Below are 48907 nucleotides of genomic sequence, written 5' to 3'. Positions count from 1 at the left end.
TCCTCCCTGAACGCCGGCCTCTACTCCACCGGCCGGATCCTGCGCTCCATGTCCGTGGCCGGCTCCGCCCCCAAATTCGCCCAGCGCATGAACAAAGCCGGCGTCCCCTACGGCGGCATCGCCATCACCGCCGGCGTCTCCCTGCTCGGCGTCCCCCTGAACTACCTCGTCCCGTCACAGGCCTTCGAAATCGTCCTGAACATCGCCTCCGTAGGCATCATCGTCACCTGGGCCACCATCGTCCTGTGCCAGATCCAACTCAAACGCTGGGCAGACAAAGGCTGGCTCAAACGCCCCTCCTTCCGGATGTTCGGCGCCCCCTACACCGGCTACCTCTCCCTGCTGTTCCTCACCGGCGTCCTCGTCATGGTCTTCATCGACTCACCCCTGACCCTCCTCGTCACACTCATCGCCATCGCCCTCATGATCGCCGGCTGGTACGCCTGCCGCAAACGCATCCACGAAATCGCCGAAGCCCGCGAAGGCTTCACCGGCATGTCCCCCGTCATCGCCAACCCGACACCCATCACATAAGACCCGATTCAGCACAAAACCCAGACCGCCAGCCAGACAAAGAAAGCACATGACAACAGAGTCCCAATCCACCTTGACCGCATCCGACAACCGTTCGCACGATGGTCGGCCCCAAGAACCAAAGCCCCAACAGGTCCAGTCCGATGGCGAAGCCGAATCACACCGCCCGGCCCTGAAATCTGCCGGCCACGTGATCGTCGACTCGCTGGCCGCCCATGGCGTGGCCCGCACCTATGTCGTTCCCGGTGAAAGCTTCCTCGACGTGCTGGACGGGCTGCACAATTCCGACATCGAGACCATCGTGTGCCGCCACGAGGGCGGGGCGGCCTACATGGCCGAGGCAGACGGCAAGATGAACCAGCTGCCGGGAATCGCCATGGTCACCCGCGGGCCCGGCGCCGCGAACGCGCACGTGGGGCTACACACGGCATGGCAGGATTCGACGCCGGTGCTCCTGTTCGTCGGCCTGATCCCATTCGCACACCGGGACCGAGAAGCGTTCCAGGAGTTCGACATCAAAGCCTGGTTCGACACCGGCGCCAAAAGGGTCATGGTCCTTGACCACGCGGACCGGGCCTCCGAGATTGTCGCCGAGGCGATGTTCGCCGCCATGAGCGGACGTCCCGGGCCGGTAGTTGTGGGCCTGCCCGAGGACATCCTCCGCCAAATGATTAAACCGGAACTGCACCCGCCCATCCCCGTCGCAGCCGGCGGAATGAGCAGCCGGGATGCGGAGGCTCTCAAGGCTGCTCTTGCCGAGTCCACCAAGCCCCTTTTTGTGACTGGCGGCAACGACTGGACGCAGTCGGCGGCGGACCAGCTGACGGCTTGGCTCGAACGGCACCAGATACCCGCTGCAGCGGAGTGGCGGACCCAGGGAACCGTTTCCTTTGATTCCCCGTCCTATGTCGGGCCCATCGGGTACGGCCGTCCGCGCCCCACCTATGACCTGCTTGACGAAACCGACCTCCTGGTATTTGTCGGCACGGTGCCAGGAGACGTGATTACGGACGGATTCGTCTGCCGGCAGGACTGGAGCAAGCAGAACTTCCTGGTCACAAGCGACCCTGCACTGCGGGGCCGTTCGGGTCCGGTCTCCCGGCAGATCCTCGCGAAACCGGACGCGTTTGTCCGCGACCTGGCGCTGATCGACCTACCGGTAAAGGAGGAGTGGAAGGCGTGGACGGGCCGGATGAGGGCCGAGCAGGAGTCCTTTGCCGCGCTCCCGCCGTCGGCTCCGTCTGCAGGCCGGGCAAGGATGGACACATTGATGGCAAACCTGGTCCCCGGACTGCCGGAGGACGCGCTGGTGACGTTCGGCGCTGGCGAACACACCAACTGGGCGCACCGGTACTTCCCCACCCGCCGCTACGCCTCCATGATCAGTGCCCGCAACGGCTCCATGGGCTACTCCATCCCGTCGGCCATCGCGGCGTCCCTGGCAGAACCGCAGCGCCGGGTGGTGACCATCGCCGGCGACGGGGAATTCCTCATGAATGGGCAGGAATTGGCCACGGCAGCCCAGTACGGCGCCACACCGCTGGTCATCGTCATGGACAACCAGGAGTATGGCACCATCCGCACCCATCAGGAGCGCCACTACCCGGACCGGGTGTCCGGCACGCAACTGAAGAACCCCGACTTCGGCTTGATGGCCAGGGCGTTCGGCGGTTTTGGCGTCACAGTCACCGAGGACAAGGACGTTCCCGCCGCCCTCGCCGCGGCCCTCGCCGCCATCGATGAAGACGGCGTCTTCGCCCTCATCCACCTCGTCGTTGAGCAGCGCGTCAAGGCGTATTCAACCACCGTCTGACAGAACAGCCGACGACGGCGGTACCTGCCGCCGCCGTCGTCGGCTATCGATACGAGCCATGAATCTCGCTGCCGGATGGAATCAGAACAGCTGCGCCGGATCTGTGCAGCCGGCCCACCGGGCTGACAATAAACGCAAATGAAAACCGGCGAGGCAGCGGCTACGTCGCCCCGAAACCCCGGGTAACAGTCCACGGCGCCGCGGCCTATAGTGTGGGTCCATGCGCATCGAAATCCCTGCCGCGGAAGGCATCGCCGAGGCCCTTGTGGCCCGCCCGTCCACCACAACCGGCCCTGTTCCCGGCGTCATCCTCTACATGGACGCCTTCGGCCTGCGTCCTCGAATCCAGGAGATGGCCCAGCGTATCGCCGACTGGGGTTATGTGGTGTTGGCGCCGAACGTTTTCTACCGTGAAGGGTCCATCGCCGAGCTCGCCCCGGCCGGGGACATGTCCACCCAGGAAGGCAGGGAGGCTGCAGGCAAGGCTGCCTTCCCCCGGGTTGGCCGCCTGACGCCGGACAAGGCGCTGCCGGACATCGATGCGTGGGCGTCCGCGCTGGCCGGGCTCGACGGCGTGGCTTCAGGCCCCATCCGGACCACCGGTTACTGCATGGGCGCCCGGCTCGCTGTCCGCACCGCAACGTCACTCCCGGACGTGCTCGCAGCGTGCGGCTGCTTCCACGGCGGCGGCCTGGCAACCGACGAGCCGGACAGCCCCCACCTCAAACTGGGCAACGCACGGGCCCGGTTCGTTTTCGGCCACGCGGATCATGACCGCAGCATGGCACCGGACGCCGTCGCCCGGCTCGGTGCAGCCCTCCAAGCCGCAGGGCTTACAGCGTCCAACGAAATCTATGCCGGTGCGTCCCACGGCTACACCATGGCCGACACCTCCGCCTACAACCCGGAAGCCACCGAGCGGCACTTCCAGGAGTTGCAGGCTCTGCTCGACGCGACGCTGAAAGGCTGACCTCCCCTGGTCACCACTCGGGGCCAGATTGGCCGCCCTCCTCCCCGGGCCGGCAGCGCCGCGGGCATAAGTGGCGCTGACCCTGAGCACCGAAAGCTGGATCTATAAGGTGGCGGCGGGCCTGCCCGCGGGACTTTATGCTGCGCTGTATCACGCGTAATCCGGGAACTTACTGGCGGGTAAGGGTTACGTTCGCCGGATGCAGGGGCTAGCCTTTCGGTGGTGGCCCGCGGCAACGATCATGGGCAGGAACCCGTGCGGAGGGCCGGATTTATGGCGAAGGCAGTTACATTTTCCATGACAGCCATGCCCAAAACCGGTGCACAGGGCTGCTTCCGCGACACCGTCTTGAGTCTGCGGACTGATGACGTCCAGGACTGCATCCTGTCGATGTTTCATGTCAGCGACTCCTACGCTCTGTTCAGCGGCGAAGCCCTCCCTGCCCCGCACACCACCAGCAGCGCTGCACTCCGGGCGTATCTGCTCCAGCGGCTCGCCGGAGACGGCGCCGCCCTGGACCTGGACGTAAAGATCGCCCGGGTGCCAGAATCGGCCCGCTCCTGCTCGTGACCTGAACCGCGGCCCTTCTCCCTGGAGTCTTCGTCTCCAGGGGCCGAAGCTGCGGCACGGTGAACCCAGCCAGCCGATGGACAGGCCATCACGCCGACACGCGAAAGGGGTGCACCGCAATTTGGTGCACCCCTTTCACCGGCGTTCCGCTCAGTCCTTTTTGAAGGCGTCCTTGACCTTCTCACCAGCCTGCTTCAAATCACCCTTGGCCTGATCGGCCTGGCCTTCGGCGCGCAGGCCCTCATCTCCTGTTGCGGCGCCTGCAGCTTCCTTGCCCTTGCCACCGGCCTTCTCAGCGGCGTTCTCGATCTTGTCGCCCAGTCCCATGATGCTTCCTCCTCTGGTTGGCAGCCGTTTCAAACGGCCTAAACATAAGCTAAGCATGCTTAGTAGCCCGTTTCAAACCATCGACTTTCATCCAGCGTGCAGTTCGCCTCAACCTCACCAGGGCCGCCACCGTCGACCTGCCCTACGACAAGTACGGAGAACACTCCTTTCCCTGGCCGCAGTCCGGGACAACTGCCAGACCCCTTGACTCGCTCCCGCTCCCGGGGCACGCTGCAGGGGTCCGGAAAGTTTCCTCGATGAAGGACATCACCATGCCCACGGCAAATCACGAAAACCTCGGCCCCGACCTCTCACGGATCGCTGAACTCGCTGCGCAGCTTCGGGTGGACTCCATCCGGTCGAGCACCTCCGCAGGGTCGGGCCATCCAACGTCGAGCATGTCCGCCGCAGACTTGCTGGCTGTCCTTGTGAGCCGTCATTTGCGCTATGACTGGGACGCCCCGGGCCTGGATGCCAACGATCACCTGATCTTCTCCAAAGGCCACGCCTCTCCCCTGCTCTACTCGGTCTTCAAGGCGGTCGGCGTCGTCTCTGACGAGGAGCTCATCACCGGCTACCGCCGCTTCGGCCAGCGCCTGCAGGGACATCCGACACCGGCACTGCCGTGGGTAGACGTCGCGACGGGCTCGCTGGGGCAGGGACTACCCGACGGCGTTGGCATCGCCCTTGCCGGGAAATACCTTGACCGGCTGCCCTACCGGGTCTGGGTGCTGTGCGGCGACAGCGAATTCGCGGAAGGCTCCATCTGGGAAGCCCTGGATAAGGCCTCCCACTATGGCCTCACCAACCTGATCACCATCGTCGACGTGAACCGGCTGGGGCAACGGGGCGAGACCGAACTCGGCTGGGACATGGAGACCTACGCCCGGCGGGTCGAGGCTTTCGGCGCGCAGGCCATCATCATCGACGGTCACGAACTCGACGTGATAGACGAGGCCTTTTCGGCTGCGGCAGAATCGCCCAAGGACAAGCCCGTTGTCATCCTCGCCAAAACCGTCAAGGGAAAGGGCTTCGCCGAGGTCGAAGACAGCCCGGACTGGCATGGAAAACCCTTCCCGCCCGAAATGGCTGAGAGGGCGATCGCCGAACTCGGCGGCGAAAGGACACTGACCCTGCGCGGGCCTCTGCCGGAGGGCGGGTCAAAAACAGCCATCAACGCTCCCGGCACAGCACTTCCCAGCTACAAAATGGGCGAGAAGATCGCAACACGAAAGGCTTACGGCGACGCGCTGGCGGCGCTTGGTGGCAACGACGCCACCGTTGTGGCCCTCGACGGTGAGGTCGGCAATTCCACCCATTCCGATGAATTCGCCAAGGCGTTCCCTGACCGGTTCTTTGAGATGTACATCGCAGAGCAGCAACTCATCGCGGCCGCAGCCGGCCTCAGCACCCGGGGATATAAAGCCTTCGCCTCCACCTTTGCCGCGTTTCTCACCCGCGCCTCTGACTTCATCCGCATGGGTTCCATATCCGGGGTCGATCTTCGCCTTTGCGGCTCCCACTCCGGCGTTGAGATTGGCGCCGACGGCCCCTCCCAGATGGCCCTGGAAGACCTCGCGATGATGCGGGCCGTGCATGGCTCCACTGTCCTCTACCCTGCCGACGCCACCAGCACAGCCGCACTGGTGCAGAGCATGGCGGAAACCCCAGGCATCAGCTATCTCCGGACCACGCGCGGTGCCTACCCCGTCCTGTACGGCCCTGCAGAGCAGTTCCCCGTGGGCGGTTCCAAGCTCCTCCGTTCCTCCGGCAACGATGACGTCACCCTCATCGGCGCGGGCGTCACCCTTCATGAAGCACTCAAGGCGGCAGAAATCCTGGCCGCTGAAGGAATCCAGGCCCGCGTCGTCGACTGCTACTCCATCAAGCCCATAGACACAGAGACGCTGCTCACCGCAGCAGGCGAGACGCAGGGCCGGATCGTCATAGCTGAAGACCACCACCCTGAAGGCGGCATGGGATCAGCAGCCAAGGATGCCCTTCTCGTGGCACCACCAAGTGATTTGTCCATTGCCCACCTGGCCGTCCGTGGCATGCCCGGGTCCGGAACCGGGCAGGAGCTCCTCGCCTGGGCGGGCATTGACGCCCAACACATCGCAGAGGCAGCCCGCCACCTGGTAAAGGCAGGGACCCTCATCGGCCCCGGCGGTGCGGCTCTTCCTGAGAAGCCGTGGGCGTCATAAACAGCATCGAACAGGGACAGCAAACAGGACCAAGGCCCTAGGTTCGCCACAGGGCGTGTCTAGAGGTGGCCGGCGCGCCCGTGGCGTGCGGTGTTTGTAGGGAGCGCAGGATACTTTCAGGCGGAGCTGACACGATAGCTCCATGAATTCCGGAAATCCCCTGCCTCGACGCTTCCTGCTGCTGGGTACGGCTGCCACCGCGACGGGCGGCGCGCTGGCCCTGTCCGCTTGCTCCGTCTCCCCCTCAGGCAGTACCACTGTCCCTCCGGCTCCCGGCGCTTCAGCGCCGCCAGGACACCCTTTCCGGATCGGGAAGCTCAGCGAGATTAACGTCGGCGGCACCGCCACCGGGAAAGCCAATGGAAGGACCGTCGTTGTTTTCAGACCCGAAGACCGCAAGGTCGTGGCCTACGACGCAACGTGCACGCACGCCGGCTGCCCGGTGGCGCCTGCCGGTACGAACTTCGAATGTCCCTGTCACGGCTCCACGTTCAACGGATCGGACGGCAGCGTCGTCACCGGGCCGGCGCGCCGCCCTCTCACGCCTCTAACCGCCGCCATCGACGGGGACTGGATCACGGTCGTCCTCTGACAACTCGGACTTCCCCAAATGGCACGTGGCGCCTCGCATGGACTGACGGTCTGCTCTTGGGGACCCCAAGGCCAGATAGGGGCGCCGCAGGCTCGGTCATGCCTGTCCGCACGGCCCGACTGGACGGCCGGGATCCTCACCGCCGCCTTCGCCACGAGCACATTGTTTATGTTGAATCTGCATTGCATCGATCTGCTCCAATGCCTATACCCCGGGTCGCTGAGGAACCACCCGCTGTCCCGAATCTGTGTGGAGCGCGTCATCTGTTCCCGCTGCATTAGGCTAGCCTCCCGCCAGGCTCCTCCGCTCGTTGGATTACCGCGGTATTTTTCGGCAGGGCCCTGAGCCTCCACGTTGACGGATCGGCCGGTGGCGCTCACAAAGACTAAAGGAACCGAAAGCAAAATGGGGACGCCCAACTTGGTACAACTAGGCCACGGTCTACTACAGCCAGGGATGCGGATAATGCCTCGGCATCCTGCTTCAGATTTTCAGTGGCCCGCCTCGCACTTTGCCAAACACTGTCCCGCACTTTTCTCCGGTGTGGCTTGTTCCAAGTTCCAGGGATGTCTCAGAAAGTGCCGGCATCAATGACAAAGCGGTACCGCACATCGCTGGCCAGGACCCGTTCATAGGCCTCGTTGATCTTGTTGGCCGGAATGACCTCGACCTCCGCCTCGAGGCCGCGGGCTGCGCAGAAGTTCAGCATGTCCTGCGTCTGGCGGATGCCGCCCATTTTTGATCCGGCCAGGTTCCGCCGGAAAGCCACAAGAGACCAGGCGCGCTGGTTCAGCGGCTTGGCGGGCAGCCCCACGAGAACCATGGTGCCGTCCAAAGCCAGAAGCGAAAGGTACTGGTCGACGTCGATATCTGCGGAGACGGTGTTGATGATCAGATCAAAGTACCCAGCCAGAACTTCGAACGTTCCGGGGTCCGACGTAGCGTAGTAGTGTTGCGCCCCCAGGCGGAGCGCGTCCTCCTGTTTCTTGAGCGACTGGCTGAGCACCGTGACATCTGCACCCATGGCAGCCGCGATCTTGACGCCCATATGGCCCAGCCCGCCCATGCCGATGATCGCCACACGCCGACCGGGGCCGGCATTCCAGTTCCGCAAAGGCGAGTACATGGTGATCCCGGCGCACAGCAGAGGAGCAGCGGCAGCAAGTGAAATGCCGTCAGGAATCCGCAGGACATAGTTCTCGTCGACGACGATGCTGGTGCTGTAGCCGCCTGCGGTGGGCAGGCCGTCCCGGCCCACCGAGTTGTAGGTACTGACAGATCCCACGAGACAGTGCTGTTCCTCGCCAGCCCGACAGTTGACGCAATCACGACAGGAGTCCACGAAGCAGCCCACGCCCACACGGTCCCCGAGTGCATAGCGCGTCACCTTGCTTCCAACAGCCTCGACGACGCCGGCGATCTCGTGCCCCACGACCACCGGGTATTTCACGCTGGCCCAATCGCCACGGGCAGTGTGGATGTCGGAGTGGCAGATTCCAGTGAACTTGATGGCGATTTGTACCTCGAACTCACCGGGCTCGCGGCGTTCAACTGTGCCAGCTTCCAAGGGTGCCGTCGGCGAAGTTGCGACATAGGCTTTGGCAAGGGTGGGCATGGTGTCTCCTTGACTGCTCGTAGGGACGGGCTCGGGGCGTCCTTGTGTCGATTGCTCCGCAAGTGCCCTTTTGGACGCTCAAAACGGCACCTACGGAGCAATCGTGGGTTAGTTGGCCAGGGATGACGCGGGAATCGTGACGAACCCAAGGGCCTTGTCCACCACGTTTTCCAATGGCTCACCGCTGCTATACCGTTTCAGGTTGTCCACGAACAGCCGGCCAAGGTCGTCGAGATACTCCTCGGTGTCACCGCTCATGTGGGGTGTGATGATGACGTTCTCCATGCCCCACAGAGCGTGGCCTTCGGGCAGAGGCTCGGGATTCACGACATCAAGCGCGGCCCCGGCGATGGAGCCAGCTACCAGGGCGTCGGTAAGGGCGCCGGTGTCGACGAGCTCTCCCCGGCCAACATTGATCAGGTGCGCGGAGGGCTTCATCGCCGCCAGGACCTCGGCGTTGACCAATCCCCTGGTGCCGTTGGTCAGGGGTGCGGCGAGGACCAGGTAGTCGTAGCCGTGGACGACGGCGGCCAGGTCAACCGACGAGTGGATCCGGCCGAAGTCGGAATCCCCGGTCCGGCCGGTCCGGCCGGCGCCGTCGACGTTCATGCCGACCGCGCGGAAGAGTCGCGCGGTCTCCCGGCCAATGGATCCGGTTCCCACCACCAGAGCGCTCTGACCGTGGATCTTGCGAGTGACCCGGTGCTGCCAGCGCTGTTGCTGCTGCAGCCTGAACGAGCCCTGTGCGTCCTTGGCCATATCCAGCACAAAACCCAGCGCAAACTCCGCGATGGCCCGGCTCAGCACGCCGCGGGAGTTTGTGTAGGTAACGTCGCTGGCGACCAGCTCGTCAAACATCAGCTGGCTGACTCCCGCCGCCGTGGCGTGGACCCATCGCAGGGACGAGGCGGCGCCCCAGTTCTCCCGCAAGGCCGGCGAGAACGAGTGCCACTGGTACAGCACATCTGCGCCGTCCAAAGCCTCCGCCAAGCCCTCGGCCTTGGTCAGCCGGACCTCCGCGAGCTCCTCGACCTCCGCCAGGCGGGGCGGCAGCGCCTCGCGGTAAAGGGCAGCGACGATGGGACGCTTGCGTTCCGCGCGGGTCATCGCACTGACGTTGCGGCGGTGCCGTCCGCGTAGTCCCCGGCGAGGGCACTGATGGCGGACAGCACAGCGGCGGTGAATTCCGAAGTGGACGAGGTTCCGCCGACGTCGCGGGTGCCGGAGCCGTCCCGAAGGGCGGATTCGAACGCGGCTTGCAGGTGGGCAGCGGCCTCGGGGTGCCCGAGGTGTTCAAGCATCATCGCCCCAGACCAGATCTGCCCCACAGGGTTTGCCAGACCCTTCCCGGCGATATCCGGGGCCGAACCATGGACCGGCTCGAACAGGGACGGGTAATCGCCCTCGGGGTTCAGGTTTGCGCTGGGCGCCAGGCCGATGGAACCGGTCGCTGCACTTCCCAGGTCCGAAAGGATGTCACCGAACAGGTTGGAAGCCACAATGACATCCAGGGCCCAGGGCTTCAGGACCAGGTGCGCGGCGAGTGCATCCACCAGTTCGCTGGTGAGGGTGACCTCGGGGTACTCGCGGACCGCTTCGGCAACCACCTCGTCCCAAAAGGGCATGGTGTGCACGATGCCGTTGCTCTTGGTGGCCGAGGTAAGTTGCCCGCGCCTTGATGCGGCCAACCGAGCAGCATAGTGCGCCGCCCGCAAGACACCCAGACGTGTGAAGACGCTGGTCTGCATGGCACTTTCCTCAGGCTGCCCCCGGTAGATGCGCCCGCCGACCTCCGAGTATTCCCCTTCGTTGTTTTCCCGGACAATGAGGAGGTCGATCGGATGCTTGGCCGCGAGCGGTGACGCAACGCCGTCGAGCGTTTTGACCGGGCGGAGGTTGATGTACTGCTGAAATTCCCGGCGGATCGGGATCAGCAGCCCCCACAGCGATTCGGTGTCCGGGACCTCCGGGGATCCCACCGCGCCGAGGAAAATGGCGTGGTGTTTGGCGAGCTGGTCCAGCCCGTCAACGGCCATCATCCGGCCGTGCTTCGCATAGTATTCGGATCCCCAGTCGAAGTACGTGAACTCCAGGCTGAGGGAGTGAAGTTCCGCGATGCGTTCAAGGCATTCGACGGCCGCGGGGACAACTTCGTTCCCGATGCCGTCGCCGGGAATAACGGCGATCTTGTGGGTACTCATGGCATTTTCCGTTCCGGCAGGCCGCCCGGCAGCTGTTGCCAGCGGGCACCCGGTCCTCCAAGGTTGACAATGGTGCTTTTGGGTTCCGTCATCTCATGCACGGCATACCTGACGCCTTCCCGGCCGACGCCGGATTTTTTGAAACCGCCGAAGGGCATGGAGTCGATGCGGACGTCGCTGGTCTCGTTGATCACCACGGCGCCCACGTGCAGCCTCTCGGCGATGGCCAGCGCTCGGTCAATGGATCGGGTGAACACGCCTGCCTGAAGGCCGTAGTCGGAGCTGTTGGCCGCTTGGACCGCGTCTGCGATCCCGATGAAGGGCATGAGGCTGACCACCGGACCGAACACTTCGTCGCGGATCACCCGGCACTCCGGCGGCACGTCGGTCAGAACCGTCGGCTCGTAATAGGCGCCCCGCCGCTTCCCCCCGGCCTGGACGCGCGCTCCGGCGGCCTTGGCCTCTTCCACCCATTCCTCGACCCTCGTGGCCTCCGCCTCGGAGATGAGCGGGCCGACGTCGGTACTGCGGTCCAGTTTGGGCCCTGTTTTGAGCGCCGCTGCACCGCGGGTTACCCGCTCGAGCACTTCCTCGAACAGGGAGATGTGCACGTAGACACGCTGGACCGAGAGGCAGTTTTGTCCGGCCACACCAAAGGCTCCGGCCACGATGGCATCAGACGCCTGGACGGCGTCCGCATCTGCGCAGACAATCGTTGGGTTGTTCCCGCCGAGCTCGGAGAGGATCTTCTTGGCCCCGGCGGTGGCCGCAATGCGGTCCGCAGTGCGGGGACCGCCCGTGAAGGAAATCAGATCGACCTGCTCATCGCCCACCAGTGCTTCGGAGACGCCGGGGCCGGAGACGATCACGGCGATGCGTCCGGACGGGACGCCGGCTTCGAGCAGCAGCTGGACAAAGGCCAGCCCGGTCAGCGGGGTCCGGCCGGACGGTTTAAGTACGACGCCGTTCCCCCCGATGAGGGCAGGGCCCAGCTTGTGTGCCACCAGGTTGAGCGGATCATTGAACGGAGTGATCGCCGCAATTATCCCCACCGGCTTCCGGCTGTACCAACCGATCTTGCCCGCGCCGGAAACGCTGTCCTCGAAGCCCAGCGTCTCCCCCGTTAGTTCTCCGGAGGCAGCAGCAGAAAGCCGCAGGGTCTCGATGCAGCGGCCTACCTCACGCTCCGCCTCGGTGATGGTTTTGCTGCTCTCCGCGGCGATGATCCGGGCGAATCGATCAGACTGGTCGGCGAGAAGCTGCCCTGCGGTCTCCAACGTCTGTCTGCGGGAGCGCAAGGGCCACTCTGCACCCTGGAGATGGCGGTGGATATGGGCGACCGCCCGGCGGACGTCCTGCGGGGAGGAGGAGCAGACCCGGCCTAGAAGAATGCCGTCTTCCGGGTCGCGTATCTCCAAAATCATGTCAGCGGTCTGCCATTGGCCTTCGAAGAAGGCTCCGCCGGGAAGGTTGGCGATTTCTGCCCGGCTGTACCCTGTTTCCGGGCGCGCTTCAGCCAGGGTTTCCGATGCTGTCATGGATCCCTCGCCTACTTGACTCGGTCAATGATCTTGGCGGCGGCGCCGATGAACGGCAGGAACCACGGCGGGCCGAAGTGGCCCGGCACGGGCGGGTTCTTCAGGTCTTCCCACACGTTGGCGGACTTGTCGCCGCCCATGTAGTGGGCCATGCGCTTGCCCATGTGGGCAGCCATCTGCACGCCGTGGCCGCTGTAGTTGAGCGAGTAGAAGAGCCCGTCGTGGACGCCGGCGTGAACCATTTGGTCCATCGACAGGTCCACGAGTCCGCCCCACGTGTAGTCCACTCGGGCGTTAGACAGGTAGGGGAAGAGCTCGAGCATGGCCTTACGCAGGATCTCGCCGCTCTTGACGTCGGAGTCCGGGCTCGACAGTGCGAAGCGGGCACGGCCGCCGAACAGAAGCCGGTTGTCAGGCGTGATGCGGAAGTAGTAGGTGAGCATCTTGCTGTCCGAGGCCTGGCGCCGGTTGGGCAGGATGCGGTTCACGACGTCCTCGGGCAGCGGCTCGGTCACGATGATGAAGCTGCCGACCGGGATCACCCGGCGCTGCAGCCATGGAGTGACGCTGCCGGTGTAGCCGCTCGTGGCAACCAGGACCTGCTTAGCCCGGGTGATGCCGCGGCTGGTGTGCACATCGTGCACCGTGCCGTTGATTCGCTTGAGCTCGGTCACGCCTGCGCTCTCGCAGATCTGCGCCCCGGCCAGGACGGCCGCCCCTGCAAGGCCGTGGGCGAACTTGCCCACGTGGAGTCCGGCTCCCAAGGGGTCCATCATGGCGCCCTTGTAGAAGTCGGTGCCGATCTCGCTGTGGATCTCGGACTTCGGGATCAACTTGACGTGGTGGTCCACCAGCCTGGCCAGCAACTCTTGGGACTTCCGGAAGCCCTCGTTGTGCGACTCGTGGAACGCCAGTGAGAGCTTGCCGAAGCGGTTGAAGTCGCAATCGATCGCGTAATCGTGGACGAGCTTCTCGATCGTGTCGATGGCGTCGTTGTACTCGCGGAACATCTCCACGGCACGGCTCTCCCCGTACCGCTTCACCGCAGTGCTGAAGCCGATGGCCAGCCCGGTGGTGGCCATGCCGCCGTTGCGGCCGGACGCGCCCCACCCGACGGTGTGCCGTTCGAAGACCGCAACGCTCGCGCCTTGCTTGGCAAATTCCAGGGCTGCGGACAACCCGGTAAATCCGGCGCCGATGATTGCCACATCGACATTTTCGGGTACCGGTGTCTGCCGGTAATCGCCGGAAGGCTCGGCGGTGTCCAGCCAGTAAGGAATGAGTTTCACGGTTTGACCTTTCGCCTCGAAATCGGTTTAGAGACCGAGGTACTTGTTGATCTCGTCCAGAGACTTAACAGAGTTGTAGTCATAGCCCTCAGTAATGGGGTCATAGCCACGGTCCAGCACCCAGAGGTTCCGGAAGCCCATGTCGTGCATCGGATGCATGTCGTAGCGTGTGTGTGAGGAGATGTGCAGGAAGTCCTCCGGCTTGGCGTTCAGGGTGTCGAGCATGTACTCGAAGGCCTGGTACCGCGGCTTGTAGGCCCGGGCCTGCTCAGCCGTCAACACGGCGTGGAAGTCTGCGCCGAGCTTCGGGATGCTGATGTCCAGGAAGCTGGTGTCCGCGTTGGACAGGGCCACCAGCTTGAAGTTGTCGCCCATCAGCTTCAGCGGAGCCGGCACGTCGTCGTGGGCAACCCAGCCGCGGACCGCCTCAGCGAACTGCGCGCCGGCACCAGGGGTCGGCCCGATGCCCCAGCGCTTGCACACGCGGTCAAAGGAATCCTGAAGGATCGCCTCGTACGGCTTGTAGTCGCCAAGGACCTCGTCGAACCGGTACCCGCGGAACTGCTTCTTGAAGGTAGGCCACTGCTCCTCAGAGATACGGCCCTCGAGCAGGCGACGGGTCGTGGGATCAATGTCGAAGTTGATAAGCGTGCCGTAGACATCAAAAGAGATGTACTTCGGCCGGGATTTCGTGTCTGCCATGATTCGTCCGTTCATTGAAATGTTAGTGCCGGGCCTGGATCGTTAGCCATCAGCTATGCCTGTCGGAACTGCAGGAATTTTTCCGAACTGGAAGTCCCTTCAGCCCGTTGTTCTCGACTGTAGGCCCGGAAATTGTCAATTGTCAACAGTTTCTAATGAGATTCTTTCTCAAAAAACGCGCTGCAGATTCCAGGACGATTAATCTCATCGTCAATTGTTGACAATCAGCGATCCGCGCGGTTCCATTGCTAATGGATGCGGAACGAGATCCGGATCACAGCCCGCATGAAGCACCAACCGCCAGCACCGCCCTCGCCTCTGCCTAAGCGGACAAGACGAGCGGAAGGTCTTGAAAATACCGACCCCGTTCCAGCGGACCAATCAGCTGGAACCATTCGAAGGGAAGCACCATGAAGACCATTAATAAAGTCCAGACCGCAGCGGCGGGGCTTGCCGTTCTGTTGTCCTTGAGCGCCTGTGGTGGCGCCGCCGCTGGAGATCAGGCTCCGGCAGACGCGAAGACCTCCCACACCGCCGATATCTCGGAGGGCGTCCAGCCTGATCCTGCGGCGGTTGCCTTGTTGCCGCAGTCATACAAGGACAAGGGCGAGCTGACGGTGGCGATGGACCTGCATTACCCGCCGACGACCTTTCTCGCCGATGACAATACGACCCCGATCGGTTTGAACCCGGACGTTGCCCGGTTGGTGGCGAAGAAGCTGGGCCTGAAGCTGAAGTTCGAGAACACTGCTTTCGACTCGATCGTCCCCGGTATCGACGGCGGCCGCTTCGATTTCACCGCCACCACGATGTCCAAGACGGACGAGCGGCTCAAGGTTTTGGACATGATCGATTATTTCCGGGCCGGCAACTCCGTGGCCGTTGCCGCTGGGAATCCGCTCAAACTCACCGTCCAGACCCTGTGCGGTAAGAGCATTGCCGTCACCCAGGGCTCGACCGGGCAGCTCAAGCGCCTCCCAGCCCTGAACGAGCAGACCTGCACCTCCAAGGGACAGCCGGCGATCAACGCCGTGACGCTGCCCAACGTCCAGGAGGCCCTGACACAGCTGCACTCCAAGCGGATCGACGGCGTCTTCTACGATACGACCTCGCTCGCATGGGCAGAGAAGCAGCAGCCAGGCTCCTTCACCCTCCTCGGCCGGGTCAACGTCGGCTCGAACGACCTGACCGCCGTCGGCCTGAAGAAGGGCTCCCCGCTGACCCCGGCCCTGCAGAAGGCTGTCCAGTCCGTCCTCGAGACCCCGCAGTACAAGGAGTCCCTGCAGACCTGGGGCCTGGAGTCCGGGGCCATCACCGACGCCAAACTGAACTAGCGGGGTGCCTTCCGTGCAGCCAGTAATGATCGAAAGAAGTGAAACCACAATGAGTGGGATGGATTCGGCCCTGAAGCCAAGGCTGAAGCGGCGAAGCTTTTTCGAGTACGTCACCTGGGTTGTGTGCAGCCTCATCGGGCTGGGCATCCTGATCTCGGTGTCCACGAATCCCAACTTCAAGTGGGGCGTGGTCGCCAAGTACTTCACGTATGAGACGATCCTGCGCGGGTTGATGCTGACGATCTTTCTGACGCTTGCCAGCATGACTCTGGGAACGCTCCTGGGGCTGGGCCTGGCGGTCATGAGGTCCTCGAAGCTCAGGCCGATCGCCGCGACCGCCGGTGTCTACATCACACTGTTCCGCGGCACCCCGGTCCTGGTGCAGCTGATTTTCTGGTTCAACATCGCCGCGCTCTACCCCAACCTCACGATCGGGATCCCGTTCACGAATATCGGCACCGCGATCGATGTGAACGCCCTGATGGCACCCATCACAGCGGCCCTGATCGGCCTGACCCTCAACCAGGCCGCCTACATGGCCGAAATCATCCGCGGCGGATTCTCCGCCGTCGGCAAGGGCCAGATCGAGGCCGCCGACTCCCTGGGCATGAGCGCCGGGATGAAGATGCGCAAGGTCATCATTCCCCAGGCCATGCCCTCGATCATCCCGGCGACCGGAAACCAGTTCATCGGCATGTTCAAGGAAACCTCGCTCGTCAGCGTGCTCGGCGTCGCCGAACTGCTCCAGAGCGCACAGCTGATCTATGCCCGCACTTACGAGACCATCCCGCTGCTGATCGTCGCCAGCCTCTGGTACCTCGTGATGACCCTGCTGCTGAGCTATCCGCAATCCAAGCTCGAGCAAAAATACTCCCGTTCAACCTCGAGGCTTCCCCGGAAGGCGAAAAAGGTTGCCCTGACCGAACCGGAAGGTATTGCCCGATGAGTACCGACGGCACCATCCACGCCCGCGGAATCCGAAAGTCCTTCGGAACCAAAACAGTCCTGAAAAACATCGACCTGGACATCGCCAGCGGCGAAATCTGCTGCATCATCGGCCCGTCCGGCTCCGGAAAGTCCACCGTCCTGCGCTGCATCAACGGCCTCGAGACCGTGGACACCGGTGTCCTGAAGGTCAACGGCGAAAACTTCGGCTACTACGAAACCGACACCGCCTACCACGCCCTGCACCCGAAGGAACTCGCCCGCCAGCGCACCCGGGTCGGCATGGTCTTCCAGCAGTTCAACCTCTTCCCCAACATGACCGCCCAGGAAAACATCATGGCCGGCCCCGTGCTGGTCAAGCGCGGCGACAAGAAACAGGCCGCGGCGCGGGCAGAAGAGCTGCTCGCCAGCGTCGGCCTGGCCGGTTTCGGCGACCACTACCCCGCCCAGCTCTCCGGCGGGCAGCAGCAGCGCGTCGCCATCGCCCGGTCCCTGGCGATGGACCCGGAGATCATGCTCTTCGATGAACCCACCTCCGCCCTGGACCCCGAAAAAGTCGGCGAAGTCCTCATGGTCATGCAGGACCTGGCCAAGAAAGGCATGACCATGGTGGTGGTCACCCACGAAATGGGCTTCGCCCGCGAAGTCGCAGACTCCCTGATCTTCATGGACGACGGCTGCATCATCGAACGCGGCGACGCCCGCGAAGTCCTGCGCAACCCCAAAGAACCCCGCACCCAGGCCTTCCTGGACAAGGTGATTTAAATGACCGATGGAAAACTCGCCGTCATCGGCCTCGGGAGCATCGGAAGCATGGCCCTGTGGCAGGCATCCCGCCTGACCGGCTCCGTCACCGGATTCGAAGCCGCCGCACCTGCCCACGCCCGCAGCGCCGTCGGCGGGGACACCCGCCTGTTCCGCATGCTCTACCGCGGGACCCCCGACTACTACCCCATCCTGAAACGCTCCCGGGCCCTCTGGGCAGAACTCGAAGCCGAAACCGGCCGGAACATCCTCACCCGCTGCGGCGGCCTCTCCATCGGAACCGCCGACGGCCCCTACATCACGGCCCTGCTCGAAACCAGCAGGACCAACGGGGCCGAGCACCACATCCTCACCCGCCAGGACATGGCCCAACGCTACCCCCAGCACAACCTCCGCGACGACGACGTTGCCGTCTACGATCCCCACGCCGGGGCCCTGCGCACCGACCGGGCCGTCACCGCCGCGGTCGCAGCTGCCCAGGCCAACGGCGCCACCATCCACACGAACACCCCGATCCACAGCATCACCGAAACCCATGACGGCGTCATCGTCACCTCCGGCGAGAAATCCTGGACCTTCGAAAACGTCATCGTCGCCTCCGGCGGCTGGTCCCAACGGCTCATGCCCGACTATCTCAAGGACGCCACAGAAACCCGGCGGATCTTCCTGACCTGGTTCGTCGCCCGCGACGCAGCGGAATTCTCGCCGGAGAAATTTCCCGTCTTCATCCGCATCTCCGGGGACCGCTCCATGTACGGCGCACCCGCCGTCGACGGCGTCACCGTCAAAGCAACCCTGGACGGCCGCGGCGCACCCACACCATCCGCGGACACGGTCCCAAGGGAACTCACCCCGGCAGAGATTACCGAAACCACGGAAACCGTCACCGAGTTCTTCCCCGGCCTCTACCCGAACATCGTGCGCTCGGACGCCTTCCCCGACCTCTTCACCAAGGACGGCCACCCCCTCCTCGGCAGGATCAGCGAAGACAGCAAGATCTACACCGCTACGGGCTTCTCCGGCGCAGGCTTCAAAAACGCCACCGGCTTCGGTGAAATCGCCGCCCACGAGGCCTTGGGCAAACGCTCCTTCGACGGCTTGGACTTCGTACGTCCCCAGCGGTTCACCTCCTGACTAGCCCTATCAGGTCGGCAAAGGCACTCATCTCGATCGCCAATTGTTGACAATCTACATCTCCTGAGAAAGTATGAAGCCATGGCAACTCTTAGTCCCATCCTCAAGCAGGCAACGCCGGTCGTCGTTGACCACGCAGCCGGCTCCTGGATCCACGCCACCGACGGCAAGAAGTACCTCGATTTCACCACCGGGATCGGCGTCACCAGCACAGGGCACTGCCACCCCGACGTCGTCGCCGCAGCCCGCGACCAGGTGGGCAGGATTGTCCATGCCCAGTACACCACCGTGATGCACAAGCCCCTGCTCGAGCTCACGCAAAAGCTGGGAGAATTCCTGCCCTCCGGGCTGGACAGCGTCTTCTACGCCACCTCCGGCTCCGAAGCCGTGGAAGCCTCCGTCCGTTTGGCCCGCATGGCCACCGGCCGGCCGAACATCATCTCCTTCCAGGGAGGCTTCCACGGCCGCACGGTGGGAGCTGCCTCGCTCACCACCGCCGGCACCAAATTCCGTTCCGGCTTCTCCCCCATGATGGGCGGGGTGCACATCGCCCCCTTCCCACACGCCTACCGGTACGGCTGGGACGAGGAAACAGCAGTTGCCTTCGCCTTGAAGGAACTGGACCACCTCCTGGTCAGCATCAGCAGCCCCAGCGACACCGCAGGTTTCATCATCGAGCCCGTCCTGGGCGACGGCGGCTACATCCCGACGCCTGTTGCGTTCCTGCAGGGCCTGCGGGAAAGGGCCGACCGGCACGGGATCGTCCTCATCCTCGACGAGGTCCAGGCAGGGGTGGGCCGCACCGGTAAGTTCTGGGGACACGACTGGGCGGGCATCCGGCCGGACGTAATCATCACCGCCAAGGGCCTTGCCAGCGGATTCCCCATCTCCGCGGTCGCAGCCTCGGCGGAGCTGATGGGCAAGGCCTGGCCCGGATCCCAGGGAGGCACCTACGGCGGAAACGCTGTCGCGGCCGCGGCCGGAGTCGCAACCCTGGGTGTCATCGAACGCGAGAACCTGGTGACCAACGCCCTGGTCCGCGGCGACGAGCTGCGCTCCGGGCTCGAAAGCCTCGCACCCGAGTTCACGGCCATCGGGGACGTCCGGGGCCGGGGACTGATGCAGTCCGTCGAATTCACCGCCGCGGACGGGGCACCGGACGCCGCCACTGCGCTGGCTGTCCAGCAGGCAGCCATCAAGGAAGAACTCCTCCTCCTCACCTGCGGCCCCTACGGCAACGTCATCCGCATCATCCCGCCCCTCAACGTCAGCAGCGACGAAATCCAGAGCGGCCTCACCAGGTTCACCCAGGCACTGAAAACAGCCACCTCCTAGTCCTTCCTTCGATTCTTGAAAGCGTGATATGAGCACATCATTCGACCCCTCCGGTCTTCACAGGGACCTGTTCATCGATGGTGCCTGGCAGAAGTCCGCCAGCGGCGCAACGTTCCCGGTGGAAAATCCGGCAACCCATGAGGTCATTGCCCAGGTCGCCGACGGCGGGCCCGAAGATGCAGCCCGGGCCATCGAGGCCGCCGGACGGGCGCAGGCAGAGTGGGGCAAGTCCACCCCCCGTGCACGGGCCGACATCCTGCGCCGGGCCTTTGACCTGGTCATCGCCAACACCGATCGGCTGGCCGCGATCATGACCGCCGAGATGGGCAAGCCCCTGGCCGAGGCCAAGGGCGAAGTGGCCTACGGCGCCGAAATGCTCCGCTGGTTCTCCGAAGAAGCCGTCCGCATCGGCGGAGACAGCGCCACGTCCAATGACGGGAACACCCGGATCATGATCACCAAGGAGCCCGTCGGCCCCTGCGTGCTGGTCACCCCGTGGAACTTCCCGCTGGCCATGGGCACCCGCAAGATCGCCCCCGCCGTCGCCGCCGGCTGCACCATGGTCTTCAAGCCCGCCGAACTGACCCCGCTGACCTCCCTTGCCTTGGTGGACATCTTCAAGCAGGCAGGCCTGCCTGAAGGTGTGCTGAACGTCGTCACCACCTCCTCTGCCTCCAGCGTTGTGGGGACCTGGATGAGCAGCGGCATTGCACGCAAGGTCAGCTTCACCGGCTCCACTGAGGTCGGCAAGATCCTGCTGCGCCAGGCGGCGGACAATGTCATGCGTTCCTCGATGGAGCTGGGCGGCAACGCCCCGTTCATCGTCCTGGCCGACGCGGACATCGAAAAGGCCGTCGACGGCGCCCTGAAGGCCAAGATGCGGAACATGGGCGAGGCCTGCACCGCGGCCAACCGTTTTTTCGTGCACCGATCCGTCGTCGAGGAGTTCGGTGAGAAGTTCGCCAAGCGGATCTCCGAGCTGAAGGTCGGCAACGGCGCCTTGGACGGAACCGACGTCGGACCCCTGATCGAGCAGAAAGGCCTTGACAAGGTCGAAAGCCTCGTCAACGACGCGGTCACGAAAGGTGCGCGTATCCTCACCGGCGGAACGCGGCCGGAAGGCGCCGGATACTTCTACACCCCCACCGTCCTGACGGACGTGACCGCCGATGCAGAATTGATGAGCACCGAGATCTTCGGTCCGGTCGCCGCCATTACCGCCTTCGACAGCGAGGATGAAGTCGTCCGCCTCGCCAACGACACCGAGTGGGGTCTGGTGGGCTACGTCTTTACTGAGAACATGGACAAGGCCCTGCGCTTCTCCCAGGAGCTGGAAGTAGGCATGGTCGGGCTGAACACCGGCCTGGTCTCCAACCCTGCAGCACCGTTCGGAGGCGTCAAGCAGTCCGGGCTGGGACGCGAAGGCGGCAAGGTCGGCATCGAAGAATTCCTGGAGACCAAGTACACCGCAATAGCGCTCTAGAGAGCCAGCAAGTCGAAGAATGAAATGAGGGGGATGTCAATGGCGGCACCAGAAGGACTGTTTGTCCTGGAGGGAAGGCCCACGGCGCAGCTGATCGCAGATCAGCTGCGGGAACAGATCGTCCAAGGAACCTTCCGTCCCGGACAGCAGATCAACGAATCCCTCCTGGCCAGCCAGCTGCAAACCTCCCGGGGACCTCTCCGGGAGGCGCTGCAGCGCCTGTGCCAGGAGGGCATCCTGGTCAGCCACCGCAACCGCGGAGTGTTCGTCCTTGAGCTTTCGACGGCGGACGTCAAGGAAATCTACGCCGTCCGTGAGTCCGTGGAATTGGCCGCTGCGAATACACTGCTCGACGCCGGACAGCAGGAAATCAGTGACACCTGCGATGCGCTGAGGGGAATCCTCAGGGATATGGCAAAGCAGGTCGCGGTCTCGGACTGGCAGGCCATCGCCCGGCTGGACATGGAGTTCCACACCGCCCTCGTTGCCGGTGCTGGCAACACACGCCTGATCAGGATTTACAAGACCCTGGCGGCGGAATCAAGGATGTGCATTCTCAACCTCGAAGTCTCCTACCCGCGGGTGGACATTCTGGTGCAGGAGCACCAGAACATCCTGGACCTGCTGGAAACAGGAGACCGAAAGGGACTCCAGCACGCCATCAAACGGCACATGCAAAAGGGTGTGGAGGACCTTACCTCAACCAGGCAAGACACCGGCATCACCGCTTAGAGAGTCATTCGGCGTAGCGCAGAGGTGGCCCGGCCCAGTGGACCGGGCCCCCTCTGCGTTTTTGCGCGCCGGCGAGGGAGAAAGTAACCCGAGAAATCTCGCAGAAATTGTCGATAATCTGCGATCTCGGTGGTTGCATTAGTAGATAGGAGACGGCGGGAAACAGGTGGGACAAGAGCCCGGAACCGGCGTCGTGACAGGAAAGCAGCGATGAGGATCAGAACCAAGGTCCAGGGCGTAATTGCAGCATTGGCGCTGGTGTTGGCAGTGACCGCTTGTGCCCCGGGTGCCAACAGTGATTCGGAAAGCGGGGGCTCCAGGACCGCGAACACTGCCGACATTTCCGAGGGAGTGCAACCTGACGCCGCCGCAGTGAAGCTTTTGCCGCAGTCCTACAGGGACAAAGGCGAACTGACGGTGGCCATGGACCTGCACTACCCGCCCACCACGTTCCTCGCCGATGACAATACGACGCCCATCGGGCTCAACCCGGACATCGCCCGCCTCGTGGCCAAGAAGCTCGGGCTGAAGCTGAAGTTCGAGAACACCGCCTTTGACACCATCATTCCGGGCATCGACGGCGGCCGCTACGACTTCACGGTCACCACCATGGCGCCAACGCCTGAACGGCTGAAGGTCCTGGACATGATCGACTACTTCAACGGTGGCCTTTCTGTCGCCGTGAGCGCCGGCAACCCGCTGATGATCAGCAACGACGATATGTGCGGAAGGGACATTGCCGTCACGAAAGGCTCCACCGGCCAGCTGATCCACCTCCCGAACGTCTCCGAGTGGACCTGCGCCGCCAAGGGCAAGCCTGCCATCAACGCTGTTACGCTCCCCAACGTCCAGGAGGCTCTGACGCAGTTGGCGTCCAAGCGCATCGACGGAGTCTTCTACGACACCGCTTCGCTGGTATGGGCGCAAAAGCAACAGCCGGACACTTTCACGATTCTGTCTCCACAGGTGGATACCCGCTCCGATCACGTCGTTGCCATTGGCCTGAAGAAAGGGTCACCGCTGACTCCAGCACTGCAGAAGGCCACACAGTCCGTCCTGGACAGCCCCGAATACAAGAAATCACTCGCCAACTGGGGCCTGGAATCAGGCGCCATCACCGAAGCGAAGCTTAACTGAAGGCCCGCCGTGCTGAAATTCATTAGTCCTGGAAGGCGGCCAGCTGTGGGGGCGATAAACCCGGCCCTGAAGCCCAGGCTGCGGCGCAGAAGCGTCTTTGAGTACCTCGCGTGGGTGGTCTGCATCCTGCTTGGTCTGGGCATTCTGATCTCGGTTTTAACCAATCCCAACTTCAAATGGCACGTGGTCGCAAGATACTTCACGCATGAGACGATCATCCGCGGCCTGATGCTGACCATTTTCCTGACCCTGGCAAGTATGGCGCTTGGCACCGTGCTTGGCCTGGTGCTAGCCATCATGCGGTCCTCCAGCATTAAGCCGGTCGCCGCCACCGCAGGCGTTTACATCACCCTGTTCCGGGGCACCCCGGTCCTGGTGCAACTGATTTTCTGGTTCAACATCGCCGCCCTGTACCCGAACCTGACCATCGGAATACCCTTCACGGACTTCAGCACCGCCGTCGACGTCAATGCCCTGATGGCACCCATCACCGCGGCCCTGGTGGGCCTCACGCTCAATGAAGCCGCCTACATGGCGGAAATCATCCGCGGCGGCTTCTCCGCAGTGGGCAAGGGGCAGATCGAGGCCGCCGACTCCCTGGGCATGAGCGCCGTCATGAAGATGCGTAAGGTGATCATCCCCCAGGCCATGCCCTCGATCATCCCGGCGACCGGCAACCAGGTTATCGGCATGTTCAAGGAAACCTCCCTGGTCAGCGTCCTCGGTGTCGCGGAGCTGCTCCAGAGCGCTCAGCTGATCTATGCCCGCACTTACGAGACCATTCCATTGCTGATCGTCGCCAGCCTCTGGTACCTGGTGATGACCCTTCTCCTGAGCTACCCGCAAGCCAAACTTGAGCAAAGGTACTCCCGTGCAACCTCCGCGCTGCCGAGAAGGGCAAGAAGAGCGTCCCGGACAGAACCGGAGGGAATTGCCCGATGAGTGCCGACGGCACCATTCATGCCCGTGGAATCCGAAAGTCCTTCGGACCCAAGACAGTCCTGCAGGGTATCGACCTGGACATCGCCAGCGGTGAAGTCTGCTGCATTATTGGCCCCAGCGGCTCCGGCAAGTCCACCCTGTTGCGGTGCATCAACGGCCTGGAGGCCGTGGACGCCGGTGTCCTGAAGGTCAACGGCGAACACCTGGGGTATTACGAAACCGATACCGCCTACCGCGCCCTGCCCCCGAAGGAACTCGCGCGCCAGCGCACCAGAATTGGCATGGTCTTCCAGCAGTTCAACCTCTTCCCCAACATGACCGCCCAGGAAAACGTCATGGCCGGCCCCGTGCTGGTCAAGGGCGGCGACAAGAAGCAGGCCGCCACGCGGGCCGGCGAGCTGCTCGCCAGCGTCGGCCTCTCTGCTTTCGGCGACCACTATCCGGCCCAGCTGTCCGGCGGGCAGCAGCAGCGCGTCGCCATCGCCCGGTCCCTGGCGATGGACCCGCAGATCATGCTCTTCGACGAGCCCACCTCCGCCCTGGATCCTGAAAAGGTCGGTGAGGTCCTCGCCGTCATGAAGGAGCTGGCCAGCAAAGGCATGACCATGGTGGTGGTTACCCATGAAATGGGCTTCGCCCGCGAAGTCGCAGACTCCCTGATCTTCATGGCCGAAGGCCGCATCATCGAGCGCGGCGACGCCAGGGAAACTCTCCGAAACCCGAAGGAACGCCGCACCCAATCCTTTCTGGAAAAGGTGCTCTAGCGATGAATGAACGCGCGTCCTGCACCGTTTGGTACAGGTAATGTGCCGAAGAATGAGATGAGGAATGACATGGCGGCAACTGAAGGACTATTCGTCCTGGAAGGAAGGCCCACGGCCCAGCTGATTGCCGATCAGCTGCGGGAACAAATCGTTCAGGGGATCTTCCGTCCGGGAGAGCAGATCAATGAATCTGCCATGGCCAGCCGCCTGCGAACGTCCAGGGGACCTCTACGGGAAGCATTACAGCGCCTGTGCCAGGAAGGGATCCTGGTCAACCACCGCAACCGCGGAGTGTTCGTCCTGGAGCTCACAACCGAGGACATCAAGGAGATCTACGCCGTCCGCGAGGCCGTGGAATCGGCCGCTGCCAACACACTGCTGGACGGCAGGGAGGAACAGGTGACCGACACCTGCGACGTGCTGCAGGGAATCATCAATGACATGGCAAAGCAGGTTGCTGTGTCCGACTGGCAGGCTATCGCAAGGCTGGACATGCAGTTTCACACCTCCTTCGTTGCAGGGACTGGAAATTCCCGCCTGATCCGCGTCTACGAGACACTGGCCGCCGAATCCCGGATGTGCATTCTCAGCCTGGAAGTCGCCTATCCGCGGGTGGATGCTCTCGTGCAGGAGCACCAGAACATTCTGGATCTCCTGAAAGCACGGGACAAGAGGGGTCTCCAGAACGCCATCAAGCGGCACATGCAAAAGGCCGTCGAGGATCTCACCGGCACCAGGTAGCCGGCGCCCGTGCCCAGCAACCCGGCCACGTGGTCCGGGCAAGGGCTCCGGGCGGCCGCTGCCGCCCGGAGCCCTTGCCGTCTGCGGATTACTCGGCCGTGGCCGGAAGGTCCTTAACCACCCACATCTTGCGCAGCGTCTCGTGGATGGTCCAGCTGCCCTCCCAGCCAGCGGGAGTCACGAACAGTGAACCCGGGCCGATTTCGAAACTCGTGCCATCCGGTTCGGTGATGGTGCCCCTCCCGCTCAGAATCTGGCAGATCTCGTCGTAGCCGGGCCGGGTGCTCTTGAACGTTCCCGGAGTCACCTCCCAAATGCCCGTCCTGAAGTCGTCCCTGGCCCAAAGACGCAACGACACCTCGGTCTGCCCTTCTGTAATTGAGGTCTCCTTGGACTTGTGCTCCCCTGGGTCCGCGGTTGTCGCATCGCTCATGACGGTGGCCTTGACCATACTCGCTCCTTCTTGGGCTGTGCCCTGTACGTAGGTGCCTGCCCTCGTTGGAAGGCACGGAATTCATCCTAGCAATTGTCAACAATCGACGATAGGGTGGAAGTGGAAATTCTCCACAGGTGGCCCCCTGGCCGACGTTGCATCCTCCCCGGGCCCGGGCCGCTGAGGGCAAAGTCCCCGGCCGCCGACGCAATTCACAGAAAGGCACACAAAATGCGACAGAGCCGTCGTGTATCCATGTGGACGTCCCTGCAGCGCGGGGACGTCATCGCTCTTTGCCGGCAGGGCATCGAATGCTACAGGGGTTCCGTTGATGAGCGGACGGAGGATGGTCGGGTGATCTGGGTGACGGACCAGATCGGAGACCGTCGCCTGTTCCATGTCGAGGATGACTACGACCTCTTGATATCCGGCGATGTCTACTCCGACTAGGCAGACCGTGGGTAAACGTCGGTGCGGAGTGTCGGGATTGGGGGCGGTGCAATGCTCAGCCTGATCTTGCTCATCACAGCAGGGTTTCTAACCAGCTCAAGCGCAGTCTCGCCACCCGCGTGGTCCGCGCGGCGAGGAAGCCGGACAAAGTTCGAAGTCCGCCTCCTGCTGCAGATCTCCGCCGGGATCCTTGCCGTGGGTGCCGTCGTCCTGGCCGTTAGCGTACAACTGGACTCGTTCCAATGACCGAACAGACCCCCGGTATTCCAACAGCCGAGATCGGGAACAGCCCCTTGCCGCTGCCGGCCGGCGCGTCCTCGCCCACGGCGATGGTCTTCCACGACCCACTTTCGGATTCTCTGTCCGACGGACCAGCCGTACACTCCTACCGTCCCCTCGAATCTTCCCGACATTCCTCCGCGTCCCAACGCCTCGGACCAAATGGCCTGAAGAAGAGAAGGCTGGCGATGCGAGCCAATGCGATCGAAGCTGTTGCCCGGGAACTGCAGCTCTTGGCGCAGCGCCGCGGTGAGCCGTGAATTCCGCGGCCTGAGCGCGCGAAAGTCGCGCTCCGCGACGAACTCCTTGCCTACATGGAAACGATGCCGGAGCCCACATGCCCGGAACGGCTGATCATCACCAGCGGAGTAATGCAGGGCCTGGACGCTGTGGGCAAGCTGTTTATTGCCCCGGGAGACCCGGTGATCGTCGCGGCCCCACGTGCACGAACGGGGCGCCACGCTCATGGCCTATGGTGCGGATATCCTCGAGGCGCCATCGACGTCGCCGGCATGATGGTGGAAGCATTGCCCGGACAGCAATGTTTCTGGAGCGCCGGCGCAAAACCCCTTTGATCTGGCCATCCGGAACGGTGTGGCGTTCATTCCGGGGACGCGCCTTTTCCAGTAGCGGACAGTTCGACAACGCCTGCGGCGTGCTTTGCATCGCAAACACTCGAGCAGGCGGAGCTCGGCATCACCAGGCTCCCGGAGGCACCCGAGGCCCTGTGGACGGGCCTATATGCCGACGCCCTGCATGCCACCCCACCCCGAGCGCCCTATCCGGAACTTGCATTTCAGCGGCTCTGGCCCCGGGGGAAAAGCAAGAGTATCTTCGGTGAAAGACTGGCGACGGCGGCCTCCAGCAATATGAGCTCCAGGTGCTGTGGCGTCGGTTTCTTGAAGGGGCCAAGATGGCTGGATGGAACGCTGACACTGCTGCCGGACCTGTAGGGGCAGGGACGATCACCCTCGTGGAAGGCTCGTCCTTCTGCATCTCCCTGCCGAACGGGGACATCCATCCAGAGTATCCGCACGGGGTCTTCTTCCAGGACACGCGCATCCTGTCCCGTTGGACCCTGACCGTGAATGGCCAGTCGCTGGAACCGCTGGCCGCAGAGACGAAGGAACCGTACCGCGCGCTGTTTGCCGGCCGTGTCATCCGTTCCGACGGGTATGCAGACAGCCCGCTGATTGTGGAGCGGCTGCGCGAAGTGGGGGCAGGCATCCAAGAGCAGGTCACCATTCGCAACTACTCCCCGGATCCGGCCGAATGCACCATTTCCGTTACAGCCGAGGCAGATTTCGCGGATCTTTTCGAGGTCAAGGAGGCGCGGATCCAGGCGCGCTGGGCAGAAACCCGGGAAGTGGACGGCGATACGTTGACCATTCGGGCTAGCTGGCAGGATGTCCGAAAGGGACTTCTGGTCCAGGCCCCCGGAGCCGACGTCGGCCAGGAGACCCTGACATACACGGTTTCCCTCGCCCCGCACAGCCAGTGGAGTACAGTGCTGACCGCGGTTCCCAGCGCCGAGGCAGCGGGTCCTCCCCCGCCGTCGTTCATCCATACTGACGGCGCGGAACTGTCCCCCCGCGACCGCCGCCGGCAGGAGTGGGTGGCCAAGATCCCCAAGCTACATATGGCCAACCGCTCCATCGAACGGACCCTGCGGCGCAGTTACGACGATCTGGGCGCACTCCGCATCGAGGACCCCAACCACCCGGAGCGGATTGTGGTGGCCGCGGGTGCCCCGTGGTTCATGACACTCTTCGGCCGTGACTCGCTGTGGGCGTCGGAGATGGCAATGCCGGTGGACCCTTCCTTGGCACTGGGCACGCTGCAAACGCTGGCCGACCGCCAGGGCAGGGTGGTGGACCGGATGAGCGAGGAGGAACCTGGCAAGATCCTGCATGAGGTCAGGCTGGACGTCTCCAGTGGGCTTTCGCTCGGCGGCAAGTCCGTCTACTACGGCAGCATCGACGCCACCCCGCTGTTTGTGACGGTGCTTGGATCGGTGAGCCGCTGGGGATTCGGCAAGGAGACCATCGCGGCGTTGCTGCCTCACGCGGACCGCGCACTGGACTGGATCCGCGACTACGGCGATCGGGATGGTGACGGGTTCGTCGAGTATGAGCGCCTCAATCCCCGGGGTCTGATTAATCAGGGCTGGAAGGACTCGTGGGACGGCGTTAACTTTGCCAACGGCCGCCTGGCAGAGCCTCCGATCGCGCTCTGCGAAGTGCAGGCGTACGTCTACGACGCCTATATGGCCCGCGCCTGGATCGCGTACGACGCCGGCGACGCGGCTTTGGGCGATGAATGCGCCGACCGCGCTAAGCAGCTGAAGAAGCGGTTCAACGAGCAGTTCTGGATTCCGGAGGGCGGGTATTACGCCATCGCCCTGGACGGCAAGAAGCGGCAGGTCGACGCCTGCACGTCCAACATGGGTCACTGTCTGTGGGTGGGCCTGGTGGATGAGGACAAGGCACCCCAGGTGGCTGAACACCTGATGTCGCCGGAAATGTTCAGCGGCTGGGGAGTCAGGACCTTGGCCAGCGACATGGGTGCCTACAACCCCGCGAGCTATCACAACGGCTCGGTCTGGCCCCACGACAACGCCGTGGTTGCGGCCGGCCTGATGCGTTACGGGTTCGTGGCTGAGGCGCAGCGCATTTCCACCGGGCTCTTGGAGGCCGCCGAATATTCCGACGGCCGGCTCCCGGAGCTGTTCTGCGGCTTCAGCCGGGACCAGTTCACCGAGCCGGTCCCCTACCCGACGGCGTGCTCACCACAAGCCTGGGCAGCTACAACGCCGATCCAGCTCGTGACCACATTGATGCGGTATGACACGCATGTCTCCCGCGGCGGCTTCTGGATGGATCCCGTTCTCCCGGCCTCGTACGGCGACCTGCATATTACCAATGCCCCCATGGCGGGCGGCCGGATCACAATCGACGTCGCCAATTCCGTCCCCACTGTGCAGGGTCTGCCGGAGGGGATGGTCTTCCACAAGGGCCACCGGCCATGGCTCAGCGAACTCGTGAACGAAGCAGAGCAGCACCGCGACCCCTAACATATGGCCCTCCTGAGGCAGTCGAAGCCCCAGTCCCGAGAGGCCTACTCCTCGCGGGTGATCTCCAGGTAGCTCAGCCCGCTCAAATCCAACCAATATCGCGTTGGTGTTTCCACCAACCTCAGCAGCACTCCCTGGCAATCGCGGCAACGCACCACGATGCCGGGCGCATCGGTGAACACCATGGCCTCGCCAACAGCCCTGACTGAGCCGCAATGCCTGCAGCGTCCGAGCGCGGCGATGATGTCGATGCGGAACACTTCCGACAGTGCGCCGGCCGTGGCGTTCCCGTCCACATACGGAATAGGGTCATGAGGTGATGCTGCAATGTCCTGATCTTCGGCGTCGGGGACAGCGAAGTCGTCGGTGCCGTTCACCGGGTACCTCCCGTCCCGCCAAACCGTTCGGTCTTTATCGAAGCCGCCGAATAGCCGGCCATTACAAGCCAGTCCGCAACGGTCTCCACAAAAACTGTTTGGCCGCAAACAAAAACATCCGGGTTCTCCTCAGCTGGGAAGATCTTGCCCAAAAGGGTCTCGGACGTAAGGCGCGCCGGAGCGGCCGGCCAGCCCTCCGGCGTCGAACGCGTATAGACGTAGTCCACCATCAGCTTGGCTGATTCCTGGTCCAATCGACGCAGCTCGTCGCGGTACAGCGAAGCGTCGGGGGACTTGAGGGAATGGAGCAGCCTGAAAGGGGACGGGTTATTGGAAGCCTGATGCGTGCGGACCATTGACATCAGCGGCACCACACCTGACCCTCCCCCGATCAACTGCACCCTGTTCACATTGCTCGGCCGCCACACAAACCAGCCGCCCACCGGCCCCCGGATTTCCAACCGGTCCCCGACGGCCAGGTCCCGGACAAGGTAAGGCGACACTTCGCCGTCGGGCAGCTCATCAACCGTGATTTCCAGATGCTCATCCGTACTTGCGGATGCCACCGAGTAAGAGCGGATCGCGGTGTACCCGTCGTCTGCGGTGAGGCGGATGTCAACGTGCTGGCCGGCCAGATGTCCCATTAACCCATCCACGCGCAGCCGAATGGTCCTGGCTGTTGCGTTTTCCGGGACGCCGCTCACCACTTCAGCCACACGCCATACGGAGCTCACGGCAGGGGCCTCACGAGTACCGCTCCTCGCGCCATGGATTGCCGTGAAGATGATAACCATTGGATTCCCAGAAACCTGGAACGTCTTCCGCCGTCAGTTCCAAGCCGTGAATCCATTTGGCACTTTTCCAGAAATACAAATGCGGCACCAAAAGCCGTGCCGGACCGCCGTGGGCCCGTTCGAGAGGTTCGCCATCGAATTCCCAGGCCACCCATGCCTTGCCGCCCAGGAGGTCCCAAAGCGGAACGTTGGTTGTGTAGCCACCAAAGGAATGCGCGGTGGCGAAGTCGCAAGTGGTTTCCATGTTTTCAAAGAACGTGTCCAACGAAACTCCACGCCACACTGTTCCCAGTTTTGACCAGCTGGTTACGCAGTGAATGTCTTTCGTGATTTCCTCCTGCGGCAAGGCCAGGAATTCATTCCAGGACCAGGAGAGCCGCTGGCCAGTCTCCGTGGTGATGAAAAACTCCCATTCGTCGATGGGTATAAGCGGAGCAGGCCCGGCCGTGAGGACGGGAAAGTCCCGCGTTTCATGCTGCCCGGGTGGCAGTGCAGGATTCTCGGACCGCCGCCCCCGGAAACCGGAAGAAATGATACCCATGATGCACCTCCGCAGTGGAGCTTCACCCGGCCAACGACCGTTGATGCCCCAACGATAGGGCAACGTTTGGGCGGGGTCTAGCCATCAAAGGTGACTCAGTCAGGGCGTAAAGCAAAAACGCAATGCGTGGCTGAAGGGGAACAAGCACAATCCAGCCGCAACCTCTGCCAGCGCCGCCAGCGCCGACTTTGTCCGCGGGCTGGGTGCCGACGCGCGGTCTACCGGGCATCTTGATAGTCAGCGCCGGGTATTGAACGCTTGTTCAACCTCCGCTACTGTCCTCCTTATGAGTCTGATCACAGTGCATGACAAGCAGGTGAGCAAAGAAGCAACCCGTCGGCAGCCGGGTTTTCGGGCGCGGGCGGACCGGTTTGAAATTGCAGATTCGCCGGCAGGCGCACCGCCCTCAGGCACGGACAGCACGTAACCATGCCCAGTTGGGAAGCGCCGGAAACGTCACTGGATGTTTTTGACCGATCAAGTCCATCTTGCTGAACAAGGAGGTTCACCTTGAAGAGATCCATGAGCATTGCCCGCGCGAGTATCGCCATTGTGTCCCTGCTGGCCCTGGCCGGCTGCGCCGCTGCCGACCAGGGCGGTAAGGGTGCGGAGAAGAGCCCTAATTCCGTGAACTGTGCTGTACAGGAGCACGCGATGGGTCTGCGCTGGCAACAGCAAAGCGCTGAGGCACAGGCAGTGCAGTCCCAGACCTATCGGATCGCGGGTGAGCGCCTCGAGGAGAAGGTCAAGCAAACCAAGTCAGGGAACCTCGCGATCATCACCGATCTGGACGAGACCGCGATCGACAACACTGAGCTGTTGGCCCGCGACATGACGGCCTGCCACGACTACAGTGCTTGGGATACCTGGGGCCACTGGGAGCTCGAGGGGTCACCGTCCGCGATCCCGGGCGCCGCCGAGTTCTTCCAGAAAGCCGATGAGCTGGGCGTCTCGATCTACTACATCTCAGACCGAACCGAGGAGAACCTCGATGCCACCATTGCGTCGCTGAAGGGCCTGGACTTCCCCCAAGTATCGAAGGAACAGGTAATGCTGCTGGGCCCGTCGAAGGAGGAGCGGCGCACCAAAATCGAGGAGGAACACACGGTCATCATGCAACTGGGCGACACCCTGCATGACTTCGCCGGGGACTACGCCAACGCCCATCTGGACCAGCAGCGGAAGCTCGTCGAACAAGACGCCAAGCACTTCGGCGACGACTGGTTCATCCTGCCTAATCCCACCTACGGCTCTTGGGAGAATGCAGAGCTCGACAAATGGGACGCCAAGCTGGAAGTCAATAAGTGACCTTCCTGCAGGCATTCGCCCGGTCCTTCGCACTGTCAGCGAAGGGCACCCTGATCGGAGCAGTCATCGGCGCGAAGAAGCCTGAAATTCCCTTCCACCGTACGAGGACTGAAGCGGCCCATCTGCACAGGAATTGTGCGCCCTCCTTCGGTAGGTTGGTGCTGTAAGTCGGCCACGGTAAACCCACTCATTGGAGAAGACGTGAAAGCGATTGTGTACGAAGAGACAGGTTCGTCGCCGGTGCTGAAGCTACAGGACAAGCCGCTGGCTGATCCCCGCGCCCATGAGGTCCGGGTGCGCGTGGTTGTCTCCGGGGTGAACCCCACCGACTGGAAGTCCCGCGCAGGCGGAGGAGGAAGCACCCCGCTGGAGGCACCGAAGGTCCCTAACCAGGACGGCGCCGGCGTGATCGACGCGATCGGCCCCGGAGTGACAGGACTCAGCATCGGCGACCGCGTCTGGCTCTGGGACGTCGCCTGGGGCAGCACTGAGGGCACCGCCCAGGAGTACGCGGTCATACCGGCGGCCAAAGCAGTCCCGCTTCCGCATACTGAATCCTTCGACACCGGCGCGTCCATCGGCATCCCCGCCCTAACAGCGCACCGGGCGCTGACCTCGAATGAGGACGGCCCTGCCAGGCTCTCCCCCGGAGCCCTGACGGGACGAACGATACTGATCACCGGCGGCGCAGGCGCAGTGGGACATGCCGCCATTCAGCTCGCAAACTGGGCCGGAGCAACTGTCATCGCCACAGTCAGCGGAGACCGGAAAGCTGAACTCGCCCGCCGCGCCGGAGCCCACACAGTCGTCAACTACCGCACCGACGACGTCATCACCGCCGTCCGCCAGGCAGCCGGCGGCGGTGTCGACACCATCGTCGATGTCAACGCCCCAGCCAACATCGAGACGGACGTGCAGGTCCTCAAACCCAGCGGAACCATAGCCATCTACGCGGCGAATCCCGGTGAATCAGTGACCGTTCCCATCCGGGAAAGCATGACGAAGAACGTCCGGTACCAGTTCATCCTCACCTACACGGTCACGGACGAACAAAAACAGCGAGCCGTCGCCGCCGTCTCCGACGCGCTGAAGGACGGCGCGCTGCCCGTCGGGGAAGAACACGGCCTGCCCCTGACCCGCTTCCCGCTCGAAGAAACCGCCGCGGCACATGACGCCGTGGAGCGGGGCACCATCGGGAAGGTGCTCATCGACGTCGCACCATCATCCTGAGCTCCCCCTTTACATCTATTCGGTCCCCGAGGGACGGTGCGCCTGATAATGGCCGCGGGTACCAGCACCTATCCTCGGCGATGGTCAGCGGCCCAGGGTCGCCGGCCGCCGTCAGTCGGCCAACGTCCCAGACATCCCCCAGGGGTTAGCGGGTCAGCGCAATCGCGACCTCGCCACCGAGGGACACGTTGCTTCGGTACACCTCGACATTAACATTCACGCTGCGGCCGTCCGTCTCGCGCTGAATGAAGTCCAAAAGGAACGGTGTGGTGTCCTTGCCGGTGATCCCGTTCTTCTCTGCCTGCGACCACGCCCGGGAGAGAATGTCGTCGAGCTCGGCGGGAGGGAACTGTTTGTCCTCTGCGATCGGGTTCGCCAACAGGATGGCCGATTCAATGTGCAGGTCATCGCGTGCGCTGCAGATTGCTGCAACCTCGTCGGGGGTATTGACCGCGTACTCAATCGCAAATCCCGAATCGGAAACGTAGAAGCCAGGGTACTTCCTGGTCTTGTAGCCGACGACGGGGATGTTGAGAGTTTCGAACCGTTCGAGGGTGGCCGCGACGTCCAGGATGGACTTCACTCCGGCGCTGACGACAATGACGGGGGTACTAGCCAGGGTAGTCATATCGGCGGATTCGTCGAAGGATGTTGCCGCACCGCGGTGCACTCCACCCACACCGCCGGTTGCGAACACTTTGATGCCGGCGCGGTGTGCCAGGAACGCTGTCGCTGCCACCGTTGTGCCGCCGTGGAGCTGAAGAGCAGCGGCCACGGGAAGATCGCGGAGGCTTAATTTCTTAACGGCCCCGTCATTGGAGAGCGAGCCGATCTGCTCACGGGTGAGCCCCACCGTCGGAGCGCCGGCGAAGACACCGATGGTTGCAGGAACGACCCCTTGACCGCGAAGGCGTTCCTCGGCTTCCAAAGCAACTTCCAGATTGCGCGGACGCGGAAGCCCATGAGTGAAAATGGTCGATTCCAAAGCGACGACGGGGCGCCCTCCAGCAACGGCGGCAGCCACCTCCTCCGAAACGAGGAAGGCGACCCTGGTGCGAGTGGATGACACGGTGGTCTCCCAGTAGAACGTGATCTGAACTGACTCACCAAGGTTCCCGCACGCGAGAACCAACAACAAGACGTCACCGTAGATCCGGTCCAGGCTGCGGTCCTGGACTATTGGCGGCCCACGGGGTTGTTTCTCGGTGTGGCGTGGCTGGCCCCGGGCCAGCTTCGGCCGAACAGCTTCCAGTGGGGCTGCGTGGGTCTTCACGTAGCAGTGGTCTTGGACCAGCCAACGGTTTTGGCGGCGTCCTGGGACGTAGCGCTGTTCACCATCCTGGGGAACGTGGACGTGGTGATGGACGCGATAGCCTTGCCCATCAGGTGCCCGGCATGTCCTGCGTCTCCACGGTGCCCGCTCGGTCGTAGACCAGCGACACTCCCCCCTTCGGGAAGGTGCGCGCCGGCTCGGCGAGGCGGAACGAGGCGGGGACTGTCCCGGCGTCGAAGACGCGCTTGCCCTGCCCGAGGGTGATCGGATAGAGCCAGAGATGGAGACGGTCGAGCACGTCCTCCGCCAGTAGCGACCGGATGAGGACGCCACTGCCGAACATGTGCACCTCGTCGAACTCTTCGCGGAGGCGGCCCGCTGCCTCTGCATTTGGCAGCACCTTGGTGCCCGCCCACGCGGGATCAACCAGTGAATTGGAGACGACGAACTTGGGCACCCGGTTGAGCGTGCCGCCGATCTCGTCGGACTGGTGCGGCCAGTAGGCCGCGAAAATGTCGTAGGTCTTCCGACCGAGGAGCAGGGCGTCGATGCGGCCAATCTCCTCGCTGATGGCAGCGCCGGCCTCGTCATCGGACACGGGCGCCTGCCAGCCACCGAAGGCGAATCCGTCCGCGGTATCTTCTTCGCGGCCGCCCGGCGCCTGGTAGACGCCGTCGAGGGTGACAAACAGGTTGGCGACGATGATTCCCACGTGCCCATTCTGGAACAGGGCCTAATCGCTGTCCATAGCCAGCGGCTGTGACAGACTGGTGTCATGCTGCTCGACGAGCTCGTGAGGACCTCGGAAGCCGTCGCGGCCACCCGCTCCCGGCTCGTCAAGGTCAACGAACTGGCAGGCCTGCTGCTCCGGCTCGACCCCGCGGACATCCCGACGGCGGTCGGCTTGCTCACCGCCAAGCCTCGCCAGGGCCGAGTCGGGATCGGCTGGAGCGGCATGGGGGCGGCCAGGGGCCAGCCCGCTCCTCAGCCGAATCTCACTATCGCCCATCTCGACGCTGCGTTGGACCGACTGCTGGCAGCCGCAGGCGCCGGCTCGACCGTGGAGCGCGCCGCCACCCTTCGGACTCTGATGGCCGAAGCCACCGAACGAGAGCAGGCCTTCATCGCCGGCGTGCTGCTCGGAGAACTTCGTACCGGTGCACTCGAAGGCGTACTGACGGATGCGGTTGCCCGCGCCGCCGGCCGGCCGGCCGAGTCCGTACGCCGCGCAGCGATGCTCTCCGGCGATCTCGGCGGGACCGCCCTGCTGGCGATCACGGGCACCGCGGCCCAGCTTGACGCGGTCGGCCTCGTCGTCGGGCGTCCCGTGCAGCCCATGCTCGCCGCAACCGCGGCCAGTGCCGGCGAGGCGCTGGAGGCGACGGGGGAAGCGTCCGTGGAATACAAGCTCGACGGCGCACGCATCCAGGTGCACCGTGCCGGCGACGACGTGCGCATCTACACCCGCACCCTGGCCGATGTGACCCATCGGCTGCCTGAGGTGGTGGAGGTGGCGCGCGGACTGCCCGTGCGCGATGTGATCCTCGACGGCGAGACCCTGGCCCTCGACGAGGACGGCGGCCCCAGGCCGTTCCAGGAGACCATGTCCCGGTTCGGGGCGAACGCGGCGCGCACCACGCTGCTGCATCCGTGGTTTTTCGACGTGCTGCACATCGACGGGCGCGACCTGCTCGACGAGCCACTGTCCACCCGCATCGGCGTACTCGAGCGCATCGCCCCAAGTCACCGCATCCCTGGGAAAATCACTGCGGATGCGGCTGTTGCCGAGGGAGTGTCGCGCGATGCGCTGGCCGCCGGCCACGAGGGCGTGGTCGTGAAGGCAGTGGGATCGACCTACGCCGCCGGACGGCGGGGTTCGAATTGGATCAAAGTGAAGCCGGTGCTCACCTACGACCTGGTGGTGCTCGCCTGCGAATGGGGGTCAGGACGGCGCACCGGGCTGCTCTCGAACCTGCACCTCGGCGCCCTGGACCCTGTTGGCGAGTTCGGTGAACCCGGCGGTTACGTGATGGTGGGCAAGACTTTCAAGGGCCTCACCGACGCGCTGCTGCAATGGCAGACCGAGAGATTCCAGGAGTTGGAGGTGCGGCGTACGCCGGGTACGGTGTGGACCGAGCCGGTCACCGTGGTCGAGATCGCCATCGACGGCGTCCAGCACTCTCCCCGCTACCCGGGTGGAATCGCCCTTCGGTTCGCGCGCGTCAAGCGCTACCGTGACGACAAGACGGCCGCGGAGGCCGATACCATCCAGACGTTGCGCGCCCTGCTCCGTACCCCACGGGTCGGAAGGGAATCGCCCGCGCCGGCGAAGCCAGATTCGCGAAGGGACACCCCACTGGCTGAGGATCCCTGATTAGGATGTTGCTTTGATGGAGGAAAGCTGGTGAACAAGAACCGTCTGGAAGCGTTCAGTGATGGTGTGCTCGCCATCATCATCACCATCATGGTGCTGGAACTCCATGTGCCGGACGAACCGACCTGGCGTGGTTTGGGGTCCGTCCTGCCCACGTTCCTCAGCTACCTCCTCAGCTTCGTCTACGTTGGAATTTACTGGAACAACCACCACCACATGATCCATCTGGCAAGCAGGGTCAACGGCGCGATCCTCTGGGCGAATCTGCACTTGTTGTTCTGGCTTTCACTAATCCCGTTCACCACCCGGTGGATGGATGAGTCCGGCTTTGTGCAGATCCCGGTGCTGACCTACGGGATCAACTTGCTGTGCGCCGCGATCGCCTACTTCATCCTGGAACAGGCACTGATCCGCCAACAGGGCCGGGATGGCCCCCTCGCGCAGGCAATCGGCCGGGACTGGAAAGGCAAATCGTCGCCCCTGATTTACATCGCGGGCCTTGGTCTGACCGCAGCCCAGCCACTGCTTGGGGTTGCGGTATACACCATCGTGGCCCTGATTTGGCTGATTCCTGACCGGCGGGTTGAGCACTTCGTCATCCGGGCTCACCGGGACTGACCCGCCCGGGCTGCCCATAGTCCGGTACCTGAAGATGTTTGAGTAGCCCGCTGTCTGTCCCATCAGAAGCGCCGACGCTGTCCGGTGTGCCGGAGCAAGGGGCGACGTCCGACGGGAAGCTGCGTGACCGCCGTCGTAATCACCGCAATCAGCGTGATTAACACGGCGGCGAAAACCGCGATGATGTAGCTGGTTTCAGGCATGCCCGACTCCCCGTGCGGTGGCATCTGCTGTTCACCCGCCGGCCCCGGCGAGTTAATTACTGGCCAGTAACGTGGTGAGCACTTGATAAGACCTATCTTGAGAGGCTCCCCAATGAGCACAACTCCTACGCGAGGCATCCTCACGGCCGCCGCGGCCGTTATCCTGGCCGCGGCGGCCATCGGCGGGACGGCAGCTGCCCAGGCTGCAGGCACCAACGGTCAGGAGGGCACCACCAGCCCGTCCGGCACCCCCCACGAAACGGACACGGCGCTGGCGGACGCGTTCAACGGCGTCAGCCGGAACACAGTCTGGAAGCAGACGTCCAAGCTGAAGCTGAACTTCCCGACGTACCACACCGAGGGAATCGCCTACAGCCAAGACCACATCTTCCTCTCGGCCGTCCAAATCACCGAACCGACGGTGAAGTACGCGACGCCCCAAGGTGGTTACGACCGGACGCCCGGCAAGGGCATCGGCCACCTGTTCGTCATGGACAAGGCCGGCAACCTGCAAAAGGACATTGTCCTGGGCGAGGGCGACATGTACCACCCCGGCGGCGTCGACTTCGACGGCACCAATGTCTGGGTCCCCGTGGCCCAGTACCGGCCCAACAGCAGCGCCGTCATCTATCGCGTCGACGCCAACACCCTCACCGTGCACAAGCAGTTCGAGGTGAAGGACCATTTCGGCGGCATCGTGCTGGACAAGCAGACCGGCCACCTGGTGGGCAACACCTGGGGCTCACGGCGGTTCGCCGAGTGGGACCTGAGAGGCAAGCAGCTCTCCACCTGGCAGAACCCCAACTTCCTCATCGACTACCAGGACTGCCAGTACGTGCCCAACTCCAAGATGCTCTGCGCCGGGGTCACCAATCTCCCGCAGACCGCGGCGGCGGGCGGCACAGCGGCCACGTACGAGCTCGGCGGCGTCGCCATGATCGATCTCAAGACCCGAAGCGTGATCCGCGACGTGCCGTTCCAGCAGTGGTCCACCGCCGGGCACGTGGCCACCCGCAACCCCTTCAAGATAACCGCCAGCGGCAGCCACCTCACCATGACCGTGGCCCCCGACAACGGCGAAGAAGGCAACGGTACTGAGATCCTCACCTACGAAGCCACCGTCACCCCGGCCAAGTAAACGCCCCAACACCCGGACGCCATTTTAACTAACGACGGCGCTCCACCAGTTCTCCTCCGCCAACAGGAACGATTGGACTTCCCATGCCTTATCCGTCCCTCCGCTTGACCCGAAAAGGCGTCGCCGGGGCCGCAGGCGCCGCGTCCCTCGCGGTCTCGGCCCTGACCGCTGGCCTGGCCCTGACCGCTGGCTTGGCCGGCTTCGGCGCAGGCCCGGCCACCGCCGTCGAGCCCCACCAGGGCACCGCCACGCCGATCAAGCATGTGGTGGTGCTCTTCCAGGAGAATGTCTCCTTTGACCACTACTTCGCCACCTACCCCAAGGCGGCCAACACCCCCGGGGAAACCCAACAGGGGTCCGGCGCCGCGGCAGCGGCCTTCGCGGCTTCTGGGGACACGCCAAAGGACATCAACACCCTCAGCAGCGCAGGACTGCTGGCCCCGGACAACCCCAACTCCGTCCAGCCTTCACGGCTTTCCCCCATGGAGGCGGTCACCTGCGATCAGGACCACGGCTACAAGGCCGAGCAGAATGCGTACAACGGCGGCGCCATGGACAAGTTCGTCCAGTTCACCAGCCGCGACGCATGCGGCACCAACCAGTACGGACGTCCCGGCCTGACGATGGATTACTACGACGGGAACACCGTGACCGGCATCTGGAACTACGCCCAAAACTACGCGATGAGCGACAACCACTTCAGCACTGTCTTCGGACCCTCCACCCCGGGCGCCCTGAACCTCATCTCCGGCCAGACCCACGGCGTGAAGGAATACACGGCAGCCGGGCAGCCCGCCGCGACCCTGGCCACGGGCAGCAGCGCGGTCCGCCAGCCTGATGCCAGCGGTGTCGGCACCGTCATTAACGACCCCGACCCGGTGTACGACGACTGCTCCAACAACAGCCACGTCAAGGCCAACAACCTGGCCGGCATGACCGGCAAGAACATCGGCGACCTTCTCAACACCCAGGGCACCTCCTGGGGCTGGTTCCAGGGCGGCTTCGCGCCCACCACCGCCGCCACCGGCAGCACGCCGGCCTCGTGCCTGGCCAGCCACACCAACGCCGCCGGCGCCTCGGTGGTGGATTACTCCCCGCACCACCAGCCGTTCCAGTACTACGCCTCGACCGCCAACCCGCACCACCTGGCTCCTGCCAGCGCCGCGGAGATCGGGCACAACGGCCAGGCGAACCACCAGTACGACCTGAACGATTTCAGCAAGGTCGTCGACAGCGACAACATGCCCGCCGTGTCCTTCCTGAAAGCCTCCGAGTTCCAGGACGGCCACGCCGCCTACTCGGACCCTGTCGACGAGCAGAACTTCATCGCCAAGACCGTGAACCAGATCCAGAAGTCCAAGAACTGGCACAGCACCGCCGTCGTGATCGCCTATGACGACTCGGACGGCTGGTACGACCACGTCGCCGCCCGGCCCAAGAACTCCTCCACCGGCACGGACGACGCCGCGTGGTGCCAGAACGCCGCCTCCAGCGGCGTCCCCATGGCCGGTGGCTACGCCGACCGCTGCGGCCCCGGCCCCCGCCAGCCGCTGGTGGTCATCTCCCCCTACGCGAAGAAGAACTTCGTGGACCACACCGAAACCGACCAGGCCTCCATCCTGCGCTTCATCGAAGACAACTGGCACACCGGCCAGATCGGCGGCGCCTCCGCCGACGCCAACGCCGGGTCCATGAATGCCATGTTCAACTTCCACCACGAACGCAACGACAGGGTCCTGCTCAACGAACAGACAGGTGCCGTCGCAGCCATCACCCACAACGGTCACGGCACCGCCGGAGGCTAAGCATCCCTCGCCCCCCCGGCAAGGGTCGCTGCAAGCACCATCGCGCGGGGCCAGTCCCACAAGCAGGCCCCCGCCAATCCCTGACATCACCTTGGAGAACCCATGAAGTACACAAAGCTGCTGACCGCGGCTGCCATCACCGCCGGCCTCGCCCTGGGAACATCCCTCCCCGCCCGCGCCGCGGACACCAACCCCGACGGCACCGACAACCATTTCGACCTGCAGGCGCACCGCGGAGGACTCGGCCTCACCGTCGAATCAACCCTGGCTTCGTTCGCCAAGGGGCTCGAGACCGGCGTGAGCACCCTCGAACTCGACCTGCAGATCACCAAGGACGGCCGTGAAGTGATCACCCACGACCGGAAGATCAACGGGGACAAATGCCGGGACACCGCCCCCGTCACCCCGGATGACCCGCAGTTCCCCTATGTGGGCAAGTACGTCAAGGACCTCACGTTCGCCCAGGTCCGCAGCCTGGACTGCGGCTCCTCCCCGCTGCCCCAGTTCCCGGGCCAGCAGGCCTCCCCCGGCGCCCAAATGCCGACCCTCGCCGAGGCCTTTGACCTGGCAAACCGCTACCGGGCCAGCCAGGTCAAGTTCAACATCGAAACCAAGGTCGAAGCCGGCGCACCCGAGCAGACCGCGCCCCGGGAGCAGTTCGTCGACGTCGCCCTGCGCGAAATCAAGGCCGCCCACATGGAGCACCGCGTCTCCATCGAAAGCTTCGACTGGGGTTCCCTGCGCCTGGTGAGGGAACGCGAGCCCGGCATCCGCACCGTGGCGCTGACCAACAAAGACTTCCTCCAGGCAGGCCAGCCCGGCAAGTCACCCTGGCTGGGCGGGGTCGACTCCGACGACTTTGGCGGCGACCTCGTGGACGCGGCTGCCTCACTCGGCTTCGACGCCATCTCTCCCGTCCACGGAACACCCCAAAACGGAAAAGTCACCGACGCCGGCTACGTCCCCTACGTGACAGCTGACATGGTGAACCGTGCCCATGCGAAGGGCATGCAGGTCATCCCGTGGACCGTGGACGACCAGCCCACCATGCGAGCCCTCATGGACGCCCGGGTCGACGGCATGATCACCGACTACCCTGACCGGCTCCGGGACGTCATGGCAGAGCGTTCCCTGAAGCTGCCCAAGCAGTACACCGTCGAACCTGGGGCATCTTCACTGAGCTGAGCAGATCCCACCCGGCAAGGCCCCTGTTCCAGTACGTCGGAACAGGGGCCTTGCCTAGATGGAAGCGGTGAAGAAGCTTCACAAGTGCGCCTGGTTCGGGCTGATGCGGAAGCCGGAGTTGCCTCCGGGCACAATGTCACCTGTCGCACCCCATAAGGCAACGTCCCCGCGACAGGCATGCTGCCGCCCGCACCGCGATTTCTCCAGCCAGACGTGGCCAGCTATCCCGGGAACCGCCACCCAGGAGGCTTTTGAGGCACGCTGATGGACAGGGAACCGACCACCGCTTCCCCCCGCGCCGGTCTCGATTCTGCTGCCCCTAGCGGCTGGCCGGGTCTCGTCTGCTGACAACTGTCGCGGCGCACGGGCAGCGCCCATTTACAACGCTCCGCCCCGGGATGTGAGCCTAAACCCTGCCGCTTCAGCAAATGGGGCCTTCCCGGCGACCCTTGGAGTGCAGGCTGCAGAGCGGGAAGGCCCATTGCGTTCAGGCGACGACCGCCACGGATGGGCCGGGGAACATGATCCTAGGACAAGCCTGCTGTACCGGACTGTTTCCATGATGGTTCCCGGCCCGGGATATTGCGGCTGAGCAGTTCCAGCAGTTCGCCCTGGTTCATTCCTGTGGCCTCGCTGACCTCGGCCAGGGTCGCGTCCCCGTTCCGGAGCACTGCCGCGGCGCATTGCCGCAGCGTCGCATACGCGGTGTCCAGGGCGCATTCTGCTGTTGTTATGACTGCTGCCAGAGCGCGGATTCTCTCCATTTCGGGGTTCATGTCCTTGCCACCTCCTTTGTGTCCGGATGTGCTGCCACCGTAGTCCTGCAGAACGGGCCGGGCGGGAACGCCGCTGGGACGTGAAACCCCCAAGGCCAGGATCACAGTTGTCCTGCTCTTCCGGCTGCCCCCGGGGTGCCACGGCCTTCCTCCTGCCGGCTGTCCTGTTGCTTGCGTCTTCTCCCGATGAAATCTATATTCGCCACCACAGGTTTTAGCACCGCTTGCGGCTCGTCGCAAGGGCCGCAGAAGACTGTCCCGCGCACGTCGGTACCCCTGCACAGCACCTTGAGAGGGCCTTCCGAAAGGGGCCAACAAACTTGGCCGACACCCTTGCAATGGCCGACATCCGGTGCTATTTAAATCTGTGTCGGCGGATATAGATCCGTGGCAGTGATCAAGGAGGTGTGTCATGTTGATGTTCGATCCATTCCGTCATCTGGACCGCCTCGCCGAGCAGGTGCTGGGTACAGTGGCCCATCCCGCGGCGATGCCGATGGACGCGTGGCGTGAAGGCGATGAATACATTGTTGCGCTCGATCTGCCCGGCGTGGATGCCGGTTCGATTGATCTGGGCGTGGAGAAGAATGTGCTGACGGTCCGCGCCGAACGGAAGGACCCTGTTGGTGAACAAACCGAACTGGTAGTGGCCGAGCGGCCCCGCGGCGTCTTCAGCCGGCAGCTTATCCTCGGTGACGCGATGGATGCGGAGAACGTCAAGGCCAGTTACGACGCCGGCGTGCTGACTTTGAGGATCCCGGTGGTGGCCCAGGCGGCGCCACGGAAGATTGAGATCGAAACGAAGGGAGGCCAGCAGCAGATTAAAGCAGCCTAAAGACCGTAGAGGGGCGGTAGGTTTTACGCCCTGCTGCCTCTCCGGCGCACGGGCATGCGCAGCGCGTCCGTCCCTCCCGGCGGTCCCCGGCCATATACGGCCGGGGACCTGCACATGCGGAGGGTCAGAGGTTTCCCCGCAGCTGGCCTCCCGTGCGTGCGCTGGTTCTCTGGATGTCTCGGGCGTGGGCGTCTGGGAGGGCAGCGCGCGCTGAGCAGAACATGCCAGTGCTTTGACAGAGCATGCCAGACATTCAGGTCGAGAAATCGATTCTCAAGGGGGTGTGTGCAGTGAATGATGAGGGCCGGCCCGTCGCCTACACGGCGCTGGTCACGGGAACACCGGTTTTGTCCCTGTCCGGACGGCAGTTCGGAGTCTTGGACCGGGTCCTTGACGATCACGGGGATATCCTGCACGGCATAACCGTGACCGCAACTCAGGGCGTGCGCTTCGTTGCCCGGGACCAGATTGAGCGCATGACGAGCACCCAGATCCGGTGCTCCCTGACCGATGAGCAAGTCAGCCAGTTAGCTCCTGCCCCACCCGCGGGGCACGCTCGGACCAGGCGATGGTTTGCGCGCCCGTCAGGCAAGTCACGCTAGCCCGGCCACGTCAGGACAGCAATCGACCACAGGAGCCATGCTGGGAGTGGGTTGCTGTTTACCTCATGTCGGCGGCGTGGCGATGAGGTTCAGTGCGCAGTTTGCGGGCCGAAAAGGAACTCCTTGGCGTGCGCGACAGCCTTTTTGAACGCATCGTTACGAAGGCTGACAAGATCCTGGGACTCGGTGTCTCCGGGTTCCAGATAGCCGGCAAGCCCCGGCCGCAGCACCCATATGTCGCCTGCGGGCGGCAGGTAGAACACGCCGAAGGAGCGATGCTGCCGGTCGTCTTCGCTCCAGATCGGGACTACGGCAAGTGCCGCCCCGGTGACGGGGTTAATCCACTGTGCCCGGGGCAGCGGCTGCTCGTATGCTTCGGGATCCAGGAACGGGGCGGTGCCCTTCCCCCACCGTTCCTCGAACCGCTCATAAAATACCGGGAACAAGTGGGAGTCGTAACGGCGCCAATCGCTCATTTTCAGCTCTTTCTGTCTCAGTGACGGTGTCCGGCCGATGGCCCGCTCTCCCACCGGACGGGGGTCACACGGAACGGGGGCTCGGTGCCGCTGTGGGGCACCACGCGGACGGGGACTTCCTGTGCCGTGCTTTTTTCCGGATTTGTGTTCTGCCGTGCCGGCTTCGGAGAGCCGGCGGCGGCGTGGCGGCGGCCAAGCTCCTTGTCGTACGCGGCCCGCTTGACCGGATTCCGCAGGACAGCGAAGGCCTCCATAATACGCAGGAGTTCGGTCCGGTCGGTGGACGTGGAGTCCATATCGGGATGATGGGTCCTCATGAATTTCCGGTAGGCGGCAGAGATTTCCTGCTGGGTTGCCGTCCGCTGCACCCCCAGCGTGCCGTAGTGGTCCGGGAAGCCGCTCCACATCCGGATACCTTCCATTCCTGACCGGACTGGGCGGTTCCGGTGGACCGGAACCGCCCTTTCTGCTCGGCGTTCTGAGTGCTAGCTGGCGATCTCCTCGCGCTGGCGTTGCTTACTTTCGATCTCGATCTTGCGCGGCTTGGCCTGCTCGGCCACAGGGATGCGCAGGGTCAGGACGCCGGCGTCATAGCTGGCCGTGACCTTCTCGGTATCCAGGGTGTCACCGAGAATCAGTTGGCGGCTAAAAACGCCGCGCGGGCGCTCCGACGCAATGAGTTCAACGTCCGGTCCGGTCTGGTCCTTCCGTTCGGCATGGACGGTGAGCACGTTGCGTTCCACGTTCAGGTCCACGGAATCCGGGCTAACGCCGGGCAGGTCAAAGGCAATGACGAACTCGCCGTCCTCCTGCCACGCGTCCATCGGCATTGCAGCCGGCCTGGCGGCGGTGCCCAAGACCTGCTGGGCAAGCCGGTCCAGCTCACGAAATGGATCCGTACGCATCAACATCATTCCCACTCCTTCAGCATGGGTGTCCAATTGGTTTCTATACCAACCCCCAGCATTTATCTGTCGCTGCGGATATAGATTTTTTATAGCACCAGTGCCAAACTGGTGCAAGATCTATCCAATGGATTTTTCAGAACACGGAACGGGGACACGCAAGCCGCCATGGCAGCAAGGACAGAGGAACAGCAGGACCCGGGCAAGGGCATCTACGCGATATCGGTGGTGGCAGCCCTCCTCGGGACTGGACAGCAGAACATCAGGCTGTATGAGCGCAGGGGCCTGCTCAAGCCCGACCGAACCTCCGGAGGGACCCGCCAGTACAGCGAGTCGGACCTGATGATCCTTCGGCGCATCGGCGAGCTGCTCGACGAGGGGCTGAACCTCGCCGGCATCGCGAAAGTGCTGGAACTCGAAGCCGAGAACGAAAAGCTCTACCGAGAGCTAAAACGCCTTCGCGCCCGGCGCGGCACCCAGGACTGAAACCGCAGGTTCCCCCGCCCTGCCGCGCGGAAACTCAGGGCCCTGCCGGGAATCAGGAACCCCGGCGCGGCACCCCGGACCCCCACATGCAGGCATAGCGGGGCGTGGCAGGATTGGTCCGGGCCGGCCGGTACGGTCCTGACCCGTGTACGTGAAGAACGCCAACGAACAAGTGCCCACCATCGTGCAGATCGAACCCCGGGCGGCCGCCGGCGTTTCCGCGAACGACGCAGACGATGCCAAGCTGTTCACCAGCGGGGGGCCATACGGCCCGCCCCCCCCAAAGGGGCTGGACCACCGTCGTCGTCGGCCGTTCTTGTGTTACGTCGTGAGTGCCCCCTCCAGCCAGGATCTCAGCGCGGGGGCGGGAGCTGCACCGGCCTGTCTCGCGACGATCTCGCCGTCGACGATGACCATCAACGTGGGCACTGCCTGGATGGCGAACCTGGCGGAAAGCTGCGGTGAGTGGTCAACATCGACCTTTACGAGTTTGATCTGCCCCGCGCGTTCGTGTGCCAACTGGTCCAGCACGGGGCTCACCATCCGGCAGGGTCCGCACCACACCGCCCAAAAGTCCACCAGTACCGGAACGCCGGACCGTTCGGCGATCTCGCCGAAGTCGTCGTCTCCAGCCTCAACAACCCAGGGAAGCTCCCGGTGGCAACTCCCACAGCGTGGCCGACCGTCGGCGACGGCCGGTACGCGGTTGGATTTGCCGCAATGGGGACATTTGATGATGGCCTTGTTCATGCTGTTCCGGCCCCTTCCAGCTCCATCGTGCTGTAGTCAACCACCAATTCCCCTCCGGATGCGGTCACCGTGACCATTCCGCCTTCCGCGATGCTGCCACGCAGCAGGGCCCGGCCCACTTGCGTTTCCACCACATGGGAAATGTAGCGGCGCAGGGGCCGGGCTCCGTAGACCGGATCGAAGCCTCGTTCGGCTATCAGAAGGCGCGCCTCCTCGGAAAGGTGCAGCTCTATTTGCTGCTCGGCCAGCCGCTGCCGCAGCTGTTGGAACTGCAGATCAACGATGCGCTCGATTTGCGGCAGTCCCAGGGGTGCGAACAGGACCGTATCGTCCACGCGGTTGAGGAACTCGGGGCGGAAATGCGCCCGGAGCTCGCCCATCACCATGCCCCGCGCCTCCTCGGTGATCGCCCCGCCTTCGGCCGAACCCTCCAGAAGATACTGGGAACCGATATTGGAGGTCATAATGATGACGGTATTGCGGAAATCGACGGTCCGGCCCTGCGAGTCCGTAATCCGTCCGTCATCGAGCACCTGCAGCAAGGTGTTGAAAATGTCCGGATGGGCCTTTTCCACCTCGTCGAACAGCACCACCGAGTACGGCTTCCGGCGTACCGCTTCCGTGAGCTGTCCTCCTTCGTCGTAGCCGATGTAGCCAGGAGGCGCCCCCAGCAGGCGGCTCACGGTGTGGCGCTCCTGGTACTCACTCATGTCCAGCCGGATCATTGCGTTCTCGCTGTCGAAGAGCGCCGCAGCCAGAGACTTTGCAAGCTCGGTCTTCCCGACGCCGGTCGGGCCAAGGAAGATGAAGGAGCCGATCGGCCGGCGGGGATCCCGGATACCGGAGCGGGCGCGGATGATGGCGTCCGACACCGCGCTAATGGCTTCTTCCTGCCCCACGACGCGGGCGCGCAGGATTTCGTCAAGGTGCAGGACTTTTTCACGTTCGCCCTGCTTCAGCCGCGCGACCGGTATGCCTGTCCAGGCGGCGACGATGTCGGCGATCTCGTCTTCCGTCACCACCTCACGGAGCAGGCGTTTTTCACCCTGTTTCGCGGTCAGCCGGTCCTCCTCGGCGGCCAGCCGCCGTTCGAGGTCGGCAAGCCTGCCGTAGCGTAGCTCCGCCGCCCGGTTGAGGTCGTAGTTCCTCTCGGCTTCCTCAGCGTCCTGCCGCAGCCGCTCCAGTTCACTGCGGATTTCCTGCAGTTTGTGGATCGCCTGGCGCTCGGCTTCCCATTGGGCCCTCTTGGCGTCGGCCTCAGCCCGCAGGTCCGCCAATTCACGCCTCAGCTCCTCGAGCCGGGTCTTGCTTGCCGGATCGGTCTCCTTG

General features: G+C 63.8%; 48 protein-coding genes and 1 pseudogene (1 of these 49 running past the window's edge). 29 read left to right on the top strand and 20 right to left on the bottom strand.

Going from position 1 to position 48907, the window contains the following annotated elements; all coding sequences use genetic code 11:
• The 4 genes and pseudogenes from ACFTSA_RS08780 to ACFTSA_RS08765 form a co-directional block, all read left to right on the top strand.
• A pseudogene (locus tag ACFTSA_RS08780) lies at window positions 1–534 on the top strand (L-asparagine permease); the annotation flags it as partial.
• Between the two features lie 49 nt (window positions 535–583).
• The gene (locus tag ACFTSA_RS08775; protein ID WP_377950889.1) at window positions 584–2347 is read left to right on the top strand and encodes a thiamine pyrophosphate-dependent enzyme; all 1764 of its coding nucleotides are present in this window, start codon (window positions 584–586) and stop codon (window positions 2345–2347) included.
• A 220-nt stretch (window positions 2348–2567) separates the two neighbouring features.
• Window positions 2568–3317: a dienelactone hydrolase family protein gene (locus ACFTSA_RS08770; protein ID WP_377950888.1), complete on the top strand. Its 750-nt coding sequence runs from the start codon at window positions 2568–2570 to the stop codon at window positions 3315–3317.
• A gap of 297 nt (window positions 3318–3614) precedes the next feature.
• Window positions 3615–3887 (top strand): hypothetical protein, encoded by a 273-nt coding sequence (locus tag ACFTSA_RS08765; RefSeq protein WP_377950887.1) that lies wholly within the window; start codon window positions 3615–3617, stop codon window positions 3885–3887.
• Window positions 3888–4037: 150 nt separating this feature from the next.
• Here ACFTSA_RS08765 and ACFTSA_RS08760 read toward each other — a convergent pair whose 3' ends face one another.
• Window positions 4038–4214: a CsbD family protein gene (locus tag ACFTSA_RS08760; RefSeq protein WP_377950886.1), complete on the bottom strand. Its 177-nt coding sequence runs from the start codon at window positions 4212–4214 to the stop codon at window positions 4038–4040.
• A 272-nt stretch (window positions 4215–4486) separates the two neighbouring features.
• Here ACFTSA_RS08760 and ACFTSA_RS08755 point away from each other — a divergent pair, with 272 nt between their 5' ends.
• A complete protein-coding gene (locus tag ACFTSA_RS08755; RefSeq protein ID WP_377950885.1) occupies window positions 4487–6418 on the top strand; it encodes a transketolase in 1932 nt (643 codons plus the stop codon).
• 142 nt (window positions 6419–6560) lie between these two features.
• Window positions 6561–7010: a Rieske (2Fe-2S) protein gene (locus ACFTSA_RS08750; RefSeq protein WP_377950884.1), complete on the top strand. Its 450-nt coding sequence runs from the start codon at window positions 6561–6563 to the stop codon at window positions 7008–7010.
• 571 nt (window positions 7011–7581) lie between these two features.
• Here the strand turns inward: ACFTSA_RS08750 and ACFTSA_RS08745 are convergent.
• From ACFTSA_RS08745 to ACFTSA_RS08720, 6 genes are all read right to left on the bottom strand, one after another.
• On the bottom strand, window positions 7582–8625 hold the full coding sequence (locus ACFTSA_RS08745; protein WP_377950883.1) for an NAD(P)-dependent alcohol dehydrogenase: 1044 nt from the start codon (window positions 8623–8625) through the stop codon (window positions 7582–7584).
• 108 nt (window positions 8626–8733) lie between these two features.
• Window positions 8734–9732 (bottom strand): D-2-hydroxyacid dehydrogenase, encoded by a 999-nt coding sequence (locus ACFTSA_RS08740; protein ID WP_377950882.1) that lies wholly within the window; start codon window positions 9730–9732, stop codon window positions 8734–8736.
• Window positions 9729–10826 carry a tartrate dehydrogenase gene (locus ACFTSA_RS08735; protein ID WP_377950881.1) on the bottom strand — a complete coding sequence of 366 codons (1098 nt, stop codon included), beginning with the start codon at window positions 10824–10826 and terminating at the stop codon, window positions 9729–9731. Before ACFTSA_RS08735 ends, ACFTSA_RS08740 begins: the two co-directional genes overlap by 4 nt.
• Window positions 10823–12364, bottom strand: coding sequence for an aldehyde dehydrogenase family protein (locus ACFTSA_RS08730; protein ID WP_377950880.1), 1542 nt, complete (start codon window positions 12362–12364; stop codon window positions 10823–10825). Before ACFTSA_RS08730 ends, ACFTSA_RS08735 begins: the two co-directional genes overlap by 4 nt.
• 11 nt (window positions 12365–12375) lie before the next feature.
• Window positions 12376–13653, bottom strand: a complete 1278-nt coding sequence (locus tag ACFTSA_RS08725; RefSeq protein WP_377950879.1) for an NAD(P)/FAD-dependent oxidoreductase — start codon at window positions 13651–13653, stop codon at window positions 12376–12378.
• Window positions 13654–13680: 27 nt separating this feature from the next.
• Window positions 13681–14355 carry a haloacid dehalogenase type II gene (locus ACFTSA_RS08720; RefSeq protein ID WP_377950878.1) on the bottom strand — a complete coding sequence of 225 codons (675 nt, stop codon included), beginning with the start codon at window positions 14353–14355 and terminating at the stop codon, window positions 13681–13683.
• A gap of 410 nt (window positions 14356–14765) precedes the next feature.
• On the opposite strand from ACFTSA_RS08720, the gene ACFTSA_RS08715 reads away from it, so the two are divergent.
• The 11 genes from ACFTSA_RS08715 to ACFTSA_RS08665 all read left to right on the top strand — a co-directional run bounded on the left by ACFTSA_RS08715 (window position 14766) and on the right by ACFTSA_RS08665 (window position 25667).
• Window positions 14766–15689 carry an ABC transporter substrate-binding protein gene (locus ACFTSA_RS08715; protein WP_377950877.1) on the top strand — a complete coding sequence of 308 codons (924 nt, stop codon included), beginning with the start codon at window positions 14766–14768 and terminating at the stop codon, window positions 15687–15689.
• Between the two features lie 49 nt (window positions 15690–15738).
• Window positions 15739–16635 carry an amino acid ABC transporter permease gene (locus ACFTSA_RS08710; protein ID WP_377950876.1) on the top strand — a complete coding sequence of 299 codons (897 nt, stop codon included), beginning with the start codon at window positions 15739–15741 and terminating at the stop codon, window positions 16633–16635.
• Window positions 16632–17399, top strand: a complete 768-nt coding sequence (locus ACFTSA_RS08705; RefSeq protein ID WP_377950875.1) for an amino acid ABC transporter ATP-binding protein — start codon at window positions 16632–16634, stop codon at window positions 17397–17399. Before ACFTSA_RS08710 ends, ACFTSA_RS08705 begins: the two co-directional genes overlap by 4 nt.
• Window positions 17400–18533 (top strand): N-methyl-L-tryptophan oxidase, encoded by a 1134-nt coding sequence (gene solA / locus ACFTSA_RS08700; protein ID WP_377950874.1) that lies wholly within the window; start codon window positions 17400–17402, stop codon window positions 18531–18533.
• Between the two features lie 81 nt (window positions 18534–18614).
• Entirely contained in the window at window positions 18615–19868 is a 1254-nt protein-coding gene (locus ACFTSA_RS08695) for an aspartate aminotransferase family protein (protein WP_377950873.1), read from the top strand.
• Window positions 19869–19896: 28 nt separating this feature from the next.
• Entirely contained in the window at window positions 19897–21351 is a 1455-nt protein-coding gene (locus ACFTSA_RS08690) for an NAD-dependent succinate-semialdehyde dehydrogenase (protein WP_377950872.1), read from the top strand.
• A 39-nt stretch (window positions 21352–21390) separates the two neighbouring features.
• Window positions 21391–22083 (top strand): GntR family transcriptional regulator, encoded by a 693-nt coding sequence (locus tag ACFTSA_RS08685; protein WP_377950871.1) that lies wholly within the window; start codon window positions 21391–21393, stop codon window positions 22081–22083.
• A 210-nt stretch (window positions 22084–22293) separates the two neighbouring features.
• A complete protein-coding gene (locus ACFTSA_RS08680) occupies window positions 22294–23220 on the top strand; it encodes an ABC transporter substrate-binding protein (RefSeq protein WP_377950870.1) in 927 nt (308 codons plus the stop codon).
• A 45-nt stretch (window positions 23221–23265) separates the two neighbouring features.
• Window positions 23266–24162: an amino acid ABC transporter permease gene (locus tag ACFTSA_RS08675; protein WP_377950869.1), complete on the top strand. Its 897-nt coding sequence runs from the start codon at window positions 23266–23268 to the stop codon at window positions 24160–24162.
• Entirely contained in the window at window positions 24159–24926 is a 768-nt protein-coding gene (locus ACFTSA_RS08670) for an amino acid ABC transporter ATP-binding protein (protein WP_377950868.1), read from the top strand. Before ACFTSA_RS08675 ends, ACFTSA_RS08670 begins: the two co-directional genes overlap by 4 nt.
• 69 nt (window positions 24927–24995) lie before the next feature.
• Window positions 24996–25667: a GntR family transcriptional regulator gene (locus tag ACFTSA_RS08665; RefSeq protein ID WP_377950867.1), complete on the top strand. Its 672-nt coding sequence runs from the start codon at window positions 24996–24998 to the stop codon at window positions 25665–25667.
• Window positions 25668–25755: 88 nt separating this feature from the next.
• Here ACFTSA_RS08665 and ACFTSA_RS08660 read toward each other — a convergent pair whose 3' ends face one another.
• Window positions 25756–26118: a cupin domain-containing protein gene (locus tag ACFTSA_RS08660; RefSeq protein ID WP_377950866.1), complete on the bottom strand. Its 363-nt coding sequence runs from the start codon at window positions 26116–26118 to the stop codon at window positions 25756–25758.
• A 213-nt stretch (window positions 26119–26331) separates the two neighbouring features.
• Here ACFTSA_RS08660 and ACFTSA_RS08655 point away from each other — a divergent pair, with 213 nt between their 5' ends.
• The 3 genes from ACFTSA_RS08655 to ACFTSA_RS08645 all read left to right on the top strand — a co-directional run bounded on the left by ACFTSA_RS08655 (window position 26332) and on the right by ACFTSA_RS08645 (window position 29902).
• Window positions 26332–26550 carry a hypothetical protein gene (locus ACFTSA_RS08655; protein WP_377950865.1) on the top strand — a complete coding sequence of 73 codons (219 nt, stop codon included), beginning with the start codon at window positions 26332–26334 and terminating at the stop codon, window positions 26548–26550.
• A gap of 242 nt (window positions 26551–26792) precedes the next feature.
• Window positions 26793–27089 carry a hypothetical protein gene (locus tag ACFTSA_RS08650; protein WP_377950864.1) on the top strand — a complete coding sequence of 99 codons (297 nt, stop codon included), beginning with the start codon at window positions 26793–26795 and terminating at the stop codon, window positions 27087–27089.
• 653 nt (window positions 27090–27742) lie between these two features.
• The gene (locus ACFTSA_RS08645) at window positions 27743–29902 is read left to right on the top strand and encodes a glycogen debranching N-terminal domain-containing protein (RefSeq protein ID WP_377950863.1); all 2160 of its coding nucleotides are present in this window, start codon (window positions 27743–27745) and stop codon (window positions 29900–29902) included.
• A gap of 44 nt (window positions 29903–29946) precedes the next feature.
• Here ACFTSA_RS08645 and ACFTSA_RS08640 read toward each other — a convergent pair whose 3' ends face one another.
• The 3 genes from ACFTSA_RS08640 to ACFTSA_RS08630 are packed head-to-tail and all read right to left on the bottom strand — an operon-like array spanning window position 29947 to window position 31614.
• Complete coding sequence (locus ACFTSA_RS08640; RefSeq protein ID WP_377950862.1) at window positions 29947–30279, bottom strand: DUF6510 family protein; 333 nt, start codon at window positions 30277–30279, stop codon at window positions 29947–29949.
• Window positions 30276–31013 (bottom strand): ferredoxin reductase, encoded by a 738-nt coding sequence (locus ACFTSA_RS08635; protein ID WP_377950861.1) that lies wholly within the window; start codon window positions 31011–31013, stop codon window positions 30276–30278. Before ACFTSA_RS08635 ends, ACFTSA_RS08640 begins: the two co-directional genes overlap by 4 nt.
• 10 nt (window positions 31014–31023) lie before the next feature.
• On the bottom strand, window positions 31024–31614 hold the full coding sequence (locus ACFTSA_RS08630) for a sulfite oxidase-like oxidoreductase (protein ID WP_377950860.1): 591 nt from the start codon (window positions 31612–31614) through the stop codon (window positions 31024–31026).
• Window positions 31615–32136: 522 nt separating this feature from the next.
• On the opposite strand from ACFTSA_RS08630, the gene ACFTSA_RS08625 reads away from it, so the two are divergent.
• A complete protein-coding gene (locus tag ACFTSA_RS08625) occupies window positions 32137–32922 on the top strand; it encodes a 5'-nucleotidase, lipoprotein e(P4) family (RefSeq protein WP_377950859.1) in 786 nt (261 codons plus the stop codon).
• A 201-nt stretch (window positions 32923–33123) separates the two neighbouring features.
• On the top strand, window positions 33124–34152 hold the full coding sequence (locus tag ACFTSA_RS08620) for an NADPH:quinone reductase (RefSeq protein WP_377950858.1): 1029 nt from the start codon (window positions 33124–33126) through the stop codon (window positions 34150–34152).
• Window positions 34153–34297: 145 nt separating this feature from the next.
• Here ACFTSA_RS08620 and ACFTSA_RS08615 read toward each other — a convergent pair whose 3' ends face one another.
• A complete protein-coding gene (locus tag ACFTSA_RS08615) occupies window positions 34298–35221 on the bottom strand; it encodes a pseudouridine-5'-phosphate glycosidase (protein WP_377950857.1) in 924 nt (307 codons plus the stop codon).
• A 313-nt stretch (window positions 35222–35534) separates the two neighbouring features.
• A complete protein-coding gene (locus ACFTSA_RS08610; protein WP_377950856.1) occupies window positions 35535–36137 on the bottom strand; it encodes a dihydrofolate reductase family protein in 603 nt (200 codons plus the stop codon).
• A 63-nt stretch (window positions 36138–36200) separates the two neighbouring features.
• Here ACFTSA_RS08610 and ACFTSA_RS08605 point away from each other — a divergent pair, with 63 nt between their 5' ends.
• Together ACFTSA_RS08605 and ACFTSA_RS08600 are read left to right on the top strand one after the other, a co-directional pair.
• Window positions 36201–37799 carry an ATP-dependent DNA ligase gene (locus ACFTSA_RS08605; protein WP_377950855.1) on the top strand — a complete coding sequence of 533 codons (1599 nt, stop codon included), beginning with the start codon at window positions 36201–36203 and terminating at the stop codon, window positions 37797–37799.
• 30 nt (window positions 37800–37829) lie between these two features.
• Window positions 37830–38417: a TMEM175 family protein gene (locus ACFTSA_RS08600; RefSeq protein WP_377950854.1), complete on the top strand. Its 588-nt coding sequence runs from the start codon at window positions 37830–37832 to the stop codon at window positions 38415–38417.
• Between the two features lie 62 nt (window positions 38418–38479).
• Here the strand turns inward: ACFTSA_RS08600 and ACFTSA_RS08595 are convergent, their stop codons facing one another.
• A complete protein-coding gene (locus ACFTSA_RS08595; RefSeq protein ID WP_377950853.1) occupies window positions 38480–38620 on the bottom strand; it encodes a hypothetical protein in 141 nt (46 codons plus the stop codon).
• A 112-nt stretch (window positions 38621–38732) separates the two neighbouring features.
• Between ACFTSA_RS08595 and ACFTSA_RS08590 the strand changes: the two genes are divergently transcribed.
• The 3 genes from ACFTSA_RS08590 (at window position 38733) to ACFTSA_RS08580 (ending at window position 42748) form a co-directional block, all read left to right on the top strand.
• Window positions 38733–39758 carry a DUF6454 family protein gene (locus tag ACFTSA_RS08590; RefSeq protein ID WP_377950852.1) on the top strand — a complete coding sequence of 342 codons (1026 nt, stop codon included), beginning with the start codon at window positions 38733–38735 and terminating at the stop codon, window positions 39756–39758.
• Window positions 39759–39841: 83 nt separating this feature from the next.
• Complete coding sequence (locus ACFTSA_RS08585) at window positions 39842–41563, top strand: phospholipase C (RefSeq protein ID WP_377950851.1); 1722 nt, start codon at window positions 39842–39844, stop codon at window positions 41561–41563.
• Window positions 41564–41665: 102 nt separating this feature from the next.
• Window positions 41666–42748, top strand: coding sequence for a glycerophosphodiester phosphodiesterase family protein (locus tag ACFTSA_RS08580; RefSeq protein WP_377950850.1), 1083 nt, complete (start codon window positions 41666–41668; stop codon window positions 42746–42748).
• A gap of 527 nt (window positions 42749–43275) precedes the next feature.
• Here the strand turns inward: ACFTSA_RS08580 and ACFTSA_RS08575 are convergent.
• The gene (locus tag ACFTSA_RS08575; protein WP_377950849.1) at window positions 43276–43524 is read right to left on the bottom strand and encodes a hypothetical protein; all 249 of its coding nucleotides are present in this window, start codon (window positions 43522–43524) and stop codon (window positions 43276–43278) included.
• Between the two features lie 412 nt (window positions 43525–43936).
• Here ACFTSA_RS08575 and ACFTSA_RS08570 point away from each other — a divergent pair, with 412 nt between their 5' ends.
• Window positions 43937–44359: an Hsp20/alpha crystallin family protein gene (locus ACFTSA_RS08570; protein ID WP_377950848.1), complete on the top strand. Its 423-nt coding sequence runs from the start codon at window positions 43937–43939 to the stop codon at window positions 44357–44359.
• A 691-nt stretch (window positions 44360–45050) separates the two neighbouring features.
• On the opposite strand, the gene ACFTSA_RS08565 is transcribed toward ACFTSA_RS08570, so the two are convergent.
• The 3 genes from ACFTSA_RS08565 to ACFTSA_RS08555 all read right to left on the bottom strand — a co-directional run bounded on the left by ACFTSA_RS08565 (window position 45051) and on the right by ACFTSA_RS08555 (window position 46348).
• Entirely contained in the window at window positions 45051–45437 is a 387-nt protein-coding gene (locus ACFTSA_RS08565; RefSeq protein WP_377950847.1) for a hypothetical protein, read from the bottom strand.
• A 17-nt stretch (window positions 45438–45454) separates the two neighbouring features.
• Window positions 45455–45844: a J domain-containing protein gene (locus ACFTSA_RS08560; protein ID WP_377950846.1), complete on the bottom strand. Its 390-nt coding sequence runs from the start codon at window positions 45842–45844 to the stop codon at window positions 45455–45457.
• Between the two features lie 78 nt (window positions 45845–45922).
• Entirely contained in the window at window positions 45923–46348 is a 426-nt protein-coding gene (locus tag ACFTSA_RS08555) for an Hsp20/alpha crystallin family protein (RefSeq protein WP_377950898.1), read from the bottom strand.
• A 162-nt stretch (window positions 46349–46510) separates the two neighbouring features.
• Here ACFTSA_RS08555 and ACFTSA_RS08550 point away from each other — a divergent pair, with 162 nt between their 5' ends.
• Window positions 46511–46828 (top strand): MerR family transcriptional regulator, encoded by a 318-nt coding sequence (locus ACFTSA_RS08550; RefSeq protein WP_377950845.1) that lies wholly within the window; start codon window positions 46511–46513, stop codon window positions 46826–46828.
• Window positions 46829–47149: 321 nt separating this feature from the next.
• Here the strand turns inward: ACFTSA_RS08550 and trxA are convergent, their stop codons facing one another.
• Both trxA and clpB read right to left on the bottom strand, forming a co-directional pair.
• Window positions 47150–47578, bottom strand: a complete 429-nt coding sequence (gene trxA / locus ACFTSA_RS08545) for a thioredoxin (protein WP_377950844.1) — start codon at window positions 47576–47578, stop codon at window positions 47150–47152.
• Window positions 47575–48907, bottom strand: the 3' portion of a protein-coding gene (clpB, locus tag ACFTSA_RS08540; protein WP_377950843.1) for an ATP-dependent chaperone ClpB. Its footprint extends 1304 nt past the window's final position; only the last 1333 of its 2637 coding nucleotides appear in the window; the start codon falls outside the window, past its right edge; the stop codon is at window positions 47575–47577. Before clpB ends, trxA begins: the two co-directional genes overlap by 4 nt.

This window comes from Arthrobacter sp. NPDC057013, from assembly GCF_042674585.1.
GTDB lineage: Bacteria > Actinomycetota > Actinomycetes > Actinomycetales > Micrococcaceae > Arthrobacter.
The sequence above is the reverse complement of the archived record's forward strand: the minus strand, read 5'-3'. Positions and strand labels throughout refer to the sequence as shown.

Bases quoted from the DNA above. Each gene is read 5' to 3' on its own strand.
- ACFTSA_RS08575 (WP_377950849.1), bottom strand. From the start codon at position 43,524: ATGAACCCCGAAATGGAGAGAATCCGCGCTCTGGCAGCAGTCATAACA.
- ACFTSA_RS08770 (WP_377950888.1), top strand. From the start codon at position 2,568: ATGCGCATCGAAATCCCTGCCGCGGAAGGCATCGCCGAGGCCCTTGTG.
- ACFTSA_RS08655 (WP_377950865.1), top strand. From the start codon at position 26,332: ATGCGACAGAGCCGTCGTGTATCCATGTGGACGTCCCTGCAGCGCGGG.
- ACFTSA_RS08550 (WP_377950845.1), top strand. From the start codon at position 46,511: ATGGCAGCAAGGACAGAGGAACAGCAGGACCCGGGCAAGGGCATCTAC.
- ACFTSA_RS08685 (WP_377950871.1), top strand. From the start codon at position 21,391: ATGGCGGCACCAGAAGGACTGTTTGTCCTGGAGGGAAGGCCCACGGCG.
- ACFTSA_RS08630 (WP_377950860.1), bottom strand. From the start codon at position 31,614: ATGGGTATCATTTCTTCCGGTTTCCGGGGGCGGCGGTCCGAGAATCCT.
- ACFTSA_RS08585 (WP_377950851.1), top strand. From the start codon at position 39,842: ATGCCTTATCCGTCCCTCCGCTTGACCCGAAAAGGCGTCGCCGGGGCC.
- ACFTSA_RS08735 (WP_377950881.1), bottom strand. From the start codon at position 10,826: ATGAGTACCCACAAGATCGCCGTTATTCCCGGCGACGGCATCGGGAAC.
- solA (WP_377950874.1), top strand. From the start codon at position 17,400: ATGACCGATGGAAAACTCGCCGTCATCGGCCTCGGGAGCATCGGAAGC.
- ACFTSA_RS08710 (WP_377950876.1), top strand. From the start codon at position 15,739: ATGAGTGGGATGGATTCGGCCCTGAAGCCAAGGCTGAAGCGGCGAAGC.
- ACFTSA_RS08730 (WP_377950880.1), bottom strand. From the start codon at position 12,364: ATGACAGCATCGGAAACCCTGGCTGAAGCGCGCCCGGAAACAGGGTAC.
- ACFTSA_RS08645 (WP_377950863.1), top strand. From the start codon at position 27,743: ATGGCTGGATGGAACGCTGACACTGCTGCCGGACCTGTAGGGGCAGGG.
- ACFTSA_RS08740 (WP_377950882.1), bottom strand. From the start codon at position 9,732: ATGACCCGCGCGGAACGCAAGCGTCCCATCGTCGCTGCCCTTTACCGC.
- ACFTSA_RS08580 (WP_377950850.1), top strand. From the start codon at position 41,666: ATGAAGTACACAAAGCTGCTGACCGCGGCTGCCATCACCGCCGGCCTC.
- ACFTSA_RS08765 (WP_377950887.1), top strand. From the start codon at position 3,615: ATGACAGCCATGCCCAAAACCGGTGCACAGGGCTGCTTCCGCGACACC.
- ACFTSA_RS08555 (WP_377950898.1), bottom strand. From the start codon at position 46,348: ATGTTGATGCGTACGGATCCATTTCGTGAGCTGGACCGGCTTGCCCAG.
- ACFTSA_RS08570 (WP_377950848.1), top strand. From the start codon at position 43,937: ATGTTGATGTTCGATCCATTCCGTCATCTGGACCGCCTCGCCGAGCAG.
- ACFTSA_RS08705 (WP_377950875.1), top strand. From the start codon at position 16,632: ATGAGTACCGACGGCACCATCCACGCCCGCGGAATCCGAAAGTCCTTC.
- ACFTSA_RS08750 (WP_377950884.1), top strand. From the start codon at position 6,561: ATGAATTCCGGAAATCCCCTGCCTCGACGCTTCCTGCTGCTGGGTACG.
- ACFTSA_RS08560 (WP_377950846.1), bottom strand. From the start codon at position 45,844: ATGTGGAGCGGCTTCCCGGACCACTACGGCACGCTGGGGGTGCAGCGG.
- ACFTSA_RS08565 (WP_377950847.1), bottom strand. From the start codon at position 45,437: ATGAGCGATTGGCGCCGTTACGACTCCCACTTGTTCCCGGTATTTTAT.
- ACFTSA_RS08760 (WP_377950886.1), bottom strand. From the start codon at position 4,214: ATGGGACTGGGCGACAAGATCGAGAACGCCGCTGAGAAGGCCGGTGGC.
- ACFTSA_RS08665 (WP_377950867.1), top strand. From the start codon at position 24,996: ATGGCGGCAACTGAAGGACTATTCGTCCTGGAAGGAAGGCCCACGGCC.
- ACFTSA_RS08650 (WP_377950864.1), top strand. From the start codon at position 26,793: ATGACCGAACAGACCCCCGGTATTCCAACAGCCGAGATCGGGAACAGC.
- ACFTSA_RS08595 (WP_377950853.1), bottom strand. From the start codon at position 38,620: ATGCCTGAAACCAGCTACATCATCGCGGTTTTCGCCGCCGTGTTAATC.
- ACFTSA_RS08775 (WP_377950889.1), top strand. From the start codon at position 584: ATGACAACAGAGTCCCAATCCACCTTGACCGCATCCGACAACCGTTCG.
- ACFTSA_RS08605 (WP_377950855.1), top strand. From the start codon at position 36,201: ATGCTGCTCGACGAGCTCGTGAGGACCTCGGAAGCCGTCGCGGCCACC.
- ACFTSA_RS08755 (WP_377950885.1), top strand. From the start codon at position 4,487: ATGCCCACGGCAAATCACGAAAACCTCGGCCCCGACCTCTCACGGATC.
- ACFTSA_RS08720 (WP_377950878.1), bottom strand. From the start codon at position 14,355: ATGGCAGACACGAAATCCCGGCCGAAGTACATCTCTTTTGATGTCTAC.
- ACFTSA_RS08690 (WP_377950872.1), top strand. From the start codon at position 19,897: ATGAGCACATCATTCGACCCCTCCGGTCTTCACAGGGACCTGTTCATC.
- trxA (WP_377950844.1), bottom strand. From the start codon at position 47,578: ATGAACAAGGCCATCATCAAATGTCCCCATTGCGGCAAATCCAACCGC.
- ACFTSA_RS08670 (WP_377950868.1), top strand. From the start codon at position 24,159: ATGAGTGCCGACGGCACCATTCATGCCCGTGGAATCCGAAAGTCCTTC.
- ACFTSA_RS08680 (WP_377950870.1), top strand. From the start codon at position 22,294: ATGAGGATCAGAACCAAGGTCCAGGGCGTAATTGCAGCATTGGCGCTG.
- ACFTSA_RS08745 (WP_377950883.1), bottom strand. From the start codon at position 8,625: ATGCCCACCCTTGCCAAAGCCTATGTCGCAACTTCGCCGACGGCACCC.
- ACFTSA_RS08625 (WP_377950859.1), top strand. From the start codon at position 32,137: ATGAGCATTGCCCGCGCGAGTATCGCCATTGTGTCCCTGCTGGCCCTG.
- ACFTSA_RS08715 (WP_377950877.1), top strand. From the start codon at position 14,766: ATGAAGACCATTAATAAAGTCCAGACCGCAGCGGCGGGGCTTGCCGTT.
- ACFTSA_RS08660 (WP_377950866.1), bottom strand. From the start codon at position 26,118: ATGGTCAAGGCCACCGTCATGAGCGATGCGACAACCGCGGACCCAGGG.
- ACFTSA_RS08590 (WP_377950852.1), top strand. From the start codon at position 38,733: ATGAGCACAACTCCTACGCGAGGCATCCTCACGGCCGCCGCGGCCGTT.
- ACFTSA_RS08695 (WP_377950873.1), top strand. From the start codon at position 18,615: ATGGCAACTCTTAGTCCCATCCTCAAGCAGGCAACGCCGGTCGTCGTT.